Origin of the sequence: Sodalis sp. RH15, from assembly GCF_047324255.1 — a bacterium.
In the GTDB taxonomy this organism is placed as follows: domain Bacteria; phylum Pseudomonadota; class Gammaproteobacteria; order Enterobacterales; family Enterobacteriaceae; genus Acerihabitans; species Acerihabitans ligni.
Genome location: NZ_CP178738.1, coordinates 1,783,675 through 1,839,982 on the forward strand (window position 1 = coordinate 1,783,675; position 56,308 = coordinate 1,839,982).

General features: G+C 56.3%; 57 protein-coding genes, 1 tRNA gene, 1 pseudogene and 1 riboswitch (2 of these 60 running past the window's edge). Of the genes and pseudogenes, 31 read left to right on the forward strand and 28 right to left on the reverse strand.

Going from position 1 to position 56,308, the window contains the following annotated elements; translation table 11 throughout:
* Both ybbP and ACL2XO_RS08330 read left to right on the forward strand, forming a co-directional pair.
* Window positions 1-195, forward strand: partial view of a putative ABC transporter permease subunit YbbP gene (gene ybbP / locus ACL2XO_RS08325; RefSeq protein ID WP_413742534.1) — the final stretch only. It extends 2,238 nt beyond the left edge of the window; the window shows 195 of its 2,433 coding nt (coding positions 2,239-2,433); the start codon falls outside the window, past its left edge; it ends in the stop codon at window positions 193-195.
* Window positions 196-329: 134 nt separating this feature from the next.
* Window positions 330-2,561, forward strand: coding sequence for an NADP-dependent isocitrate dehydrogenase (locus ACL2XO_RS08330; protein WP_413742535.1), 2,232 nt, complete (start codon window positions 330-332; stop codon window positions 2,559-2,561).
* Window positions 2,562-2,641: 80 nt separating this feature from the next.
* Here the strand turns inward: ACL2XO_RS08330 and purK are convergent, their stop codons facing one another.
* The 4 genes from purK to ppiB all read right to left on the reverse strand — a co-directional run bounded on the left by purK (window position 2,642) and on the right by ppiB (window position 5,698).
* Window positions 2,642-3,718 (reverse strand): 5-(carboxyamino)imidazole ribonucleotide synthase, encoded by a 1,077-nt coding sequence (gene purK / locus ACL2XO_RS08335; RefSeq protein ID WP_413742536.1) that lies wholly within the window; start codon window positions 3,716-3,718, stop codon window positions 2,642-2,644.
* Entirely contained in the window at window positions 3,715-4,224 is a 510-nt protein-coding gene (gene purE, locus ACL2XO_RS08340) for a 5-(carboxyamino)imidazole ribonucleotide mutase (RefSeq protein WP_413742537.1), read from the reverse strand. Before purE ends, purK begins: the two co-directional genes overlap by 4 nt.
* A gap of 239 nt (window positions 4,225-4,463) precedes the next feature.
* Entirely contained in the window at window positions 4,464-5,192 is a 729-nt protein-coding gene (locus tag ACL2XO_RS08345) for a UDP-2,3-diacylglucosamine diphosphatase (protein ID WP_132922887.1), read from the reverse strand.
* A gap of 11 nt (window positions 5,193-5,203) precedes the next feature.
* Entirely contained in the window at window positions 5,204-5,698 is a 495-nt protein-coding gene (gene ppiB, locus ACL2XO_RS08350) for a peptidylprolyl isomerase B (RefSeq protein WP_132922886.1), read from the reverse strand.
* Between the two features lie 368 nt (window positions 5,699-6,066).
* Here ppiB and cysS point away from each other — a divergent pair, with 368 nt between their 5' ends.
* On the forward strand, window positions 6,067-7,452 hold the full coding sequence (gene cysS, locus ACL2XO_RS08355) for a cysteine--tRNA ligase (RefSeq protein WP_413723662.1): 1,386 nt from the start codon (window positions 6,067-6,069) through the stop codon (window positions 7,450-7,452).
* A gap of 255 nt (window positions 7,453-7,707) precedes the next feature.
* Here the strand turns inward: cysS and ybcJ are convergent, their stop codons facing one another.
* Window positions 7,708-7,920: a ribosome-associated protein YbcJ gene (ybcJ, locus tag ACL2XO_RS08360; RefSeq protein WP_203522366.1), complete on the reverse strand. Its 213-nt coding sequence runs from the start codon at window positions 7,918-7,920 to the stop codon at window positions 7,708-7,710.
* A 12-nt stretch (window positions 7,921-7,932) separates the two neighbouring features.
* Window positions 7,933-8,796, reverse strand: coding sequence for a bifunctional methylenetetrahydrofolate dehydrogenase/methenyltetrahydrofolate cyclohydrolase FolD (gene folD / locus ACL2XO_RS08365; protein WP_413723663.1), 864 nt, complete (start codon window positions 8,794-8,796; stop codon window positions 7,933-7,935).
* A gap of 183 nt (window positions 8,797-8,979) precedes the next feature.
* Here folD and ACL2XO_RS08370 point away from each other — a divergent pair.
* Window positions 8,980-9,056, forward strand: a tRNA-Arg gene (locus ACL2XO_RS08370).
* Between the two features lie 376 nt (window positions 9,057-9,432).
* Here the strand turns inward: ACL2XO_RS08370 and ACL2XO_RS08375 are convergent.
* Window positions 9,433-9,951 carry a GNAT family N-acetyltransferase gene (locus ACL2XO_RS08375; protein ID WP_413742538.1) on the reverse strand — a complete coding sequence of 173 codons (519 nt, stop codon included), beginning with the start codon at window positions 9,949-9,951 and terminating at the stop codon, window positions 9,433-9,435.
* An 891-nt stretch (window positions 9,952-10,842) separates the two neighbouring features.
* Between ACL2XO_RS08375 and ACL2XO_RS08380 the strand changes: the two genes are divergently transcribed.
* The 17 genes from ACL2XO_RS08380 (at window position 10,843) to ACL2XO_RS08460 (ending at window position 25,305) form a co-directional block, all read left to right on the forward strand.
* Window positions 10,843-11,229: a hypothetical protein gene (locus tag ACL2XO_RS08380; protein WP_413742539.1), complete on the forward strand. Its 387-nt coding sequence runs from the start codon at window positions 10,843-10,845 to the stop codon at window positions 11,227-11,229.
* Between the two features lie 521 nt (window positions 11,230-11,750).
* Window positions 11,751-12,479: a beta-ketoacyl synthase chain length factor gene (locus ACL2XO_RS08385; RefSeq protein ID WP_413742540.1), complete on the forward strand. Its 729-nt coding sequence runs from the start codon at window positions 11,751-11,753 to the stop codon at window positions 12,477-12,479.
* Complete coding sequence (locus ACL2XO_RS08390) at window positions 12,469-13,269, forward strand: lysophospholipid acyltransferase family protein (protein ID WP_413742541.1); 801 nt, start codon at window positions 12,469-12,471, stop codon at window positions 13,267-13,269. The genes ACL2XO_RS08385 and ACL2XO_RS08390 overlap by 11 nt, the downstream gene beginning before the upstream one ends.
* Before the next feature lie 19 nt (window positions 13,270-13,288).
* On the forward strand, window positions 13,289-13,555 hold the full coding sequence (locus ACL2XO_RS08395; RefSeq protein ID WP_132922875.1) for a phosphopantetheine-binding protein: 267 nt from the start codon (window positions 13,289-13,291) through the stop codon (window positions 13,553-13,555).
* A 20-nt stretch (window positions 13,556-13,575) separates the two neighbouring features.
* Window positions 13,576-13,824: an acyl carrier protein gene (locus ACL2XO_RS08400; protein ID WP_413723666.1), complete on the forward strand. Its 249-nt coding sequence runs from the start codon at window positions 13,576-13,578 to the stop codon at window positions 13,822-13,824.
* Window positions 13,825-14,418, forward strand: a complete 594-nt coding sequence (locus tag ACL2XO_RS08405) for a hypothetical protein (RefSeq protein ID WP_413723667.1) — start codon at window positions 13,825-13,827, stop codon at window positions 14,416-14,418.
* Entirely contained in the window at window positions 14,415-15,800 is a 1,386-nt protein-coding gene (locus ACL2XO_RS08410) for an AMP-binding protein (protein WP_413742542.1), read from the forward strand. The genes ACL2XO_RS08405 and ACL2XO_RS08410 overlap by 4 nt, the downstream gene beginning before the upstream one ends.
* Window positions 15,787-16,137, forward strand: a complete 351-nt coding sequence (locus tag ACL2XO_RS08415) for a 3-hydroxyacyl-ACP dehydratase FabZ family protein (RefSeq protein ID WP_413742543.1) — start codon at window positions 15,787-15,789, stop codon at window positions 16,135-16,137. The genes ACL2XO_RS08410 and ACL2XO_RS08415 overlap by 14 nt, the downstream gene beginning before the upstream one ends.
* Window positions 16,128-17,831: a glycosyltransferase family 2 protein gene (locus tag ACL2XO_RS08420; RefSeq protein ID WP_413742544.1), complete on the forward strand. Its 1,704-nt coding sequence runs from the start codon at window positions 16,128-16,130 to the stop codon at window positions 17,829-17,831. The genes ACL2XO_RS08415 and ACL2XO_RS08420 overlap by 10 nt, the downstream gene beginning before the upstream one ends.
* Before the next feature lie 2 nt (window positions 17,832-17,833).
* Complete coding sequence (locus tag ACL2XO_RS08425) at window positions 17,834-18,259, forward strand: acyl-CoA thioesterase (RefSeq protein WP_132922869.1); 426 nt, start codon at window positions 17,834-17,836, stop codon at window positions 18,257-18,259.
* 2 nt (window positions 18,260-18,261) lie between these two features.
* Entirely contained in the window at window positions 18,262-18,858 is a 597-nt protein-coding gene (locus ACL2XO_RS08430) for a LolA family protein (RefSeq protein ID WP_413726897.1), read from the forward strand.
* Window positions 18,830-21,151 (forward strand): MMPL family transporter, encoded by a 2,322-nt coding sequence (locus ACL2XO_RS08435; RefSeq protein ID WP_413742545.1) that lies wholly within the window; start codon window positions 18,830-18,832, stop codon window positions 21,149-21,151. Before ACL2XO_RS08430 ends, ACL2XO_RS08435 begins: the two co-directional genes overlap by 29 nt.
* Complete coding sequence (locus ACL2XO_RS08440) at window positions 21,148-21,720, forward strand: DUF3261 domain-containing protein (RefSeq protein ID WP_132922866.1); 573 nt, start codon at window positions 21,148-21,150, stop codon at window positions 21,718-21,720. Before ACL2XO_RS08435 ends, ACL2XO_RS08440 begins: the two co-directional genes overlap by 4 nt.
* Before the next feature lies 1 nt (window position 21,721).
* A complete protein-coding gene (locus ACL2XO_RS08445; RefSeq protein ID WP_132922865.1) occupies window positions 21,722-22,879 on the forward strand; it encodes a beta-ketoacyl-[acyl-carrier-protein] synthase family protein in 1,158 nt (385 codons plus the stop codon).
* The gene (locus ACL2XO_RS08450) at window positions 22,872-23,345 is read left to right on the forward strand and encodes a 3-hydroxy-fatty acyl-ACP dehydratase (RefSeq protein WP_413723671.1); all 474 of its coding nucleotides are present in this window, start codon (window positions 22,872-22,874) and stop codon (window positions 23,343-23,345) included. Before ACL2XO_RS08445 ends, ACL2XO_RS08450 begins: the two co-directional genes overlap by 8 nt.
* A complete protein-coding gene (locus tag ACL2XO_RS08455) occupies window positions 23,345-24,076 on the forward strand; it encodes a 3-ketoacyl-ACP reductase FabG2 (RefSeq protein ID WP_413723672.1) in 732 nt (243 codons plus the stop codon). The genes ACL2XO_RS08450 and ACL2XO_RS08455 overlap by 1 nt, the downstream gene beginning before the upstream one ends.
* Window positions 24,073-25,305 (forward strand): beta-ketoacyl-ACP synthase, encoded by a 1,233-nt coding sequence (locus ACL2XO_RS08460; protein WP_413723673.1) that lies wholly within the window; start codon window positions 24,073-24,075, stop codon window positions 25,303-25,305. The genes ACL2XO_RS08455 and ACL2XO_RS08460 overlap by 4 nt, the downstream gene beginning before the upstream one ends.
* A gap of 126 nt (window positions 25,306-25,431) precedes the next feature.
* Here ACL2XO_RS08460 and ACL2XO_RS08465 read toward each other — a convergent pair whose 3' ends face one another.
* The 5 genes from ACL2XO_RS08465 to ACL2XO_RS08485 all read right to left on the reverse strand — a co-directional run bounded on the left by ACL2XO_RS08465 (window position 25,432) and on the right by ACL2XO_RS08485 (window position 32,284).
* Entirely contained in the window at window positions 25,432-25,623 is a 192-nt protein-coding gene (locus ACL2XO_RS08465) for a GhoT/OrtT family toxin (protein ID WP_243701448.1), read from the reverse strand.
* A gap of 457 nt (window positions 25,624-26,080) precedes the next feature.
* A complete protein-coding gene (locus ACL2XO_RS08470) occupies window positions 26,081-29,173 on the reverse strand; it encodes an efflux RND transporter permease subunit (RefSeq protein WP_413723674.1) in 3,093 nt (1,030 codons plus the stop codon).
* Between the two features lie 11 nt (window positions 29,174-29,184).
* Window positions 29,185-30,339: an efflux RND transporter periplasmic adaptor subunit gene (locus ACL2XO_RS08475; RefSeq protein WP_413723675.1), complete on the reverse strand. Its 1,155-nt coding sequence runs from the start codon at window positions 30,337-30,339 to the stop codon at window positions 29,185-29,187.
* Between the two features lie 8 nt (window positions 30,340-30,347).
* The gene (locus ACL2XO_RS08480) at window positions 30,348-31,802 is read right to left on the reverse strand and encodes an alpha/beta hydrolase (RefSeq protein WP_413723676.1); all 1,455 of its coding nucleotides are present in this window, start codon (window positions 31,800-31,802) and stop codon (window positions 30,348-30,350) included.
* A 14-nt stretch (window positions 31,803-31,816) separates the two neighbouring features.
* The gene (locus ACL2XO_RS08485; protein WP_132922859.1) at window positions 31,817-32,284 is read right to left on the reverse strand and encodes a glycine zipper 2TM domain-containing protein; all 468 of its coding nucleotides are present in this window, start codon (window positions 32,282-32,284) and stop codon (window positions 31,817-31,819) included.
* 457 nt (window positions 32,285-32,741) lie between these two features.
* Here ACL2XO_RS08485 and ACL2XO_RS08490 point away from each other — a divergent pair, with 457 nt between their 5' ends.
* Window positions 32,742-33,359 carry a TetR/AcrR family transcriptional regulator gene (locus tag ACL2XO_RS08490; protein WP_413723677.1) on the forward strand — a complete coding sequence of 206 codons (618 nt, stop codon included), beginning with the start codon at window positions 32,742-32,744 and terminating at the stop codon, window positions 33,357-33,359.
* A 15-nt stretch (window positions 33,360-33,374) separates the two neighbouring features.
* On the opposite strand, the gene ACL2XO_RS08495 is transcribed toward ACL2XO_RS08490, so the two are convergent.
* Together ACL2XO_RS08495 and ACL2XO_RS08500 are read right to left on the reverse strand one after the other, a co-directional pair.
* Window positions 33,375-34,124 (reverse strand): SDR family oxidoreductase, encoded by a 750-nt coding sequence (locus ACL2XO_RS08495; RefSeq protein ID WP_132922857.1) that lies wholly within the window; start codon window positions 34,122-34,124, stop codon window positions 33,375-33,377.
* 243 nt (window positions 34,125-34,367) lie between these two features.
* The gene (locus ACL2XO_RS08500) at window positions 34,368-34,952 is read right to left on the reverse strand and encodes a trypsin-like peptidase domain-containing protein (RefSeq protein ID WP_413723679.1); all 585 of its coding nucleotides are present in this window, start codon (window positions 34,950-34,952) and stop codon (window positions 34,368-34,370) included.
* 582 nt (window positions 34,953-35,534) lie between these two features.
* Here ACL2XO_RS08500 and ACL2XO_RS08505 point away from each other — a divergent pair.
* From ACL2XO_RS08505 to cspE, 8 genes and pseudogenes are all read left to right on the forward strand, one after another.
* Window positions 35,535-36,362 (forward strand): N-acetylmuramoyl-L-alanine amidase, encoded by an 828-nt coding sequence (locus tag ACL2XO_RS08505; RefSeq protein WP_413742546.1) that lies wholly within the window; start codon window positions 35,535-35,537, stop codon window positions 36,360-36,362.
* A 263-nt stretch (window positions 36,363-36,625) separates the two neighbouring features.
* Window positions 36,626-36,925 (forward strand): hypothetical protein, encoded by a 300-nt coding sequence (locus ACL2XO_RS08510; RefSeq protein ID WP_132922853.1) that lies wholly within the window; start codon window positions 36,626-36,628, stop codon window positions 36,923-36,925.
* 483 nt (window positions 36,926-37,408) lie between these two features.
* A complete protein-coding gene (locus ACL2XO_RS08515; RefSeq protein WP_132922852.1) occupies window positions 37,409-37,621 on the forward strand; it encodes a cold shock domain-containing protein in 213 nt (70 codons plus the stop codon).
* Window positions 37,622-37,892: 271 nt separating this feature from the next.
* Window positions 37,893-38,276: pseudogene (gene yedD / locus ACL2XO_RS08520) on the forward strand (lipoprotein YedD); the annotation flags it as partial.
* 321 nt (window positions 38,277-38,597) lie between these two features.
* Window positions 38,598-39,752 (forward strand): FAD-dependent urate hydroxylase HpxO, encoded by a 1,155-nt coding sequence (gene hpxO, locus ACL2XO_RS08525; protein ID WP_413723681.1) that lies wholly within the window; start codon window positions 38,598-38,600, stop codon window positions 39,750-39,752.
* 272 nt (window positions 39,753-40,024) lie between these two features.
* A complete protein-coding gene (gene lpxP / locus ACL2XO_RS08530; protein ID WP_413742547.1) occupies window positions 40,025-40,948 on the forward strand; it encodes a kdo(2)-lipid IV(A) palmitoleoyltransferase in 924 nt (307 codons plus the stop codon).
* A 799-nt stretch (window positions 40,949-41,747) separates the two neighbouring features.
* On the forward strand, window positions 41,748-42,512 hold the full coding sequence (locus tag ACL2XO_RS08535; RefSeq protein ID WP_132922848.1) for a YdiY family protein: 765 nt from the start codon (window positions 41,748-41,750) through the stop codon (window positions 42,510-42,512).
* A 207-nt stretch (window positions 42,513-42,719) separates the two neighbouring features.
* Window positions 42,720-42,929, forward strand: coding sequence for a transcription antiterminator/RNA stability regulator CspE (cspE, locus tag ACL2XO_RS08540; protein WP_025244663.1), 210 nt, complete (start codon window positions 42,720-42,722; stop codon window positions 42,927-42,929).
* Window positions 42,930-42,995: 66 nt separating this feature from the next.
* On the opposite strand, the gene crcB is transcribed toward cspE, so the two are convergent.
* The gene (crcB, locus tag ACL2XO_RS08545) at window positions 42,996-43,391 is read right to left on the reverse strand and encodes a fluoride efflux transporter CrcB (RefSeq protein WP_413723682.1); all 396 of its coding nucleotides are present in this window, start codon (window positions 43,389-43,391) and stop codon (window positions 42,996-42,998) included.
* 73 nt (window positions 43,392-43,464) lie between these two features.
* A riboswitch (Fluoride riboswitch) is annotated at window positions 43,465-43,527 on the reverse strand.
* A gap of 289 nt (window positions 43,528-43,816) precedes the next feature.
* Between crcB and tatE the strand changes: the two genes are divergently transcribed.
* Window positions 43,817-44,026, forward strand: coding sequence for a twin-arginine translocase subunit TatE (gene tatE, locus ACL2XO_RS08550; protein WP_132922846.1), 210 nt, complete (start codon window positions 43,817-43,819; stop codon window positions 44,024-44,026).
* Between the two features lie 111 nt (window positions 44,027-44,137).
* Here the strand turns inward: tatE and lipA are convergent, their stop codons facing one another.
* The 13 genes from lipA to leuS all read right to left on the reverse strand — a co-directional run.
* Window positions 44,138-45,103 (reverse strand): lipoyl synthase, encoded by a 966-nt coding sequence (gene lipA, locus ACL2XO_RS08555; protein ID WP_413742548.1) that lies wholly within the window; start codon window positions 45,101-45,103, stop codon window positions 44,138-44,140.
* Between the two features lie 94 nt (window positions 45,104-45,197).
* Window positions 45,198-45,899, reverse strand: coding sequence for a lipoyl(octanoyl) transferase LipB (gene lipB / locus ACL2XO_RS08560; RefSeq protein WP_413723684.1), 702 nt, complete (start codon window positions 45,897-45,899; stop codon window positions 45,198-45,200).
* Between the two features lie 14 nt (window positions 45,900-45,913).
* The gene (ybeD, locus tag ACL2XO_RS08565) at window positions 45,914-46,177 is read right to left on the reverse strand and encodes a DUF493 family protein YbeD (protein ID WP_132922843.1); all 264 of its coding nucleotides are present in this window, start codon (window positions 46,175-46,177) and stop codon (window positions 45,914-45,916) included.
* Between the two features lie 145 nt (window positions 46,178-46,322).
* Window positions 46,323-47,534, reverse strand: coding sequence for a D-alanyl-D-alanine carboxypeptidase DacA (gene dacA / locus ACL2XO_RS08570; RefSeq protein WP_413742549.1), 1,212 nt, complete (start codon window positions 47,532-47,534; stop codon window positions 46,323-46,325).
* A 205-nt stretch (window positions 47,535-47,739) separates the two neighbouring features.
* Entirely contained in the window at window positions 47,740-48,966 is a 1,227-nt protein-coding gene (rlpA, locus tag ACL2XO_RS08575; RefSeq protein ID WP_413723686.1) for an endolytic peptidoglycan transglycosylase RlpA, read from the reverse strand.
* Between the two features lie 9 nt (window positions 48,967-48,975).
* A complete protein-coding gene (gene mrdB, locus ACL2XO_RS08580; protein ID WP_132922840.1) occupies window positions 48,976-50,088 on the reverse strand; it encodes a peptidoglycan glycosyltransferase MrdB in 1,113 nt (370 codons plus the stop codon).
* A 5-nt stretch (window positions 50,089-50,093) separates the two neighbouring features.
* The gene (gene mrdA / locus ACL2XO_RS08585) at window positions 50,094-51,998 is read right to left on the reverse strand and encodes a peptidoglycan DD-transpeptidase MrdA (RefSeq protein ID WP_132922839.1); all 1,905 of its coding nucleotides are present in this window, start codon (window positions 51,996-51,998) and stop codon (window positions 50,094-50,096) included.
* A gap of 46 nt (window positions 51,999-52,044) precedes the next feature.
* A complete protein-coding gene (gene rlmH / locus ACL2XO_RS08590; protein WP_132922838.1) occupies window positions 52,045-52,515 on the reverse strand; it encodes a 23S rRNA (pseudouridine(1915)-N(3))-methyltransferase RlmH in 471 nt (156 codons plus the stop codon).
* A gap of 3 nt (window positions 52,516-52,518) precedes the next feature.
* A complete protein-coding gene (rsfS, locus tag ACL2XO_RS08595) occupies window positions 52,519-52,836 on the reverse strand; it encodes a ribosome silencing factor (protein ID WP_132922837.1) in 318 nt (105 codons plus the stop codon).
* A 152-nt stretch (window positions 52,837-52,988) separates the two neighbouring features.
* Complete coding sequence (gene nadD, locus ACL2XO_RS08600) at window positions 52,989-53,666, reverse strand: nicotinate-nucleotide adenylyltransferase (RefSeq protein WP_243701447.1); 678 nt, start codon at window positions 53,664-53,666, stop codon at window positions 52,989-52,991.
* On the reverse strand, window positions 53,659-54,690 hold the full coding sequence (holA, locus tag ACL2XO_RS08605; protein WP_413742550.1) for a DNA polymerase III subunit delta: 1,032 nt from the start codon (window positions 54,688-54,690) through the stop codon (window positions 53,659-53,661). Before holA ends, nadD begins: the two co-directional genes overlap by 8 nt.
* On the reverse strand, window positions 54,687-55,277 hold the full coding sequence (gene lptE, locus ACL2XO_RS08610) for an LPS assembly lipoprotein LptE (protein WP_132922835.1): 591 nt from the start codon (window positions 55,275-55,277) through the stop codon (window positions 54,687-54,689). Before lptE ends, holA begins: the two co-directional genes overlap by 4 nt.
* A gap of 14 nt (window positions 55,278-55,291) precedes the next feature.
* On the reverse strand, window positions 55,292-56,308 hold the final stretch of the coding sequence (gene leuS, locus ACL2XO_RS08615; RefSeq protein WP_203522331.1) for a leucine--tRNA ligase. The gene runs 1,566 nt beyond the window's last position; the window shows 1,017 of its 2,583 coding nt (coding positions 1,567-2,583); its start codon lies beyond the right edge, outside the window — the gene reads right to left on this strand; the stop codon is at window positions 55,292-55,294.

Below are 56,308 nucleotides of genomic sequence, written 5' to 3' on the forward strand. Positions count from 1 at the left end.
GTGGCGGCGGCCATCGGCGCCGAAGTGGCGCTGGCGCTATTGCAGCAGAAAGTGTTTGATTTTCCCTGGCAACCGGATTATGTGCTGTGGTGGGCGCTGCCGCTGGGGGGGATGATATTATTGTCGCTGTTGGGCACCGTGTTGGGTATCCGGCTGGTCAAGGGCAACGGCGGCTTTCGACAGTATCTGGGGTGAGTTTTAACGCGTAACATTAATGCAACAAAAAATCCCCAGGCAAGTGACAACCAGGTTGACAGCCACCGCACGCCTACTGCACAGTAACGGCCAGGCGTCATACTAAAATACGGTTTGAGGAGTTAACATAATAAATGTCCACAACGTCTAAAATAATCTATACGCTCACTGACGAGGCGCCGGCGCTGGCGACCTATTCCCTGCTGCCAATCGTTCAGGCGTTCACCCAATCATTGGGCATCGCCGTGGAAACGCGCGATATCTCGCTGGCCGGCCGCATAATTGCCAACTTCCCCGAAAATCTGCAGGTCCATCAACGCATCTCCGATCATTTGGCGGAGCTGGGCCAATTGGCCGTCACGCCGCAGGCCAATATTATCAAGCTGCCCAATATCAGCGCTTCGCTGCCGCAGCTGAAGGCCGCCATTAAAGAGTTGCAGGAGCAGGGTTTCGCGGTTCCGGACTATGTGGATGAGCCGAAGACCGATGCGGAAAAAGATGCCAAAACACGTTATGACAAAATCAAGGGCAGCGCGGTGAATCCGGTTCTGCGCGAAGGCAACTCCGATCGGCGCGCGCCGCTGTCGGTGAAAAGTTACGCCCGCAAACATCCGCATCGCATGGGCCCTTGGTCCGCCGATTCCCAAACCCATGTGGCGCATATGACCGCCGGTGATTTTTACGGCAGCGAAAAAACGGCGCTTATCGACCATGACGGCAGCGTTAAAATCGAGCTGGTGGGCAAAGACGGCGCCGTCAAGGTCCTGAAAGCGAAGACGGCGGTAAAAGCCGCTGAGCTTATCGATGCATCGGTGATGAGCAAAAAGGCCCTGAGCAGCTTTATCGATGAGCAGATTCAGGACGCCAAGCGCCGGGGAGTGCTGCTGTCGCTGCATTTGAAAGCCACCATGATGAAAGTCTCCGATCCCATCATGTTCGGCATCGCGGTGAGCGAATTCTTTAAAGATGTGCTGGACCGCTACGCTGACGACCTGAAATCCCTGGGCTTTTCCGCCAATAACGGTATCGGCGATTTGTATGCCAAAATCAACGCCCTGCCGGCGGAAAAACAGCAAGCCATCAAGCAGGATATCGACGCCCTCTATGCCCGACGCCCTCAGTTGGCGATGGTGAATTCCGATAAGGGCATTACCAATCTGCATGTGCCCAGCGATGTGATAGTGGATGCCTCCATGCCGGCGATGATCCGCGATTCCGGCAAAATGTGGGGACCCGACGGTCAATTGCACGACACCAAGGCAGTGATTCCCGATCGCTGCTATGCCGACATCTATCAGGTGGTCATCGACGATTGCAAACAGCACGGCGCCTTCGATCCCACTACCCTGGGCACGGTGCCCAACGTCGGCCTGATGGCCCAGCAGGCCGAAGAGTACGGCTCCCATGACAAGACCTTCCAGATTCCGACGGACGGCGTGGTGCGGGTGACCGACGAATCCGGCCGGGTCTTGCTTGAACACAATGTTGAAGCCGGTGATATCTGGCGTATGTGCCAGGCCAAAGACGCGCCGATCCGCGATTGGGTGAAGCTGGCGGTGACGCGGGCCCGCGAATCAAATACCCCGGCGGTGTTCTGGCTGGATCCGGCCCGCGCTCATGACGCCCGAATGATTGAAAAAGCGCAGCGCTATCTGAAGGATCACGACACCTCCGGCCTGGACATCCGCATCATGTCGCCGGTGGAAGCCACCCGCTTCTCTCTCGATCGCATCCGGGCCGGTAAAGACACCATCTCCGTCACCGGCAATGTGCTGCGGGATTATCTCACTGACCTGTTCCCCATCATGGAGCTGGGCACCAGCGCCAAGATGCTGTCCATCGTGCCGCTGATGGCCGGCGGCGGGTTGTTCGAGACCGGCGCGGGCGGCTCGGCGCCGAAGCATGTCCAGCAATTCCTGCAGGAAAATCACCTGCGGTGGGACTCGCTGGGGGAATTCCTGGCGTTGGCGGCATCACTGGAGCACGTCGGCATCGCCGGCAATAACCCCAAGGCGAAAATCCTGGCGAAAACCCTGGATCAGGCCAACGGTAAATTCCTGGATACCAATAAATCGCCGTCGCGCAAGACCGGCGAACTGGATAACCGGGGCAGCCACTTCTACCTGGCGCTGTACTGGGCGCAGGCGCTGGCGGAGCAAAACGAAGACCCGGCGCTGAAACAGCAATTCGCCGCCTTCGCCGCTGCTCTTGCCGACAACGAACAGCAGATTGTCGCGGAACTGAACCAGGTGCAGGGCAAACCGGTTGATATCGGCGGTTATTATCACCCGGATCCGGCGCTGGCCAGCCAGGCTATGCGCCCGAGCGCCACCTTGAACAACGCGATAAAGGCGGTAATGGCCTGAATATAGCGGGCTGGCTTCAGTAGGACGGTAATAGGGAAGGCCCGCTGTATTGGGGCCTTTTTTTGACCGACGGTCAGGATTCAGGGCAGCTCGGCCAGCCGAAGCTGTGCCCAATGCAGCCCGCGCTGATACTCCTCTGGCAACTGTGGCGCCAGCCGCGTCAGGCTGCGATGCAAAACGCTCCGATCGGGATGGTTGAAGTTAAGATGGCCCACCTTGCGTCCGGGCCTGACCTCTTTTTCATACCAATGTAAATGCACCAGAGGATCGTTAAGCCAGCCCTCGTTGACGCCGGTGCCAATCAAATTCACCATCACCGACGGCGCGGTGATCACGGGTTTAGGCAACGGCAAATTCAATATAGCCCGCAAATGCAGCTCGAACTGGCTGATTGAAGCGCCGTTTTGCGTCCAGTGGCCGCTATTATGCACCCGCGGCGCCAGCTCGTTAATCAACAAGTCATCGCCGAGAATAAAACACTCCATCGCCATCACGCCGACGTAATCCAGTTCATGCATGATGGCCGACAGCATCAGCTCAGCCCGGTGCTGCGATGCGGCGTCCGGCTGCGGCAGCGCGACGCTGGCGCGCAAGATGCCGTCCTGGTGCAGATTATGGGTCAACGGATAAAAAACGCTGCTGCCGTCAAACCCGCGGGCGCCGATTAACGACACCTCGCCGGAGAAGGGGATGCCCTGTTCCACAATACAGCTGCCATAGCAATCCTGGGGCAGGCCGGCTTCTTCGCCGGGAGTGAGCCGCCACTGGCCGCGTCCGTCATAACCGCCCACGCGGCGTTTGACGATAGCCAAATCACCAAAGGAATTGAACACCTGCGGCCACTGCGCCGCCCCGCTGAGCTCTTCCCATGGCGCGGTGGACAGCCCGAGCTGGTCCAGCAATTGTTTTTGCGTCAGGCGATCCGCCAGCCGCGGGAATATATCCCGGTTAACGAATGCCTTATGGCGCGCCAGCTCCAGGGTCAGGGGTGTTTCGGGCCAGCGTTCGATTTCAGCGGTAATCACGCTTTGCTGGAACGGCACCGATTCAGGCTCCGCGTCCAGGCCCACCGGGAATACCTGTATGCCCAGGGGCTCGCCCGCCTGACGCAGCATGCGCCCCAGTTGGCCGTTGCCTAAAACACAAACCGGTTTCATGCGTCCTCCCGCGGATCGGGATGGGCCAGAACCTCGTCGGTTTGCGCCTGCCGCCAAGCCGCCAAACGGTCCGACAACGCCTGGTCATGCAAAGCAAGTATCTGTGCCGCCAGCAATGCGGCATTGGCGGCGCCGGCCTTGCCGATGGCCAGGGTGCCCACCGGTATGCCGCGAGGCATCTGCACAATGGAATAGAGGCTGTCCACGCCGCTCAGCGCCGCGCTCTGTACCGGCACCCCCAGCACCGGCAGTAGGGTTTTGGCCGCCAGCATGCCCGGCAGGTGGGCCGCGCCCCCCGCCCCGGCGATGATCACCTGAAAACCCGCCGCCGCCGCTCCCTGGGCAAATTCAAACAGCTTATCCGGTGTACGGTGCGCAGAGACGATTTCCGCCTGAAAGGAGACCTGCAGGGAAGTGAGAATGTCCGCGGCGAACTGCATGGTTCCCCAGTCACTTTTGGATCCCATCACGATGGCGATTTTTGCCGGGGCAGGATTGGCTTGCATGGACGGAATGCTCCTGTGGTTGCGCTAAAACGACCCCCGTCACGCCGGGATGCCGGTAAAAGAGGGCGTAGAGCATATCATGTGTCACGGGCGAGGAAAACGGTTGCGTATCCTGTTAAAGCAGAATTATAGATCACATATATCACCTAACGCGGACCAATGGAAAAGAGGCGCCGATAACATTCCCAGCACCTGTTTCAGACATAGCTGACGTATGGGAGGAAAGAATTTTGCGCCGGCTAGCCCTCGAAGGGGAATTCAATCAGTTCGATACTTTCCCGGCTGACCTTGATCATGGAGCCCTGATGGTGCCAGGCGCCGAGCACCGCCCGATGGAGCTGGCCCGAGGACAGTGGCTGGATGTGGATGGCCGGGCGGTGGGTATGGCCGTGAATCAGCCAGTCCACTCCATGGCGCTCGGCGACGGCGGCCACCGCCTGCGGGTTGACATCCATGATCTCCGGGGATTTTGCCTGGTTGGCCTGTCGGCTCCCGGCGCGCATCCGATCGGCGATACGCAGGCGCCAGCGCAGCGGCAATGCCAGGAATAATCGCTGCAGCCAACGCCGGTTGACCCGCCGCCGGTAACGCTGATAGCGGACATCATCGGTACACAGGGTATCCCCGTGCAAAACAAGGATTCGGCGATCGTATAAATCCAGTCGTTGCTCTTCGGGCAGTATGATCATGCCGCAGGCATCGGCGAAACGCCGGCCCAGCAGGAAATCACGGTTGCCGTGGATAAAAAAGCACGGGATGCCCTTTTTATGCAGCGCGCGCAGCGCCGCGGCGACTTCGCGATGCAGCGGCGCGGGATCGTCATCCCCTATCCAGGCCTCGAACAGGTCGCCCAGGATATAGAGCGCGTCGGCGTGGATCGCTTGCCGCTGTAAAAAATGCAGAAAACCGGCGGTGATCGCCGGTTCTTTATGACTTAGATGAAGATCCGCAATAAATAAAGTCGCCATTGCAGCAGTGTTTATTCTTCCACCGTCACGCTGGTGATAATGACATCTTCTTTAGGCACATCCTGATGCATGCCGCTGCGGCCGGTGGGGACATTTTTGATTTTATCCACCACGTCCAGGCCGTCGGAGACTTCGGCGAAAACGCAATAGCCCCAGCCGTCGGCATTTTCAGAGCGGAAATTCAAAAAGTCATTATCCACCAGATTAATGAAAAACTGCGCGGTGGCGGAATGGGGATCGTTGGTCCGCGCCATTGCAAGCGTGCCGCGGTTGTTTTTCAAACCGTTGTTGGCCTCGTTTTTGATGGTCGCCTTGGTGGCTTTTTGCGCCATGCCTGGCTCAAAACCGCCGCCTTGAATCATAAAACCGTTAATGACACGATGGAAAATGGTATTATCATAAAAGCCGCTACGGCAGTAATTCAGGAAATTCTCGACGGTTAACGGTGCCTTGTCGGCGAAAGTGTTAATGACGATATCGCCGTGATTAGTGTGGAAAGTGACCATAAATAGTTGTCCTACGAGTCAGAAAAGGAGTTATACCCTATTGATTTCATGTTGCAGCAAGGCGGCAACGTGAAAGATGACGGGTATATTCACTGCCAGGGAAACAGACCGAATTTATAACATAAGTCCGGCGTGGAGTCAGCATACACAGCAGATAACACCGGTTTCTGTTAATATGTCCGGCCAAATCCCCCGCAAAACGGTTGCTTTTCGATCATGGCATAGTCCGTGGCATAGTCCTCCGTGCTCGCTTGGCGCCTGGTCTTGCATTCCCAACGTCTTCAGGGTTCAATACCCCGTTGCATGAACAATCTGTCTAAACCTGTCGGTATGCACACGTACCTGTTACTACCATGGAATGAATGTAGATGCTGAAGATTTTTAATACCCTGACCAGACAAAAAGAGGAATTCAAACCTATCCATGCCGGAAAAGTCGGTATGTACGTGTGCGGTATCACTGTTTATGACCTTTGTCATATCGGCCACGGCCGGACCTTCGTGGCTTTCGACGTCGTCACCCGCTACCTGCGCTTCAAAGGGTATGAAGTGGATTATGTGCGAAATATCACTGATATCGACGACAAGATTATTCACCGCGCGGCGCAAAATAAAGAAACCATAGAACAGCTCACCTCCAGAATGATCGGCGAGATGTATCGGGATTTCGATAAGCTGAATATCGCGCGCCCCAACAGCGAACCCCGCGCCACGTTCCACATGGCGGATATTATCGAAATGGTGGAAACGCTCATCGGCAAGGAACACGCCTATATCGCCGCCAACGGCGACGTGATGTTTGCCGTGGATACCGACCCGTCCTATGGCGAGCTGTCGCGCCAGGACCTGGAACAGCTTCAGGCCGGCGCGCGGGTGGAAGTGGCCGACGTCAAACGCAACCCCATGGACTTCGTGCTGTGGAAGATGTCCAAGGCCGGCGAACCCAGTTGGCCTTCACCCTGGGGGCAAGGCCGCCCGGGCTGGCATATCGAATGTTCGGCCATGAACTGCAAACAGCTCGGTAACCACTTTGATATTCACGGCGGCGGATCGGATTTGATGTTCCCCCACCATGAAAATGAAATCGCCCAGTCCACCTGTGCCCATGAGGGGCCCTATGTGAACTACTGGATGCATTCCGGCATGGTGATGGTGGACAGGGAAAAGATGTCCAAATCCCTGAATAATTTTTTCACCGTGCGCGATGTGCTGAAATATTATGACGCCGAAACGGTGCGTTATTTCCTGATGTCGGGACATTACCGCAGCCAATTGAACTACAGCGAGGAAAACCTCAAGCAGGCGCGATCCTCCCTCGAACGTCTTTATATCGCCCTGCGCGGCGCCGATCCCCAAACCCCCCCGGCGGGCGGCGAAGCTTTCCTGGCGCAGTTCGTTGCCGCCATGGACGATGATTTCAATACGCCGGAAGCCTACTCGGTACTGTTCGAAATGGCGCGGGAAGTCAACCGCCTCAAGGCGGAGAATCCCCAGGAAGCCGCGGGGCTGGCCGCCGCGTTGCGCCAGTTGGGCCATGTTCTCGGCCTGCTGTCCCAGGACCCGGAACAGTTTCTGCAGCACGGCGCCCAAACCGACGATGACGAAACCGCACAGATTGAAGCCCTGATTAAACAGCGTAATGATGCCCGCAAAGAGAAAAACTGGGCCCTGGCGGACCAGGCGCGAAAACAGCTCACCGACATGGGTATCGTACTGGAAGACAGTGCTCAGGGCACTATCTGGCGCCGCGGCTAGAAAGGCGAACGAAAACGCGCCAGAAGGCCCAAGCCGGCCGCTATCGCGCAACGGCCTTCTAAGGCGTTGGTCAATGGTATGGACCCGTTGGGAGGTATTATTTCACTATTGCAGGAGGGGTAGGGGAATATGCCGGCGGCTATGGGGTCCGGGGGGATCAAGTGACCGGTCCCCGGATTGCCGCCCCTGGCGTTGATCTAAGCACGTTGCATGAAAGAGCGCCGTCCTGCCGGTCCATCTCATGAATAGACCGGTTTACTCAACGATCTTCACCACCTGGCCGAGAAATTCCACCTGCTGATTGATCACAACCTTACACCGCTTGCGGGTCTCCATTACCCCGTCTACTTTCACCTGCTGGCCGTTGATGGCGGTTTTCGCCGCCGCGCCGCTATGGCACCATCCCTGGAATTTTAATAAATCGCACAAAGCAATGTGCGGGTGGCCTGCTAGAGAAAAGGTTTCCATCGTATTCCGCCGTTATGATGCTGTATCGTGAAATTCTTCACATGCCTGCAAGGTATTTTGAATCAAGGTGGCCACCGTCATCGGGCCGACGCCGCCGGGTACCGGCGTAATATAGGATGCCCGCTGCGCGGCGACGGCAAAATCCACATCCCCGACCAGCTTGCCGTTATCCAGCCGGTTAACGCCCACGTCCAGCACCACCGCCCCCGGTTTTATCCATTCTCCGGCAATCAGGCCGGGTTTACCCACCGCCACCACCAGGATATCGGCATACTCGATATGCCGCTGCAAATCCTTGGTGAAACGATGGGTCACCGTTACCGTACAGCCGGCCAGCAGCAGCTCCATGCTCATGGGACGGCCGACGATATTGGACGCGCCCACCACCACGGCGTTGACGCCGAAGGTTTCAATGTCGTAACGCTCCAGCAGGGTAATGATGCCCCTTGGCGTGCAGGGACGCAGCAGCGGCGCGCGCTGGCACAGACGTCCGACGTTATAGGGATGGAAACCGTCCACATCCTTATCCGGCCGGATGCGTTCCAGTACATTGATATTATCCATGCCCGCCGGCAGCGGCAACTGCACCAGAATACCGTCGATCTGCCCGTCATCGTTCAGCCGGTCGATAAGCGACAGCAGTTCAGCTTCGCTGACGGTGGAAGGTAAATTGTAGGAGCGCGAGACAAAACCGACATCCTCACAGGCTTTGCGTTTATTGGCGACATAAATCTGAGATGCGGGGTTTTCCCCCACCAGCACCACCGCCAACCCTGGCGCGCGTTTACCCGCGACCAGCCGCTGCTTTACCCGTGCGGCAACGTCATTCCTGACCTGTTGAGCAATCGATTTGCCATCAATGAGTTTTGCTACCATCAGAATCGCTAGTCCATCTGTTTAACGTGCCGAGATGGGCTATTTTGGCAGAAGCGCGGCCCGCTGTCAGGCACTGAATGCGATCAGGCTGTTTATCATGCGAGCAGTCGGCAGAAAAGCCATTGACTCGACCTGCCCGCTACGTATAATCCAAACCGCATTATCCCGCATCTTCGCAGTCGGGCGCCCTTAGCTCAGTTGGATAGAGCAACGGCCTTCTAAGCCGTAGGTCACTGGTTCGAATCCAGTAGGGCGTACCATTTCCAATCAACGGACTATGCTGACTTTAGTCTCGCTTCTTTATCGCCTTGCGCCGTTGGCGCGTTGTTACCGCCTTATATTGCATCCGGTTTATAGGATATATATGTTGAATGGTTAAGTGCCAAGCTGGCATATGCGTTTTAACTCATCGCTGTAATGAAATAATTATCTCAACTGAGAAATCGAAAATCTTCGACCGGTTGTCAGTCTTTAAAAGAATGATGTGAGTAATTTTATTTCGTTTTCAAACCAGAAAAGTTGTTTATATACAGGTTTCAGAGGTAAGGCTATTAAGGAATATAGTTGTTTTAGGGTTCTACGCATACGATGTACTGCTGAATAAAAGAGAGTATCAAGGGGTTAGAAAGCGGAATGTCATTTTTCGATGCTGTAGATGATACTTGCAGGTACGTGAGGATTTTCTTTTACCAATGCTAACGGCCGCATGCCGACTTTTTCAAGCACACGGCGTGATGCGGCGTGATTTTCTCGCACGATGGCCGACACTTCTTTGAGTTTAAGCGTATCGAAGCCAAAATCTATCGCCAAATGGCAAAATTCCGTTGCCAGCCCCTTTCCCCAGCTGTCATAGGCAAAGCGATAACCCAGGTTAATATGGCGATTTTCACCCAAATCGCGAAGGCTCAGGCCGCCAAAACCGATAATACGGTCAGGATTATCTTTTAAAGCAATCGCCCATGTACCGAATAAATGCTGTTGCCAGTGGCTAAGCCAGTTTTCGAGGCGCAGCCTGGCCGCTCGTTCATCGGGTAGGGGACCGGCGGGATTAAAACGGTGGGTTCTCGCATCGCCAAAGATGGAAAAAAGTGCTGATAAATCGTCTTGGTCTGGAGCGCGGGCAATCAGTCGTTCCGATTTAACGGTGGAGTTCATTTAAGGTTGTCACTCAAAAACGATCCGATGTCCCAGAATAGCAAATAAAAAAAATGCCCGCTACGTTTTAAGCGGGCAAAAAGGCTGTCTTAAACAATGAAATTGGCTTCATGGGTGAAGCCAATGGCACGATACCAAAATAAAGATCAGGTTTTTGTAGTGAAATCGTTCGGAGTTGCAACAAATAGCGGCGTGGAGGTCATTAAAAATAGGCACGCCAAAAAAAAAGCCCGCATACGCGGGCAACAAGTATACACACAACAAAAGGCAAGGAGATGAGGGTTGTTGATGTAATAAGTATGTCTGTTCTAATGTATGGTTATGTCATGGCTGAGTAAGTCTTTCTGAGAAGATGTAAGATGCGATGAGAGAGAAAAGCCCGCTTGTTAACGGGCGAAAGACTCAAGTAATCAATGGGAATTCCGTAGGAGGTGACTATATAATATTAGAATACTTAAGTAAATCTTATGTTTAGTTTCTGAAGCGATTCTATTTTTTTACGCACTGATTCCCATTGTACTGAAATATTCGTCTGCATTGGCCCTAAGAAAAATGTGGTTAATGCTGCGCTGTAAAACACCGCTGTTACCCATGGGATTGAATAAACGGCACCCCGTCTCTCAGCGTTGGGCGGATGGGAAATCGAGATGTGGGAAGCGAAAACGTCTTGAAAGCGGGAGGCCCCATCATTGAGCCAAACCGTGATAGGCCCTACGGGATAGGAGGCCGGACCAGGGCATGGACTCGCCATTTGAGCCTGGGTTTGATCCCACAGAGTGGACGATGCACCATCGTGTTACACTACGTTGTAATATAAAAAGATTATTGACCCGCCCGGCGGACATAACATATTATCCAGCTCTCAGGGATTGAAAAGTGTAAGTAAATATTATGGAAAAAAGTTCGCTGTATGCTGTTGTTTGTGTTTTTGCGTTAACCGGCTGTGCGCGTACCGTGCCGGTATTGAATGTTTCCGAGTCCATCACCGCCCATCTCAGTGCTGATGAGATAAAAAACGCTATCCTGCGGGCCGGCACCGAACGTAAATGGGCGATGACCCCCATTGCCCCCGGCGTGATTAACGGGCATCGCAGCCAGCGTGAACATACGGCGGATGTTCGTATCACCTATTCCCTTACCGATTATGCCATCACTTATGTCAACAGCCAGAATCTGAAGGCGGGTAATGGGCAAATCCATCGCAACTACAATCGCTGGATCCAAAACCTTGACCACGATATCCAGTTAAAGCTCTCTTCCCAGCAGGTCAATAAATAGGACAGCGGGCCGGATGCCGCCCATTCGGCCCATCGCGGCGTGCCGGGGGCGTCTATCGCCGGACAGCCGGGTGGTTATGGCGGCGCTGACCGTTCCGCCAATGAATTGTTACTAATGGTAATCAGTATCTTGCCCATTACCCTTTCTGTCCTGTATCAATTATTCCAGCGGGTGGGGACAAGTATTCCAAACCCTTACAACGTTGGCGATACGACCGGTAAATAGGCCAGGCGCTGCTATGATTACGATCGGGATGTCGGGGAATCTTTTTCCTCCCGTGATAAAGCGCTTGCCCGGCCTTACATGAATAGCACCGATGCAGACGAATCCGATCGTAAGCAAGGGTGCGCTGTGGCTATGCTGCCTGAAAGCGCCGGAGCGGGAGAAGTCAAAGGTGCCGAACGCATCTGACTGATAAGATGCTTGCCCCTCATAAAACGAAGGGTCCGCCGCGGGCAAGGCAATAAAACGCAATTATTGCTCTGATAGCCGTTAATTGTCGTTTGAAGAAGAACAATCCTATGAAATTAACCTTTTCACTTCTTGACTGGCAAGCCAGTGCGCCCGGGCTTGGCGAGGCTGATGAATGGCTGCGCTGGGCCGGCCTTCCGGCGTTTATCGACCCGAAAAGGCCTCTGGCTAAATGCAATCAGCTGCCGATGATGACGGCGCGACGCCTGAACAGCGGCAGCAGGGCGGCGGTGGATTGCGGGCTGACGTTGCTGCGTCGGCAGAAGGTTGATGCCATAGTATTTACCAGCAGGCACGGCGAACTGGAGCGAAACCTGAGAATTCTGCGAGCTTTGGCGCAAGAAGAAGAAACCTCTCCAACGGATTTCGCCATGTCGGTGCATAATGCTGCTGCGGGCAGCCTGACTATCGCGGCCGCCATGCCGCTGGTTACCACCTCTCTGGCTGCGGGCATGGATACTTTTCAGCAAGGTCTGGTGGAGGCGGCTGCCTTGCAGTCTGCCGGTTACGAACGGATTTTGCTGGTGGATTTTGATGGTGTAATACCGGAATTTTACCAAGATGCGATCCCGGTCCAGATGCCCCGTTATCCCTATGCGGTCGCTTTATTATTAACTAAGGGAAAGACGATGAGTTGTGAGTCCGATATGGCAAGTGCGGGGGAAGAACCCTCTATGGCCCAGAGCCTGCAGTTTTTGCATGCCGCCCTGGCGGAACAGCCGCGATTTGTCATTTACGGCGAGCGTCTGGCTTGGCGCTGGACCCGGTATGGCGGCTAAGGTTCTGCGGCCGTGGGTCGCGACCACCATTTTCAGTCGCCTTTGGCGCCTGCTTATGGGCGGGTGCTGCATAGCGCTGTTTAGCCTGGGGGCATTGTTGATGTCCCTGGTGTGGTTCAATCTGTTGCTGATCATACAGCGGGATGCGTCGAAGCGCCGCAGGCTGGCGCGTCGGTGCATTTCCGCCAGTTTCAGGCTTTTTCTCGGGACTGCCCGTCTATTGGGCGTGCTGGATTACCGCATCGACGGCATAGCGGCATTGCAAAATGACCACAGTTGTCTGGTGGTGGCAAACCATCCTACCCTTATCGATTATGTGCTGCTGGCCTCCGTCATGCCGGATGTGGACTGCCTGGTTAAAGCCGATCTGCTCCACCACTTTTTCTTTCGCGGCGTGATTCGCGCGGCGGACTATTTGGTTAACAGCCAGGGAAAAACGCTGGTGGCGACCTGCCGGCAGCGGCTGCTTAACGGGGATACCATCATGATTTTTCCCGAGGGCACCCGAACCCGCCATGGTTCGGCGCCGGTGTTAAAGCGCGGCGCGGCCAATATCGCCGTGCGATGCGGCTGCGATCTGCGGGTTGTGCATATCCATTGCAGCGAGCAGGTCCTCAACAAAGAGAGCCGGTGGTACCAAACCACCCCGACTAAACCGTTTTTTACCGTCAGCGTTCGTGAGCGCATCAGTATCAGTTCATTCATGACAAAGGAAGAAGATACGCAACCCATAGCGGTACGGCATCTGAATCGTTTTTTACAGCAGGCGTTAACGCCGGAGCTTTTATAATTTTTATGTGGAAACAGGTATGGAAGAATTATCCCTTGAGATAAAACAAATGATTATCGACACGCTTAATTTAGAAGAGATGAGTGTGGATGAAATTGAAACCGATGCGCCATTATTTGGGGATGGTCTCGGGTTAGACTCCATCGATGCCCTGGAACTGGGACTTGCGGTCAAAAACCGTTACGGCGTGATGCTGTCGGCGGAAAGCGAAGAGATGCGCCAGCACTTTTTCTCCGTAGCGACACTGGCCGTTTTCATCAATGCTCAGCGCCTCAAGAGTGCCTGATAATACATAACGAGTCGATTATGGACAAAAAACAAGTTTATCAGGAAATAACCGGACTGCTGGTCACGCTATTTGAGCTTGATGCAGCGCAAATCAAGCCGGAATCGCGTCTCTATGAAGATCTCGAACTGGACAGTATTGATGCCGTGGATATGGTGGTCCACCTGCAAAAGCGAATCGGCCATAAAATTGCGCCGGAAACCTTCAAATCCGTGCGCACCGTGCAGGATGTGGTTGATGCGGTAGAACGGTTGGTGAGCGCTGACTGAATGGCGCAGGCCACTGCTTCTGCCGGCAAAACGGTACAAACAATACTGCGCGGCCTGGGCTGGTTAATGTTGCCGGCATGGCCTCTGCTGGTATGGGTCAGCTTTACCCATCCGCATATCCGCTGGCTGCTGCCGCTTTTGGCGCTGATTTTTGTGCTGCGGATGCTGACGCTGTGGGGTCAAAAAGGCGTTATGGGACAAACGGCGATGGTTTTGGCCCTGGCCGGAGTGATGCTTTGCTCCGCCAGCCTGGCGTTGCGCGACCTGCATCTGCTGCTGTGGTATCCGGTGGCGGTCAATGCCGTTATGCTGGTATTGTTCGGCGGCTCGCTGTTAACGGCCATGCCCCTGGTGGAGCGCCTGGCGCGTTTACGGGAGCCGGATCTTCCCCAAAGGGCCGTAGTCTATGTGCGCCGCGTTACGCAAATCTGGTGTCTGTTTTTCATTATCAACGGCGGCATTGCGCTGGCGACCTGCCTGGCTGGGAGTTTGTATTGGTGGACGGTATGGAACGGTATGTTGAGCTACCTGTTGATGGGGTCGCTGATGGCCGGCGAGTGGTGGGTACGCAGGCGTTTGCGGGCTGCTTTATGAATACGCAGCGACCTCTGGCCTTGGCTGAGTGGCTCGCCGGTGAAAATGACCGGCGTATCGTGGCGGATAACGGCAAGGAGCAGTTCACCCTGGCCCGGATGCGCGGGCAGGTGCAGGCTCTCTGCCGGCGGCTTCTGGCGCTGTCCCAGCGGCGCTGGGCGCTGTGTTTCGAAGACAGCTATCTGTTTACCGTTGCTTTGCTGGCGTCGCTGCATGCCGGCAAAATTCCCGTTATCCCGGGTCACATTCGTCAATCCCTGCTCCAGGAGCAATCGGACGATTTTGATGGTGTCATCACCGATGCCGATTTGACTCTGTCATGTCCGGTGCTGGGGGTGGAAAGATACGGCGTCGATACCGGGTTACGCTATGACGGCCCTTGCGACGCCGGTTTAACCAACGGACTGCCCGGCATCGATCCGACGGCTTATCTCGTGCTGTTCACCTCAGGTTCCACCGGCAAGCCCCGCCAGGTGAATAAACCGGTGCAATGCCTCGATGAGGAGTCGCGCTGGCTGGCGCAGCTCTGGGGGACGCGTCTGTCGGGTTGCCACTTCGTTGCCTCGGTCAGCCATCAGCATTTATACGGGCTCACCTTCCGCGTCTGTCTGCCTATGGCCCTGGCGCTGAGTTTCGACAGCCGCCAGGTGCTTTATAGCGAACAGCTGGCCTGCCATACTCCCGACCGGCGATATGCCTTTATCAGCAGCCCGGCGTTTCTGCGTCGCCTGGATATGTCCCTGCAGTCGCCGGGATGCCGGCTGATCGTTTCCGCCGGCGGGCCTTTACCTTGGGTGAATGCCGATGCGGCGCGGCGGTGGTTCAGTCAGACAGTGGATGAAATTTACGGCAGTACTGAAACCGGCGTGCTGGCGTGGCGCAGCCGTCAGGAAGAGCATACGCCGTGGCGGCCTTTCCCCGGCGTCAGCCTGACCTGCGAGGATGGGGAGTGCTGGCGGGCGCGCTCGCCATTAATCCCAACGGAGCAAGGACTTAAGCTGGATGACAAGCTGTCTTTTGATCCCGCCGGCGGTTTTCAGCTGTGCGGCCGTCATGACCGCATCGTCAAAATCGAGGATAAACGCATCTCCCTCAGTGAAGTTGAGCGGCGCTTGTTGGCGCTGCCGGAAGTCGCGGACGCGGTTGCCTTGCAGGTTGTCCGTCCGGGGCGCAGCGGTGTCGGCGTGGTGTTGGTGTTGCGCCCCCCGGCCCAGGCCGCCGATTTGCCGCAGCTAAAGCGGCGGTGGCGCCATGAGCTGCATCAGTGGCTGGAGCCGGTAGCCATGCCGCGTTTCTGGCGCATCATCGATGTCATTCCCCACAACAGTCAAAGCAAACGCGCCTGGGCGCAAATACAGGAGCTGTTTCATGCGGCCCGTTGAACTTTCCAGGCATATCGATGGCCGGCAGGCTGAACTTTGCCTGCGGGTGGACGGGGACCTGTTCTGGTTTCAGGGGCATTTTCCCGACTATCCTCTGCTGCCCGGTATGGCGCAGCTGGACTGGGTCTTGCTGTACGGCGATGAGCTATTGGCGCCGGGCTGGCTATTTTCCGCCGTCGAAAGCATCAAATTCCAGCGCCCGATCCTGCCCGGCAGCATTCTGCGGCTCAAGATGGCCTGGCAGGAGGAAAAACATCTGCTCGCCTTCAGCTATGCGATTGTGCTGGAGGAAACGGAACAGATGGCCAGCAGCGGGAAAATCAGTTTATGTCGGTAAACAGCGGCTTTTCCTTCTGCGTGATAATCCCCTGCTACAATCATGGCGCCACCATGCCGGATGTGCTGGCGCGTCTGGCGCCGTTCAACCTGCAGGTTATCATTGTGGATGACGGCAGCAGTGAGCCGACCCGGCAGATCCTCGGGCAACTGGCCCAGGGGAGCCGGGAAATCACTTTGGTGCGCCTGGACCATAACAGCGGAAAAGGCGCTGCGGTGGTCCGCGGATTAAAAACGGCGGCCGAGGCCGGTTACAGCCATGCCTTGCAGATAGATGCCGACGGACAGCACCGTATCGAAGACATCCCGCGCCTGCTGGCCCAAGCGCGCCTTCACCCCGAATGCCTGATCTCCGGACGTCCGCTTTACGATGCCTCGGTGCCGAAATCGCGCCTTTACGGCAGATATGTCACCCATGTCTGGGTGTGGATAGAAACCCTGTCGCTCTCCATCAAGGACAGCATGTGCGGCTTCAGGGTATATCCCATCGTGCCGACGCTGGCGCTTAGCGCAAAACACGCCGTCGGGCAGCATATGGATTTCGATACGGAGATCATGGTACGGCTGTATTGGCAGGGTACGCCAAGCCGTTTTATCACTACCCGGGTCAGCTATCCGGCCAATGGGGTATCCCATTTCGACGCCTTGTGGGACAACCTGCGGATTTCCTGGATGCATACCCGGCTGTTTTTCGGCATGCTGCCCCGCATTCCCTCTCTGCTGCGGCGGAGGCGTCACTGGTCGGGCATGCATGAGCGCAAAGGATTGCTGGGCATGCGGTTTATGCTCGGGGTTTACCGGCTGCTGGGACGGGGCGTATTTAACGCAGCGCTCAGGCCGGTAATCGCTTTTTATTGGCTGACCGGCGGCGTACAGCGCCGCGCATCACGGGAATGGCTGCGGCAGGTCGGCCGCTATGCGCGTTCGCAGGGAACGGTATTGCCGTCGCCGTTAAGCAGCTATCGGCATTTTTTGCGTTTTGGCGATGCCATGCTGGATAAAATCGCCAGCTGGCGCGGGGACCTGCGGTGGGGACGGGATATTGATTTTGCTCCCGGCGCCCGCGATGCCATCGAGGCCTCGATGCAGCGGGGGCAGCTTATCCTGGCCTCGCATCTGGGGGATCTCGAGGTGTGTCGGGCCATGGCCCAGCAGGTGAGCGGGGTGGTGATCAATGCGCTGGTGTTTACCGACCATGCCCGGCGTTTTAAACAGCTGCTGGAGGAAATTGCACCCCAGGCCGGGGTGAATCTGCTGCCGGTGAACAATATCGGTCCGGAAACAGCCATGCTGTTGAAACAAAAACTGGACGCCGGCGAATGGGTGGCGATCGTTGGGGATCGCACCGCGGTAAATCCGCAGCGGGGCGGGGGACGCCGGGTTATCTGGAGCAGTTTTCTGGGCCGGATGGCGCCGTTTCCCCAGGGTCCCTTTGTGCTGGCGGCGGCGTTGCGCTGCCCGGTGCTGCTGATGTTCGCCATTCGTGAACAGGGCAAACTGCGGGTCTATTGCGAGCGTTTCGCCGACCCCATTGCGCTGCCCCGCGCCGGCCGGCAGGCGGCGCTGCAGGAAGCGGCGGATCGTTATGCCCTTCGCCTGGGGCATTTTGCCCTGAAAGCGCCGCTGGACTGGTTTAACTTTTTCGATTTCTGGCATCTGCCGGATGAGCAACGCACAACGGAACAAAAGGAGTGACGGTGGTAAGCGATCCTCGTTTAAGTCATGAAGTGGAGCTGGTTGTCTCCTTCCACGATTGCGATCCGATGGGCGTGGTCTGGCACGGCAACTATATGCGTTTTTTTGAAGTGGCCCGTGAAGCGCTGCTGGAAAAATTCAACTACGGCTACCGCGAGATGCAGGCGTCCGGCTACTGCTGGCCGGTGGTGGACCTGAGAGTCAAATATCGCGCCGCCATTACCTATGAGCAGCATATCCGGGTGCGCGCCGCCATTGAAGAGTATGAGAACCGGCTGCGTATCGCCTACCAGATTTTTGACGCCCGCAGCGGGCAGCGGACCACCACCGGCTACACCATCCAGGTGGCGGTGGCCGAAGGCAGCCGGGAGCTGAGCTTTGTCTCGCCGCGGATCCTGTTCGATCGGCTGGGGGTCGCGCCGTGCTGAAGATGATTATCACCATCCTGGCGCTGTTCAGCTGCGCCGTGCAGGGCGTGACTCTGGACCAGTTGCAGCAGCGATTCAGTCTTCAACCGGTGGTGCGCGCCGATTTCACCCAATCCCGAGCTATAGCGGGCATGGCAAAACCACTGGTATCCAGCGGTCAATTGCTGATCGCCCGGGATAAAGGGCTGTGGTGGCACCAGGCGCGCCCCTTTGCCCTGACCCTGCTGCTGGATGATAAGCGTATGGTGCAGGTGATGAACAATCAGCCGCCCCAGATTGTCACCGCCGAAAGCAATCCGCAGATGTTTCAGTTCAATCATCTGCTGCGCGCCCTGTTCCAGGCGGACCGCCAGGTGCTGGAGCAGAATTTCACCACCGATTTCACCGATTTGGGCAAACAGGGGTGGCGTCTGGTGCTGACGCCGAAAACCTCACCGCTGGATAAGCTTTTCCATACCATCACCCTTAGCGGACGCGACTACCTGGAAGGTATCGAGCTCAACGATCGTCAGGGAGACCTGACCACTATTACCCTGAGCAATCAGCGCTTAACACCACGGACGTTAACCGATGACGAACAGCAGCGCTTCGTATTCTGACTGGCACCGCCGTGGGGCCGTCGCCTGGGGAGTCATCTGTATCGCCCTGCTGATCGCCGCCGCACTGCTGCTACCGCGGGCGCAGATCAACAGCAGCGTGCTGGCCCTGTTGCCCAAGCAGTCCATGGGGGATATTCCGCCGGCTTTGCAGCAAGGTTTCATGCGGCGGCTGGACCGGCAAATGGTCTGGCTGGTCAGCCCGGGGGCCAGTGACGATTCCGCCGTCGCCGCCTGGTGGCTGCACCGGCTGCGGGCTTTGCCGCTGCTGCAAAACCTGGAGGGTCCCGTCGACGAGGCGCAGCAGCAGTCATGGGGAAAATTCGCCTTTGAACACCGCAACGGCCTGGTGGACGGCGCCACGCGCGCGCGCCTGGCGCAGGGCGGCCCGGCCCAGGCTGATTGGGTTCTGGCGCAGCTTTATTCCGCTTTTGCCGGCGTCAGCGGCCGGGAACTGCACGGCGATCCCCTGCTGCTGGTGCGCGGGGCGCAGCTGGCGATGCAGGGTAATGCCGGCGGATTGGGTTTGTCCCAAGGCTGGCTGACGGTCAGGGACGCCCAGGGCCGGGTATGGTATTTCCTCCATGGCGAACTTGGCGGCGATTCGTTTGATATGGCCCAGGGCAGGCAACTGGTGGCCGATCTGGACCAATTAAAAACCGAGCTCAAAACGCGGTTCCCCGGGGCGCAGGTATTAACGCGCGGCACCGTGCTGTTTAGCGATTATGCCAGCCAGCAGGCGCGGCATGACGTGTCCAGGCTCGGTCCGGCCACCCTCGGCGGCGTATTGTTGCTGGTGTTCGCCCTGTTCCGATCCCCCCGGCCGCTGTGGCTTTGCGGGCTGTCGATCGGCATCGGCGCCCTCGCCGGCACGGTGGTGACGCTGTGGCTGTTCGGCGAATTGCATCTGATGACGCTGGTCATGAGCCTGAGCATCGTCGGGATCTCAGCGGACTACACCTTGTATTATCTGACCGAACGCATGGTGCACGGCGGTTCGGCGCCGCCGCTGGAAAGCCTGAGAAAAGTCCTGCCGGCCCTATTGCCGGCACTGGCCACCGCGGCGGCCGCTTACCTGATCATGGCGCTGGCGCCTTTTCCGGGCCTGCAGCAGCTGGCGGTATTCGCGGCGGCGGGGTTGACCGCCTCGTGCCTGACCGTGGTGTGCTGGTATCCCTATCTGGTGCGGGGATTGCCGGTTCGGCCTTTGCCTGCAATGGTATTGATGGCACGCTGGCTGGCGGCCTGGCGCCGCAATCCCTGGGTGCGTTTCGGCCTGCCGCTGGCGGTTGCCGTCTTCTCGCTGGCGGGGGGGGCGCGCCTTAAGATTAACGACGATATTTCCCAGTTGCAGACCATGCCCGCCGGACTGTTGCAGCAGGAGCGCCAGATTACCGCGCTGACCGGACAAAGCGCCGAACAAACCTGGTTTGTGGTGTATGGCGACAGCCCTGAACAAACCTTGCAACGGCTGGAGGGCCTTGTTCCCCGCTTGGCGCAGGCCCGGCGGGAAGGCTGGCTGAAAAGCTGGCATTCGCTGCCGTTGTCATCCCTGGCGCAGCAGCAGCGCGATGCCCAGCTGATCGCCGCCGCGGCCCCTGCGGTTATCCAAGGATTGCGGCAGGCCGGGGCGGATGTCGCCGACGCGGATGTCCGGCCGATGCCGGTGACGCCGGCGGTTTGGCTCGGCAGCCCCCTGAGCGAAGGCTGGCGCCTGTTATGGCTGTCGCTGCCCTCCGGTGAAAGCGGCGTGCTGGTGCCGGTGAGCGGCGCCGTTCAGGGCAAAGCGCTGTCCAGCCTGGCGGAGAGCCTGCCGGGAGTCGCCTGGATCGATCGTAAAAGCGCGTTTGATGAGCTGTTCGGCTTTTACCGGGTGATGCTTGGCTGGCTGCTGGCGGCAGCCGTGGCGGTGATTGCCCTGAGTTATATCGCGCGCCTCGGCCCGCGCCGGGGGTTAATCAGCATCGTGCCCTCCCTGCTGTCCCTGGGGAGCGGATTGGCGGCGCTGGCATTGAGCGGGCACCCGCTGAATCTGTTTTCCCTGCTGGCGCTGCTGCTGGTGCTGGGTATCGGCATCAACTATACCCTGTTTTTCAGCAATCCCCGCGGCACGGCGATGACCTCTTTGCTGGCGGTGACCATGGCAATGTGTACTACGCTGTTAACGTTGGGCATGTTGGTTTTCAGCAGCACCCAGGCGATAAGCAGCTTCGGCATTGTGCTGTGCAGCGGTATTTTTACCGCATTTCTATTGGCGCCGCTGGTTGTGCCCGATTCAAAAGGAAAAAGGAAATGACATCGTTCAGACGCCGGATAGTTCTGCTGTGCGCGCTGGTGCTGGCCGGCTGTGCAAGCCATCCCGATCAGGGCCGGCCGCAGGCGTGGCTTAAACCCGGCGTGCGCGTCACCCTGCCGGCGCCGGGCATCAGCCCCGCCGTCAGCGAGCAACAGCTGCTGACCGGCACCTTCAAAGGCAAACAGCAATCGCTGCTGGTGCTGCTGAACGCCGATGAGCGGCAACTGTCCCTGGCGGGGCTCTCTTCCCTCGGGATCCGCCTGTTCCTGGTGACCTATGACGGGCAGGGCATACATACCCAGCAGTCTATCGTGCTGCCGGAGATGCCCCCCGCCAGCCAGGTGCTGCTGGATATCATGCTCAGCCATTGGCCGGTGGAGACGTGGCGGCGGCAATTGCCGGCCGGCTGGACGCTGCGGGATAGCGGCGACACGCGCCAGCTCCGCGACGACGGCGGCAGGCTGGTCACTGAAATTCGTTATATGACCCGTCATAATCAGCGCGAGCCCATCAGCGTGCAGCAGTTCGCTTTTGGTTACCATATCGTCATCCAACACCTGGATAGTTAGTATGATCACTATATCCGCTGTGGGCATGCTGAACGCCCTGGGTAACAATCTGGACGACATCGCCGCCAATCTGGCCGCTGGGATTGCCCCAGGCATGAGGCCGGACCGTGGCTGGCTATTGCATGATAAACCCTGCTGGACCGGCAGGGTGGCGGGGGACCTCCCGGACATTCCTCCGGCTTTCGCCGAACACCGCAGCCGCAACAATCAGCTGCTGCTGGCCGCCCTGGCCCAGATCCGGCCGGAGGTGGATGAGGCTATCGCCCGCTTCGGCGCCCATCGCGTGGCGGTCATCCTGGGAAGCAGTACCTCCGGTCTGGATGAGGCGGATAAGTATGTCGCCAATCATTTGTCCAGCTACCGTTATGCCCAGCAAGAGCTGGGAGATCCCTCCCGCTTCCTGTCCGGTTTTTTGCAGTTGAGCGGGCCGGCCTATACCATTTCCACCGCCTGCACCTCCAGCGCGCGCGCGCTGATAAGCGGGCAGCGCGTGATTGAGTGCGGGCTGGCGGATGCGGCCATCGTCGGCGGCGCCGATACCTTGAGCCGCATGCCGCTGAACGGTTTTGACAGCCTGGAGTCCCTTTCCGCCGGGCGCTGCAGCCCGTTCAGCCGCCAGCGCGACGGCATCACCATTGGCGAGGGCGCCGCGTTGATGCTCATTGGCCGCCATTCCGGCTGCGTCGCGCTGCTGGGGGTCGGCGAATCATCCGATGCCTATCATATGTCTGCTCCCCATCCGGAAGGCGTCGGGGCGTCTCAAGCGATCGCCATGGCGCTGAAGCAGGCGCGGCTGCGGCCCGGCGATGTGGGCTACATCAACCTGCACGGTACGGCGACGCGAATGAACGATCGGATAGAGGCCGGGGTCATCCATAACATTTTCGGCGACGCGGTGCCCGGCAGTTCCACCAAACATCTCACCGGCCATACCCTGGGCGCGGCGGGAATCAGCGAGGCGGCAATCTGCTGCCTGCTGCTGACGCGGGAATCAGCCCTGCCGCCGCAGGATTTTTCACAAAGCGACATCGATGATACCCTGCCGCCGTTCGGCTTGCTTACCGCGCCGGCGCGGCCCGCGCATCCCGTGATGTTGTCCAATTCATTTGCCTTTGGCGGCAATAATGCCTGCCTGATTCTGGGAAGGACCGATGGCTGAGTATTTATCCGTCGAGCATTATCTACCGCACCGTGCGCCCATGGTGCTGCTGGACGAAGTGCTGTTGATTGACGAGGATCGCGCCCATTGCCGCGTACGCGTCGGCCGCGATACGGTGCTGGGACCGTTCCTGAACGCCGGTGGGCAACTGCCCGCCTGGTTCGGCATAGAGATCCTTGCCCAGACCATCGGCGTCTGGTCCGGCTGGCATGGCCGCCGTCTGTTTAACGCCGCGCCACGGCCGGGCATGCTGCTGGGCGGGCGGGGATATCAGTGCAAAACCGCTGGTTTTCCCGCCGGCGCCATGCTGGACGTACAGGTTCAATTATTGATGCGCGATGAAAAAATCGGCAGCTTCGAGGGAGCCATATCCGTTGACGGCGAACGGTATGCCGGCGGCAGGCTGAATATTTATCAGCCCGACGACCATGAATTACAACAACTTCTACAACAGGGCAAAAGCTGATGTCATGTTCAGTGTTAGTGACCGGGGCCAGTAAGGGCATTGGGCAGGCGATTGCGCTGCGTCTCGCGGCCGACGGATTTCTGGTGGTGGCGCACTACCACCGCGACCGGCCGGGGGCCGAGGATACGCTGGCCCGTATAGAAGCGGCCGGCGGCGCGGGGCGCATTCTGGGTTTTGATGTGGCCGACCGCCTGGCGTGCCGGGCGGCTATCGAGGCGGACATTGAACGCCACGGCGCTTATTACGGCGTTGTCAGCAATGCCGGCATCACCCGCGACGGCGCTTTCCCGGCCCTGGGCGACGAAGACTGGGACCAGGTCATCCATACCAATCTCGACAGTTTCTATAATGTGATCCAGCCTTGCGTCATGCCGATGATTGGTTTACGCAGCGGCGGGCGCATCATCACCTTGTCATCGGTATCCGGACTGATGGGCAATCGCGGCCAGGTGAACTACAGCGCGGCCAAGGCAGGCATCATCGGCGCCACCAGGGCGTTGGCGGTGGAGCTGGCCAAGCGTAAAATCACCGTCAATTGCATTGCTCCGGGCCTAATAGATACCGGTATGATCCAGATGGAGGCAGCGGCCCTTGAGGAAGCGATGCACATGATTCCGATGAAGCGGATGGGGCATCCGGATGAAGTCGCGGGATTGGCGAGCTATTTAATGTCCGATATAGCCGGCTATGTTACCCGGCAGGTGATATCCATCAACGGAGGTATGCTGTGATTCGGCGCGTCGTGGTAACGGGAATGGGCGGAGTGACCGCCTTCGGCGAGTCCTGGCAGAGCGTGTCCGAGGGTCTGCGCTCAGGTCTGAATGCTGTGCGCAAGATGCCGGAATGGGAAATTTACGACGGGCTGCATACCCTGCTTGGCGCGCCAATCGACAATTTTCGCCTGCCGGAGCACTACACCCGCAAGCGTATCCGCTCCATGGGCCGTGTTTCGCTGCTGGCCACCCGGGCCACCGAATTGGCCCTGGCGCAGGCGGGCCTGCTGGACTCACCGGTGCTTACCAATGGCGAAACCGGCATCGCCTATGGTTCGTCAACGGGCAGCACCGGGCCGGTTAGCGAGTTCGCCACCATGCTGACGGAGAAACACACCAATAATATTACCGGCACTACCTATGTGCAGATGATGTCCCATACCGCCGCGGTAAATACCAGCCTGTTCTTCGGCCTGCGCGGCCGCTTGATTCCCACCTCCAGCGCGTGTACTTCCGGCAGCCAGGCCATCGGCTACGCATGGGAAGCCATCCGGCACGGCTATCAAACCGTGATGGTGGCGGGCGGGGCGGAGGAGCTTTGCCCGTCTGAAGCGGCGGTATTCGACACGCTGTTTGCCACCAGCCAGCGTAACGACATGCCTAAAAGCACCCCTGCGCCTTTCGATGCCCGCCGGGACGGCCTGGTGATAGGAGAAGGAGCGGGCACGCTGATTCTGGAGGAGCTGGAACACGCACGGGCGCGCGGCGCCACCATATATGCCGAGCTGGTGGGGTTTTACACCAACTGCGATGCGGCGCATATTACCCAGCCGCAGCATGAAACGATGCAGGTCTGTATCGAAGGGGCGCTGCGTATCGCGGGTCTGCGGGCGGCGGATATCGGTTATATCAGCGCCCACGGCACCGCCACCGATCGCGGCGATGTGGCGGAAAGCACGGCTACGGCGGCGGTATTCGGCAATCACGCCCCCATCTCTTCCCTGAAAAGTTTTTTCGGCCATACGCTGGGCGCCTGCGGCGCGCTGGAAGCCTGGATGAGCATAGAGATGATGCGTGAAGGATGGTTTGCGCCGACGCTGAATCTGACCTGTCCGGCGAAAGACTGCGGCGATTTGGATTACATCATGGGGGAGCCGCGCCTGCTTGAGACGCCTTTTATCCAGTCTAATAATTTTGCGTTCGGCGGCATTAACACTTCATTGATTTTCCGACGCTGGCTGGAATAAAGGAATAAAAAAGACCCACGCATTTTCCGGCAAAAAACCCGCCGTCCAAGACGGGTAAGCAGAGTAGATCTACGCTGGATTTATATCCAGCTCTATTTATTGTAGGCTATAGGTAAAAAAGGAGCGTTAAAACAGCAGGAGCGCCAGGACAATGGGGAAACTCAGCGGCCAGGTGAGGGCTATCAATACCGAGCAGAGTAGACGAATTTTTATCGAAGGGTCGCAACTGACCCTGAATGTTAAAAAACCAGCGGCGGCAGCCCCGAGGGAATAGATCAATTTGATATATTCCCACCCCGTGACCATTTCAATATCCATTTTAATAGGCCCTACAATCCCGCTATTTTATATGTCCGGTATCTTCCGAACTATGGGCTTGGCCTTATCATCAATCTATCAAGATACAAAATATGCCGATAATGCCAAGGGCGATTGCCAAAGCGGATATGACATTGAAATCCTGATTATCCAGATACATAGTCACCTCCTACCGTTCTCAACTGCGATGAGCATGGGCCATTTCACGTGTGCTTGTTGTGACTGACTGTTCATATTTGTAAGCTCGCGTAAAGAATAGCGGTTTTTTTGATCGCATCACTCTCTTTGAGGACCGGATCTCATCTGCCTTTTATACCGCTCTTGCTCTACCCTAGAACGTCTGTAGGTTGTGCTGGGGAGTAGCTGACAATAGGGTGTTGTTGGGGGTATTTGTCATACAAAATAGCTTATCACTTGTTAACGCCGCGCCTTTGCATTACCGCCAAAGGCGCGGGCGCTATTTTTTTACCCATTCCCTGAGCCGCTGGATGTGCAGATAAAGCGCGGGGATGACTAATATTCCCACGACGGTGGCCATCAACATGCCGCCGAACACCGTTATGCCGATAATTCTGCGGCTCATGGCGCCGGCGCCGCTGGCGAATACCAGCGGCATAACGCCGAATATAAAAGAGATAGCGGTCATCATAACGGCGCGAAAACGCTGAAAAGCGCCGTCCCGGGCCGCTTGCGCAATGGTTTCCCCCTCTTCGCGCCGGGCTTTCGAAAACTCGACAATCAATATGGCGTTTTTGGCCGCCAACCCTATCAGCAGCACCAGCCCTATCTGCGCATAAACGTCATTGGCGAAACCCATGGCCTTAAGACCGGCCACGGCGCCGGCTACGGCAAAGATGACCGACAGCATCACCACCAGCGGGATACTCCAGCTCTCATATTGCGCCACCAAAAACAGATAGGCGAAAACCAGCGCCGCTGCATAAATCACTACAGCTTGGCCGCCGGCTTGCTGCTCCTGCCATGACATACCGCTCCAGGCATAACCGTAACCCGACGGGAGCTGATGCCGCATCAGCTCCTCCATGGCGCCCATAGCCTGACCGGAAGTAACGCCTTCGGCAGCGGAACCGCTCACCGACACCGAAGGAAACTGATTAAAATTGCTGATAAAGGGCGCTCCAAGGGTGGGGGTAAGGTGCACCAGATTAGCCAGCCGGACCAGGACGCCGCTGTCGCTGCGCACGTTGATTTGTCCGATCTGCTCCTGCCGCTGCCGGTCATTCATATCATTTTGCAGCTGCACGTTAAATAAGCGGTTATTGCGGGTAAAGTCCCCGGCGTTCACCCCGCCCATGGAAGCTTGCAGCGTAGCGAAAATGCGGCTGACGGGCACTTGCATCAGAGCGGCTCGATCGCGATCAATGCTCAGGCCGATTTCCGGCACCGCGGCGCTGAAGGTGGTAAAGACCCGGTTTAGCAATGGATTGCTATTGGCCGCCAGGATGACTCCGCCGGCCGTCTGTGCCAAGGCCTGGGGAGACTGTCCTTCCAGCGCCTGTATCCGCAGATCAAAACCGGAAGCGCTGCCCAGGCCGCTGATGGCCGGCGGATTAAAGGCCATGATCATTGCCGCCGGAATGGCGGCCAGGCGCGGCTGGATATCCGCCAGTACCTTATCGACATGCTGACGCTGTCCCCAGGGTTTAAGCAGCACGAACATTAAGCCGGTATTAGTGGCATCCCCGCCGCTGAGCAGGCTGAAGCCGGTAATTCTGATGACATTCGCCACCGCCGGGTTCCCCGTCACCTGCCGGTAAACCCGATCCATAACCCGCTGTGTGCGATCCAGCGACGCCCCGTCCGGTAATTGTACATTAACAAAAAAATAACCCTGATCTTCTTCAGGCAGAAAGGAGGCGGGCAGCCGGCTGTAAACCCACACGGTGGCGAAACCCGCCAGCAGCAAAATAACCACGGAAGTGGCCGCCCGTTTACTGATAGAGAGGGTAATGCCGACATACTTGTCCCGTACCCGGTCCAGGCCGCGATTAAAGCCGCCGAAAAAACCCCTGGTGGGCAATTCACGCCGTTTTATCAGCGAGACGCACAGCGCGGGAGTCAGAGTCAGGGCGTTAATACTGGACAGAATAACCGCCGACGAGAGGGTAACGGCGAATTGCCGGTACAGGGAACCGGTAATTCCCGGCAGTATGGCTATGGGCACGAACACCGCCATCAGCACCAGCGTAGTAGCGATTATCGGGCCGGCTATCTGTACCAGCGCCTTGCCGGTGGCCTGTGCCGGCGTCAGGGTTTCATCCTGGGACAGCAGCCGCTCGACGTTTTCCACCACGACGATGGCATCGTCCACCACCACGGTCAGCGCCAGGATAATGGCGAACAGGCTGAGGGTATTGGCGGAATAGCCGAATGCGAATAATACGGCGAAGGTGCCCAGCAGGGAAACCGGGATGGTCAGGGCCACAATAAAGGTGGCCCGCAGGCTTTGTAAAAACAGGTAGACCACGACCAAGACCACCACCAGGGTCAGTATCAGCGAGATGACAATCTCGTCAAGGGTGGCGGTAACCGCGGCAGTGGAGTCGTAATTAATGGAATAGGCCATGTCGTCCGGGAAGTCGCGGGCCAGACGGGCCATTTCCGTTCTTACCGCGCCGGCCACCGCCAGAGCGTTGGAACCCGGCGTAGGGTACACGCCTAAAAAGGTAGAATCAGTATCATTCAACGTTGAATTCACCTGGTAATTCTGCGCCCCGAGATCCACTCGGGCCACGTCTCCCAGGCGTACGGTCCCCCCCTCGGCATTGGTACGGATAATCACCTGGCTGAATTGCCGGACATCCTGCAAACGGCCCTGTCCGCTGATGGTCAAGGTCTGCTGCTGGGCGGAAGGATTGGGGGGAGAGCCGATTTGGCCGGCCGCGGCCTGGATATTCTGCTGCTGCAAGGACTGGATAATATCCTGTACGCTGACGTTCAGGGATTCCATCCGGCGTGGGTCCAGCCAGACCCGCATGCTGTAATCCCGCGCGCCGAAAATTTGCACGTCGCCCACGCCGTCGATACGGGCCAGGGCATCCCGTAAACGCAGGCTGGAATAGTTGCTGAGAAACAGGGTGTCCAGCGTCTGTTTAGGGGAAAAGATGTTGACCCCCAGCAGGATATTGGAAGAACGTTTGCGTACCGAGACGCCGCTGTTATTCACCTCCGCCGGCAGCTGCGAGCTGATTTGGGAAATCCGGTTTTGCACTTCCACCGCCGCCATATCCGGATCGGTGCCGCTGGCGAACGTCACGTTCAGTTGGTACCCGCCGCTGCTGGCGCTGTTGGATTCCATATACAGCATGTGACTGACGCCGTTGACCTGGGCTTCGATGGGGGAAGCCACCGCCTCGGCGACGTCCCGGGCGCTGGCGCCGGGATACAGGGCGGAGACGGAAACCACCGGCGGCGCGATATCCGGAAACTGTTCCACCGGAATGGCCTTCAGGGCCGTCACGCCAATCAGCGTGATGACCACCGCGATGACCATGGCGAATTTGGGACGCGTAATAAAAAAAAGCAGCATCGGTACGTCTCCTAGTCACCATCCGCCGGATCAACCGGCGCCAGGCTTGCCGTCGCCGCCGTCGTCGCATCCACCACCATGCCGGGCCGGACCCGCTGCAGGCCTTCGACAATCACCCTATCGCCGGCCGCAAGTCCCTGTTTGATTTGGTACTCCTGTTCGAACTGATCGCCGATGACCACCGGCCGGACTTCCACCCGGTTTTCCTTGTCCACCAACAGGACAAAAAAGCCCTCGCGGTTTTGCTGTAATGCGGCGATGGGCGCCATCACCACCGGATCGGCGCGGCCGGCGGTGAGCGTCACGTTCACTACCCCGCCGGGCAGCAGCAGATGGCGTGGATTAGCGAAGCGCGCCCGCACGGTAACCGTGCCGGTCTGACTGTCGATGCGGTTATCCACCGATTCGAAGACCCCCGGTTCAGGATAATCCATGCCGTTAGCCAGCTGCAGATGAGGGGTGTAGCCGCTGTGGGAGAAATCATCGGCATCGGCGTCTTTCCGGTTTGCCGCGGCGATGTAATCCCGTTCATTGATGGCGATGGCGACCCGGATCGGATCGAGCTGGACCAAATGCGCCAGCGAACCGCTCGCCGGATTGATCAGGCTGCCGACGCTGAAATTACTGTGGCCTATGCGTCCGGCGATCGGCGCGGCTATCAGCGTAAAGCCCAGCTGGAGCCGCTGTATGCGCAGATTGGCCTCTGCCTGGGCCACCGCCGCGCCGGAAGTATCCCGCTGCGCCTGGGATGCGTCTACGTCCGCGCGACTGACGGATCGCTGTTCCCCAAGGCGCTGCTGGCGGCTCAGGTTGAGCTGGGCAAGGCGGGCGGTGGCCTTGGCGCTGTCGAGCTGCGCCTGCGCCTGAGCCACGGCGGCCTGGTGCAACGCCGAATCGATTTCAAACAGCGGGTCGCCGGCTTTCACCATCTGTCCTTCGCTAAAATCACGCCTGGCGATAAAGCCTTCCGTACGTGTGGTGATATCCACCGCCTGGATGGCCTCTATCCGCCCGAGATAATAAAGCGAGCGCAGCGGCGTCCGCTGCTCGATCACCGCAACGGTCACCGCCGGCAAAGGCGCGGCCCACAACGGGGAGGAGACATTTGCCAATGTCGCTAAGAGTAAGGAACAGAGCAACAGGCCGGTACGGTTCTTGAATGTCATGATCCTGCCTATTCCTCAATCTTGTTATCGATGCGTTTGAGCATATAGGGAAAAAAAGGATTGGACGCAAGGCGCATCAGCGAATCCAGCCCCACCACCAATACCGAACGTTCGCCGCGGGCAGCGAAAGCCCCCAGGCTGATACCATACTGATTGCGCGGGTCCGGATAGCGGCCGTACAGGGAATCGGACAGGGGGAAAGGCAAGGCGACATGGGATAGTGAAAAGATATCCGCCGGATACTCTATGCCCAGGAGCTCCACGGTTTCATTCGTCTGTCCGGCAAGCGTGGTTCGCGCCAGGGTGGAGAGGCTGTTGCGGGAAATATTGGTGACCACCGTTGTGGTATAGCGGCGCGGCGCCGGCGGCAATAAACGGCCTAGGGCGGTGTAGGACGAAGTTCTGAGCAAAGGACCGAAGTTTTCCGTCTGATTCAGGTCAAACAATACCAGTTCGCTGCCGTTGGCGGGTAATTGTTCATATAAGGCCGTGATAACCGCGCGGGTGCTGACGGTAGAGTCCATTACCGATTGGAAAGTCAATACCGGCGGCAATGCCGCCAGCTTATTGTCACGGGCGTCGCGGGCGATTTGCCGTTGCAGGACCTGGGTCAGCTCAAATGATTGCCGGCCGGCGTTCACCGGAAATGAATTGTACTTGAAAGGATTGAATTCCGGCACGATCCCCAGCCAGGCGGCTTTGGCAAATGCCGGGAAAAAAGCCGGCCAGCCGGCTATGCCGGCAAAGCGGGCAAAGCGTGTCACGCCGATCATAGGCGAAATCAGAACGACCCTGGAGGGTTTTGCCAAAGCCGGGTCATCCAAGGCATCCAAGGTGTATTTCATCGCCAGCGCGCCGCCGTTGGAAAAACCGACGATATGCAAAGGCAGATCCCTGCCGCTCAGCTTTTTTGCTTCACGTACCGCCAGCCGGGTCGCTGCCGTCCAATCCTGCCATTTTACCTTGGTCAGGGCGCCCGGTACCGTGCCATGGGCCGGCAGACGGATGCCGACGGCCACAAAGCCCCGCTGGCGGTAATTTTCGGCGATATGGCGCAGGCTGTAGGGGGTATCCGTCAAACCGTGCAGCAATACCACCGCGCCCTTGGGCGCGCCGTCGGGCTTCATAATATATGACCGGTTCCAGTTGGTAGCAAAACGATCGGGGTATATGGGACTGCCGGAATAATAGCGGTTAAGGGAAGTTTTGACATCCGGCGCCAGTTTATCGGTTACATTTTTGCGAACGCTCTGGAATAGTTCATCCTCCGCTTCGATATAGCTATTCCAGCTGGCTTTATCAATGGCTTCAGCCTGCATATCATCCGGCACAAAGGTATGCCAAAGCTGTAATTGCGGCCCGCTTTGCGTTTCATAAACGCGCAGACTAAACACCGCAACAGCAAAAATGACCAGTACCCAAAAAAAACGGATAGTCCATTTATAAATTACTCTGGCAACCATATATGTTCCCCTGATCAGCGCGGTGAAACTGTCGTCGTACTGCCGTTGGTAGCCACGGCGACGCGCTGGCCTACATGGAACTGACTGGTGCCCAGTGCCTGGACCACGATAATGGTGGATCCATCGTCCCGGCGGACTTCCAGTTCCACGCCGCTACTGCGATTGGCCGCGCTTTGCATGGCCGAGCCCGCCGCGACGCCGCCCACCGCGCCCGCGGCGGTTGCCAGCCTGCGTCCGCTACCTCCGCCGATCTGATTGCCGAGCATGCCGCCGATGACGCCGCCGCCCACGGTCCCCAGGACATTCTCGCCGCTTCCTCCCTGGATAGTGACGGGACGGACCGAGATCAATGTGCCATAGGTAACGATGTGAAGCTGCCTGGCCTGCGCCGCGGTAAAGGTATCGCCGGAAGAGGTACGGTTATTGGCGCAGCCGCTTAATAACGCCATGCTAATGGCAATGACAACAAATGTTCTGGACATAGTTTTACCTGTTATTTAACGTGCATGACATGGGGAGCACTATTAATGCCCTGGATGGATTCTTAATAAGCTACTATCGGCTTTGTATTGAATGTTTTGCTCTCTTAGCTAAGCATAAAGAGAAAATAAATTAAATATTGATTTCTGTGAAGCTAATAATCGGTAATTAATTTTCATCAATGGAGTAGATATTAATAATTCTTACGTAATGAATGAAGAACAATTGAATCCTGATTCTTATATTTTCAGATATATTAATGTATGGTTATTCAAATTTTATTATCCATCTCTTAAAAGAAGACGCCTTAAAACCAATATTAACTGCATTTATTTTGTCGATATGAGAGAGCGATCATAACCAGCGACTAAGTTATTCCAATCCGGACGGCGGCAGGACGGCTGCCGAGGCAAAAGGCCTGCTTGCCGCTGTGGGCCGGATAATTTACAATCGATCGTTATGAAAACAAGTAAAACCCCTCTCACCAGAGCCCGTGGCAGGCCGCGCTCGTTCGATCGCGATACCGTATTGGATCGCGCCATGCGGTTGTTCTGGCTGCGCGGTTATGAAACCACCTCCCTGGCGGAATTGCTCAAGGCTATGGACGTTACCACGCCGAGCATTTACAGCGCCTTTGGCGATAAGGAGCATTTGTTCCTGGAAGCCATCAAGCGCTATATCGACGGGCCGGGGCGCTACCAGGCAGATGCCCTGGAGGAAAAAACCGCCAAAGGGGCGGTGACGCGCATTCTCAGCCAGGCGGTTGAGAGCATGGTCGACCCCCTGACGCCCCCCGGTTGCATGCTGACGCTCTCCGCCATCAACTGTTCCGCGGCGTCGGCCTCTGTGCAGCAGGCGGTGACCGAGGCCCGTCGGCAAACGGAGCTGGCGTTATGGCGGCGTATCGAGCGGGGCATAGCGGAAGGCGATGTGCCGGCGGGCACCGATGCGGCGGCATTGGCCGGTTTTTACGCGACCTTTTTGTATGGGATGTCCATCAAGGCTTTGGAAGGCGTGACCCGGGCACAAGCCCGGGCTATGGCGGATGCGGCCCTTAGGGCATGGCCGACGGACTGAAACGGCGGGCCGGGTTCAGATCTGCGCCTGGCCGCCGTCGGCGAAAAGCTCCGCGCCGTTAATGAAACTTGCCGCGTCCGAGGCGAGGAATACCGCCGCTTTGCCGATTTCCGCCGGCTGTCCAACCCGTCCGAGGGGGACCAGGGAGGCCATGGTCTGCAGCAGGCCCTCCTCTTGATCCGGCTCCACCAGGCCCAGCAGGCCGGGGGTCTGGACGGGGCCGGGGCTCAGCACATTGATGCGGATATCCTGGCCGGCCAGATCCTGAATCCAGCTGCGGGCGAAATTGCGCACCGCGGCTTTGGTGGCGCTGTAAACGCTGAAATCCTTTCCGCCGATAGCAGAGGTGGTAGAGCCGGTCAAAATTACCGACGCGCCTTTTGCCAATAACGGCAGCGATTTTTGCACGGTAAACAACACGCCTTTGACATTGATGGCGAAGGTGCGATCAAAATGCTCCTCGGTGATAGCCCCCAGGGCAGCGAATTCACCGCCGCCGGCGTTGGCCACCACGATATCCAGATGTCCTTTTTGGGATTTGATATGTTCAAAAAGCCGGTCCAGCGAGGTCAAATCCGCTACATCGGCCCGGATGCCCACCGCCTGATCTCCGAGCTGCGCCAATGCTTCATCCAACTGCTGTTGCCTGCGGGCGGTGATAAAAACGAATGCGCCCTGATGAACGAATTCCTGTGCGATACCCAAGCCGATACCGGTACTGCCGCCGGTAATCAACGCTATTTTACCTTGAAGCGCCTGACTCATCCGATCCTCCTGGTCAATGATTGCTATTCGATAGCTTTTTCATACTAAACGCTACGAAAATAACCACGGGAGAAAGTAGCGTCAAGCTATTTCGTAGCGATTGATACGAAATAAAACCGGTTGATATCGGCTTAACCGCCCTGAGATGAAAGCATAGATCGCCAAAAAGAAATCAACACTTGTGACAAACGTACTCGGATTCGATAAGGCAGCCTGTCTCGGCCGGGCGCTTTGTCAACAAGCTCAACTCTTGATTTCTGTATCTACCCAGCCGGCGATTTCCTGATAGGGAACAAACATGGTTTGATTTCTTTTGGGATGGGTGGCGGTGAATACCCCCACTATGGCGCCATCCTGCGCGTAGACGGGACCGCCGCTCATGCCGGGCACGCCGCCGGCATCGCTCAGCCCGTAAAGACAGCTGGTGCCCGGCTTATCCCACCAGCCGAACTCCTTCAACACACCGGATGAGGAGGTGGGCATGGCCGTATAGGCGTTATAACCGTAAAGGCTGATCTTGTCTCCTTTATCCGCTTTTTCAAGCTTGGGTAATTTGCGGCCGGTATTGTCATGATAAATTATCGCCACGTCACACAGGGCATTATAGGCCTTTACCTTGACCATCATGACCTTAGCCACATGACCCGCGGTAAGACTGTATTTGGCGGTAAGTGGAAAACTGGAACCAATGGCGCCGGCCAGCACCGGGATCCCGACAAAATGAAAATCCGCTCTGCTTGCCGCCGTTTGATCAACTTTGTAGTGGCCTACCGCGGTACAGGCAGATAATAATAGAGGGAATAAAGTTACTAAAATATTAATTTTCATCTTTACTGTTTCGCTATTGCCGCTTTAATAAAATTGATCACCTGGTGATCAAGCCCGGCCAGTGCTGCGCGCCACTAGGGTTAACGGCCGGATTTGCATTTTCTTTAGCCAGGGGAAAGGGTATATACAGACGTATTGAAATAGCAGGAATGGAAAAATGGTCTACTTAACTCAAATTATTTTTCGGATGATCTTGATTCGTTGAAATATATTTAATTTGAATTCTTCATCCTTTTTCCATTGTACCGGCTAAAATATTTTTTTATCGGCCAATCCAGTCTCCATGCCCCTCGGGGGCCTCTCGTCGACCCATCAGGCCGGTCGTTGGCAATCATCGGGTGAGTTAAGTAAAATTTCGAGTTGAATAAGCGGCGGCAGGCAATAAAACACCCGATTTAATTTGTTCTCTCATTACTTATTAGGGATGTCATTTAATTGTTTCATTTGAAACAAAATATTAATAAATATACAACATATGGTTACCGTTAAAAACGAAATATTCCAATAGCCGTTTTTGCCTCTCCTCGTTTCCGGCCCGTTTAAGTTGAAAAATTTATCCTGTTTTTTTCATGAGGGGTGCGAATGCGCAGATTATTTGTTTATTTCTGGATAATAATTTTAGCAGGATGCTGTGGGAAACCAGGGCAGATTGACCGGGGCGCCTACCTGGCGGATAGCGCCGTTTCCTCCAACAGCCAGGACGAGAGGATCCGTTTTCTGGTCATGCATTACACTGCCGCGGACGACCAGGAATCGTTGCGTTTATTGACCCAGGGTCAGGTGAGCGCACATTATCTGGTGCACTCTTCGCCGGAAATCAACCGGGGCAAACCGGTGGCAAGGCAACTGGTCGCCGAAGAGAAACGCGCCTGGCATGCGGGGGAGAGCCATTGGCAAGGGCGCAACAATATTAACGACACCTCCGTCGGTATTGAAATTGTCAATCTGGGCTTTCGCGAGGAAGCGGGGGGGAAAACCTGGTATCCGTTCAATGAAGAGCAAATTGAGCTGGTGGCGCTTTTGGCGCGGGATATCATACACCGCTATGGAATAAGCCCGGCAAATGTGGTGGCCCATAGCGATATCGCTCCCCTGAGAAAAAACGATCCCGGTCCCTGCTTTCCCTGGCGACAACTGGCACTCCGGGGCATCGGCGCCTGGCCCGATCGCGAGAGCGTGGAGAGATATCTGGCGGGGAGGGCGCATGATGAGCCGGCCCCGGTGGCTAAAATCCAGCAAGCGCTGGCCCGCTATGGCTACTCTATCCCTGAGAACGGGCTGGCGGATGACAAGACCCGGCGCGCCATCAGTGCCTTCCAGATGCATTTCAGACCAGAGGATATTTCCGGTACGCCGGACGCGCAAACCGAAGCGATTGCCATGGCGCTGGTTGAAAAATACCGCAGCTGAGCGAGCCCTTTGGCTGGGGATGCGGGCAGGGTTTGTTTGCGCCGCCTACCGGAACCAGCGGACTTCTATCCCTTGCGGGGGTATAATAAGCAGGAGCGCTTGGCTATTATTCAAAGCGCCTATAACCGAGAATCTGCCGGGACGGGCATATTTTCGGTTAAATTTTGGGCATTACTTGCACAATTGCTCACACAAGCGGGATGCAATCAGGTAAAATACACAATCTTTCTGACAAATTTATGAAAATGCGGAGGTGTCCTGTCATGAATTCAAGTAATCAGCAACAAGCCGAAAATCACCATAGCCCCATAACCACCACTTTATCAGGCGTCATCACCAAATCTCCCAGCCGTATCAAAGGCAATACCGGGCGGCCCATGGTGAAAGCAACTATCCTGGCGGAAAGCGATAAGCGCAGCTCTTACCCGTTGACCGTGGTGGGCTTCGATATCATGGCGCTCGAATTGATGGCGCATCTTCGGGGCGAACGGCTGACCGTCACCGGGCGCATGGAGTGGAACGGAGGTTATTCCATTGTTGCCGACCAGATTGTCTCCGTTTAAGAATGTCACTTTTTCCATGACGGCTTGCGCATCCGGCATGACGTTTTGAAGGCCATCATACCTCCGGATACTCAATAGCCATTCTCGGCCCGTACCCCATAGACATGATGATTTGCAAATCGAAAGAGGTCGTCTTTCATCGTTAATCGGCTCTATTTATCAAGGAGTTGTGCGGCTTTGCTTCGATTTGCATAGTGCGGTATCCTGCTCAATGCATAGCCCAACGGAATTGTTTTGGAAAGTTAAAAGGATGAAAAATAAAAATGAAAAAAACTTGCTATCACGATCTCCCTATGTGTAAATAGCGTTATCGGTTTGTAGAGCAGACCTATTTATGAATGTCATTTTAGTAAAGTTGTTCCGATTTAAACGGTATTGCAAATTATCGCTTCTCCGAGGAATTTCCTTCTTTAGTGCTCCCATAAGTAAATCTCGATAAGCAGACCACAATCGCCTTATGGCGGCTCTAAAAAGGAAACAAAAATGGCTAACAAAATGACCGGTTCAGTAAAATGGTTTGACGCAGGCAAAGGTTTTGGCTTTATCACCCCTGCTGACGGCAGCAAAGATGTATTCGTACATTTCTCTGCAATCCAAAGCAATGATTTCAAAACCCTTGATGAAGGCCAACAGGTCGAATTCAATATCGAACAAGGCCAGAAAGGCCCGTCAGCAACTAACGTTGTTGCGCTGTAATATACAGCCCCGGTGACTTAGGCTACCTGCGATAGCGATGATGGCGCAAGCCGGAGCAGTCAGGTACCTTACTTAAGCCGAAACATTCTAAACCCTGGTAATTCCGGGGTTTTTTATTATCTTTTTTTATCGAAATCCCTCGCCGTATTGCTGACAAATCTTAAAGTCTACTGGGAGAAAACGCAAAATTGCGCCATAAGACCCTTGTCGTTTTTAACAAACCCCTTCATTTAATGCTAAAATCCCGCTTCGACTGAACAAGGACACTGGTATGAAGAAAATTTTTGTCACCGGTCTGCTGGCGGCTGCTTTGACCGGATGCGCGGGAACCGCCGATTATGCCGAGGTGATTAAAGCGCCCGCGCCCCAGGAGCTGGCCGGCGTATGGACCACTACCGGGCCGCAAAGCTGGCTAGTCAGTCCGGAGGCCGTAGCAAGTTTAATCATCACCCGATCCGGCGATACGCTGGATTGCCGTCACTGGCAACGCACCATTGCCAAAAGAGGCAAGCTGGACTGGACCGGTGAGCAGTATTACAACGTTACCTTCAAGAGCGAAAACTATAAGATTGTCCTGGAAAACGGTGAAATGAAATATGACCATATGACCCTGCGCCGGGTTAAGGCCCCTACCGCGGAATGCGCTGCCTTTCTCACCAGCGTCAATGGCGATTATCAGATAATCGCACCAACCGCCCCGGTGCGCCATGTCCAGACGTCACATAAGAAATCCGGCGGCGCTCAAATGAGAAATACCAAAGGCTGACATAGCGCGGGCATGATCTAACGATGGCGGGCTGCACCGTTTGCAATACGGTGCGAAACAAAGATTTCACTGCCCGTCTACGGTGCAACGTTATGTTCCGGGTACGGCATATTGAATTTATCATGTAATAAATTGATTATTTTCAATGTACTATGAACATGGCACCGTAATTGCTTCTTCCCGGTACAACGTCCCGTGGAGGTCTAAGCGATGAAAGCAATCATTATTGGTGCGGGAATGGGGGGCGCCACCGCCGGCATAGCGCTGCAAAATATGGGCTGCCGGGTGGAAATCTACGAGTCGGTGAGAGAAATAAAACCGGTGGGCGCCGCCATTTCCATCTGGCCTAATGGTGTTAAGTGCCTGAATTTCATTGGACTTCAGCAACAGATTAAGACGCTCGGCGGGAATATGGCCGCCATGGCCTACCGGGATTACCGCACCGGAGAGACTTTGACCCAATTCAGCTTGCGGCCTCTGGTGGAGCGGGTAGGGGAATATCCTTATCCGGTGGCCCGGGCGGAGCTCCAGTCACTGTTATTGGACGCCTTCGGCCGGGAGCGGATATACCTTGGCAAACGTTTGGTGGAGCTGGAAGATGACGGCCGGCAGGTTACCGCCTGGTTTGAGGACGGCAGCTCGGCCAGCGGCGATCTGCTGATTGGCGCCGACGGGGCGCACTCTGTCGTCAGGGGATATGTGCTCGGTCATACCGTTGAACGCCGTTTTGCCGGGTATGTTAATTGGAATGGCCTGATTGCCGCCGAGAACGGCCTCGCGCCGGCGGATCAATGGACCACTTTTGTAGGGCAGGGTAAACGGGTTTCGTTGATGCCGGTGGCAGGCGGGCGCTTTTACTTCTTCTTCGATGTTCCTCTTCCACAAGGGTTAAGACAGCGGTCCGATACCGCGAAAGAAGATTTGCGCGGTTATTTTGCCGGCTGGTGCGCTCCGGTGCAGCGGCTTATCGACAGGCTTGAACCCGCCGGCGTCAATCGGGTGGAAATACATGATATCGATCCCCTGGAGCAATTAGTGCGCGGACGCGTCGCCCTGCTGGGGGACGCCGGTCACAGCAGCACCCCGGATATCGGGCAGGGGGGCTGCGCCGCCATGGAGGATGCGATAGTACTGGCCAACCTTTTGCGTACCCATTCCCTGGGCATTGAGGATACGTTGTGTCGCTATCAGGAGAGCCGGCGGCAGCGCGTCGGGTCGCTGGTGCTTAAAGCGCGCAAACGCTGCGATGTGACGCACGGCAAGGATCCGGCGGCCACCGAAGACTGGTACCGCAGCCTGGCAAGGGAAACGGGAGAGCATATTATCGACGGCCTGGCCGATACCATCGAGGGCGGCCCGCTATAGCGGCAAACGCTGCTATACGCCGGTACGGACGGTTAGGCTGTGCGGCAATCCTGCGCCGGCGTATGTTTAATAAATATTTTTCAAGATAATCCCGAGGCGGATTATGGTAATCTAGCATCACTCCGAACAAATTTTTCTTCGTTAGAAAATGTCCTGCTCGCTTCTGTTATTGTCAGTTTTTATCTTCAAGGATAAAAAATGCCTTTTATGTAAGCAAATAATCCAGGGTGGTTTTTAAAAGGCACGCAATAAAATTATGAAGCTTAACTAAAATGATACACCCCCAGAAATTTACGTTTTCCTTACTGCATCCGCGCTATTGGCTTATATGGTTCGGTTTGGGCGTGCTTTTTTTATTAGTTCAGCTGCCTTACCCGACATTATATAAGTTGGGCGGCTGGCTGGGCCGGATGTCTATGCATTTTTTGAAACGCCGGGCGGCAATAACCCGCAGGAACCTTGAACTCTGCTTTCCCGTCATGGATCGGGCCAAACTGGAGCGGATGGTGATCAATAACTTCCGTTCGGCGGGCATGGGGCTGATTGAGACCGGAATGGCCTGGTTCTGGTCCGATGCCAGAGTGCGGCGCTGGTTTGATGTCTATGGGTTGCACAATCTGCAGCGGGCCAATGAACACAATCAGGGAGTGATGGTGATTGGCTTTCATTTCATGTCGCTGGAGCTTGGCGGGCGGGCGATGGGATTGTGTCAGCCGATGATGGCTATGTACCGGCCCCACAATAATAAGGTGATGGAGCTGGTGCAAACCTGGGGCCGGATGCGGTCCAACAAGGCAATGCTGGATCGCAAGGACCTGCGCGGCATGGTACAGGCAATGAAACAGGGCGAGACCGTGTGGTTCGCTCCCGATCAGGATTACGGCCCCCGCGGCAGTATTTTCGCCCCGTTTTTCGCCGTAAGCCACGCGGCCACTACCCGCGGCACCTTCACGTTGGCCCGGCTGGCTAAACCAAAGCTGGTGCCGGTGGTATTACTGCGCAAAAGGAATGGCAAAGGATACCGGCTATTGATTCAGCCTCAGCTGGACGATTATCCGCTGGATGACGAAATGGCCGCCACCTGCTACATGAATAAAATCGTCGAGCAGGAAATCATGCGGGCGCCGGATCAATATTTATGGATGCACCGGCGTTTTAAAACCCGCCCCACGGGTGAACTTTCTCTTTACCTGTGACCCTCTCTGACTGACTTGCGCATACCGCTCCCCTGAACCCAGGGGGACGGACGCTTGCTTTTTCTCAAGGGGAGCAAGTCGAATTTTTTGGTTTTAGCCATTTTTTGCCGCCGCCGCCCGGCTATTGACCCGTTATTGTCTCAATTCGCCGATATAGACCGTATTTTGGCGCTTTTTCCAACAATCACTTGTGGAGGGTAATTTCTATACTGGCAGCATGAATACAAAACCAATTGTCAGAGAATATCCCAAGATGGACATAACACATAACAAATCCTGGGTCATGGTGTTCCTCTTCAGCGCACTGTTCTGGGCGGTAGGCGGCGGCATTTTTTACTGGTTAATTTTTAGATAAACCTGGGGGGCTTGCCGTTATTCACATTTGAACTACTTCATTAACGTTCCTGAAACTTTAACCCGATGATAGGCTTAAATACGCGGTTAATTGATTTTTTGCGAGCGCTCGCGCAAATCTGGCGTATAGTAACCAGCAATTCTGAACACAAACTATATTTCAGATTAATCCGAAACTCTCAGGCCCGGCTAATGTAAACATAGTGCAAACGTAAGTAAAGGCCCGTGCTGGTTGTTTTATATAAAAAGCTGCTGAATAATAAGCTTTTTTTTTAATTTCCATGGGTGCTTTCATTATCAGGATTTAAACAAAAGCTGTAAAGTTTAAAATTTGTTACTAATATTACAAAAAATTACTGGTACACCTTTTGTTCTGATTCGCTACACTATCAACCTTTCTTTACATGTGCTGGTTTCATACCCCCCAATTATTAATAGGTAAATTATGTTACGCAATGGCCGCTCTCGGGCAGTATCGCTGTTAGCTATCCTGGGAATGTCCCTGGCTAGTTTTTCGACTTTTGCTGATACCGATATTTTCACCGCGCTGGATGATCCTTCAACCGCGAAAAAAAGTTTTGATGGTAATGTCCTGGGAAGCTACAACAAGCAATCCGGCAACACCACGAGCTCGAATCTGGCGGCCAGCAGCACCATGACGTGGTTTCAACCCACCAACGCCTATAGTATTTGGGGCGAAGCGGCTAACGACTCCTCCAATAATGTACGTTCGGATGAAAAATATCAGGCCGGTGCCCGTGCCCGCCATAATCTGGATACCGATAACTTCCTGTTCGGACAGGCTAACTGGCTAAGCGATCGTTATAACGGCTATCGCTCGCGCTCCACCGCTACCGCCGGCTATGGCCGTCAATTGCTCAACGGTCCTATCTCGCATTTGCGGGTGGAAGCCGGCCCGGGCGTACGGCACGACGAATTTGAAGGCGGCGGCAGACAAACCAAGGCGCTGGCCTATGGCGCAATGTCCTTTACCTATCAGTTAACCGATACCACCCAGTTTATCCAGGGCGTATCTCTTTTAGGTAACGCGGATCTTACCGCGAACTCCGAAACCGGTCTTAGCGTGGCCATCAATAAAAGCTTCTCGCTGAAAGTGACCTACGACGTGACCTATAACAGCGCTCCGCCTGATGGCGCACCAAAACATACCGATACCAAGACCGCCATTGCCTTGGTCTACGGGCTGTAATTTTCCCTTCGATTCAGTCGTGATGAACGGCTGAATCCACGGCTTGAAAGAATATAAAGTCAGCGGGGGGATGTCTTGCAGGTGAAAATCTTATTTTAAGTATTTTTATCACGTTTTGATGATCTTAAGCTGGACAAAGGACTTACCAATTGCTGTACTACACACGACACAGAGTTAGTGTCTATCATTTTATTAAAGGTAAGTTTGATGTCTAAGATTAAAGGTAACGTTAAGTGGTTCAACGAATCTAAAGGATTCGGTTTCATTACTCCTGAAGACGGCAGCAAAGATGTATTCGTGCATTTCTCCGCTATCCAGAGTAACGGTTTCAAAACGCTGGCAGAAGGCCAACGCGTTGAGTTTGAAATCACTAACGGCGCCAAAGGCCCTTCGGCCGCTGACGTAACAGCTATTTAAATATAGCCGGTTTCCTGAAAAACCCGCCTTGTGCGGGTTTTGTTGTTTCTAAGGAGGGAAAAGTTTTCACTCTAAGGGCACAGACGGCCCGAGGATATGCACCAATCCTATCGCCACGGAAGTCATGAGCAACGAGCCCGCCAGATTCAGCAGAATATTCAATCCCGCCCACATCAATTGCCCGTTAAGCATTAACGTCACCACTTCCGCCGAGAACGTGGAAAAGGTAGTTAAACCGCCGCACAGGCCGGTGGTGATAAAGAGCTTCCAGGCCGGCTCGATATGCGTCATGCGCACGAAGAGAGCCAGGCACAGGCCGATAACAAATGCACCTACCAGATTGACCGCCAGGGTACCGGCCGGGATATGAATCGACGAACCGCTTAATTTCAAACTCACATACCAGCGCAGTACGCTGCCGAGACCTCCGCCAATAAAGACGGCCGAAAGAAGGGTAAACATATAGACCTTTCATGATTGGGGGAATGAAAGCTCACAAAGGCGAACATGATGCTACGTCCCCCCTTGCCAGCAGGTTAACGTAGACATCATCAGCCGAAACGGCGGTTAAAGGAGGAATGCCATCTCCTGCAATCATTATACATAAAAATTGTCTATAGCATAGGAGGGGGTGCTTACTGAGGGGCGCCCAAGGAGTTAGGCTGGCGAATGCCGCCGGTATTGGAAAATCGTTGTTTCGCCGCCCCGCAATTGCTGGTACGGTAGGTAACAGTGGTGGGTCGGTATCATACCGATCCGGGCGTATTTACCGTTACGTATGTAAATCTGTTACAGATATCTCTTGTAATAGGGCGATAATAACGGTAAAAAGCGTTAGACTGTAAGTTCGCTGGTTTTATGAGCAAGCGTTAATCAAGAAGGTGATTATGGAAGGTTTAAGCATTACCAAATTATTAGTTATCGGCGCCTTGATTGTGCTGCTGTTCGGTACCAATAAATTGCGCAGCCTCGGCGGCGATCTGGGGGCGGCTATCAAAGGGTTCAAAAAGGCCATGAACAGCGATGAGCCGACCGCGCAGAAAACGCAAACTGAAGAACCGGTGGCTCCTCAGGTAACAGAACACCATAAAGACTAAGGCGAGCTGGTAAAAAGGATGGTCGCTTCGCCCATCCTTTTCGGCGTGCCTGCTGTATGCTACACCGCCTAATGAAATAACCGCTGTTGTCCTTTATACACAGGACGACGGTTACTTCACCTCGATTCCCTTGGCCTGCAAATCCGCGTGATAAGACGAACGAACAAAAGGACCGCACGCCGCATGGGTAAAGCCCATCGCCAATGCTTCCCCCTTCATGTCGTCGAACTCCTGCGGGCTGACATAACGCTTCACCGCCAGGTGATGCCGGCTGGGTTGCAGATATTGGCCGAGCGTCAGCATGGTCACGCCATGACGGCGCAGGTCGCGCATGACTTCAATGATTTCTTCGTTGGTTTCGCCGAGTCCTACCATTAGTCCGGATTTGGTCGGCAGTTCCGGATTCGCTTCTTTAAAGCGCTCCAGCAGCTTCAGGGACCAGGAGTAGTCGGCGCCGGGGCGCACCTGGCGATAAAGCCGCGGCACGTTTTCCAGATTATGGTTGAAGACGTCCGGCGGCGAGGAGTTGATAATTTCCAACGCGCGATCCATGCGGCCGCGAAAATCCGGCACCAGCGTTTCGATTTTGATGGTGGGGTTTTTGGCCCGGATGGCGCTGATGCAATCGGCAAAATGCCTGGCGCCGCCATCGCGTAAATCGTCGCGATCCACCGAGGTCACCACCACGTAACGCAGACCCATCTCCGCGATGGTTTGGGCCAGTTTTTCCGGCTCGCCGGCGTCCGGCGCCGTGGGCCGGCCATGGGCCACATCGCAGAAGGGGCACCGGCGGGTGCAGATGGCGCCGAGGATCATAAAGGTGGCGGTGCCGTGATTAAAACACTCCGCCAGGTTAGGACAGGAAGCTTCTTCGCAGACTGAGTGAAGACCGTTTTTGCGCATCGCGGCCTTTATTCCCTGGATACGCGTGGAATCCGACGGCAGTTTGATCTTCATCCATTCCGGTTTGCGCAATAGTTCTTGCCGCTCAACCGCCACGGTTTTAACCGGAATCAAGGCCATTTTGTCGGCGTCACGGTATTTAACGCCGCGTTCCATCTGTATCGGTTTAGTCATAATGTAGCGGATCCCGTCCCCAAAGTACCGAAATGAACCTTTTCATCCGGACTGTTACGTGGTTGTTCAACTTTATTTGATAAAACGTCAAAAATTATAACATGTTTGACGCCGGCGGTGCATGCACTTCAGGCTCTGTTGGGTAATCTTCCCTACGCCATGGCAGGATCTCGGCGGCGGGATCCTTTAACAAGGCGAGAAAAGATTCAATCAGCACCGGCGCGACGTCGGCCGTTTGCACTCCGGGGACATAGTCGCTTACCTGGGTCATGCGCAATCCGGCATAGCCGCAGGGGTTGATGCGCAGGAACGGCGAGAGATCCATGGCGATATTCAACGCCAGGCCGTGGAAAGAGCAGCCTTTGCGGATGCGCAGCCCCAGGGAACAGATTTTGGCATCCCCCACGTAGACCCCCGGCGCATCAGCACGGGCGCGGGCGCTGATATCAAAGCGGGCCAGCGTCGCCACTACCGTGTCTTCCAGTAGAGTGACCAGTTGCCTGACCCCGAGTTTACGGCGTTTCAGATCGAGCAATACGTACATAACCTGCTGTCCGGGGCCGTGAAAGGTGACCTGGCCGCCGCGATCGCTTTGTATGACAGGAATGGCTCCCGGCTGCAGAATATGTTCGGCCTTGCCGGCCTGTCCCTGGGTGAAGACCTGGGGATGCTGCACCAGCCAGATTTCATCCGGCGTGTCAGAGCCGCGGCGATTGGTGAAGCCATGCATCGCCTGCGACACCACGTCATAGGGCTGCAGATCCAACTGGCGAATAATGATGTTATCCGATGACACAGGCAGCTCCCCGTTTACAAAACCATGCGGACCATCTCGATCTTGCCCAATTCCTCATACAACGCCTCCACCTGCTCGATATGCGTAGCGGTGATAGTAATGGAAACCGCGTGATAATTGCCCTTGCTGCTCGGTTTGACCTCAGGGATATAATCGCCGGGCGCATGGCGCTGCACCACTTCCACCACATCGTCAACCAGCTCGGGACGCGCGACGCCCATGACTTTATAGGTGAACGGGCAGGGGAATTCGAGCAGTTCATTCAGTTTGGTTTTCATTAGCGCTCCGGATAGCGTATATATCCCGGCAAAACCCAGAGGCGGTATGCAGGAATACAAAAATGACACACCCGCGATAGCGGGTGTGTTAACAATTGGATCTATTATACGGCGGAGGCTTTAAGCCTGACAAGGAATGCTTCCGTTACGCGAACCAGTGATGGAACATCAGTTTGATATAATCCACCATCCGGCTGAAGATATTGCCTTCTTTCACTTCATTCAGCACCACCAGGGGATGCTGATCGATAGTCTTCCCGTCGAGCTGGAAATTGATGGTGCCCACCAGCTGATTCAGGGCCAGCGGCGCGTGCAGCTCGGTCTTGTCCAGGGTATAGCTGGCTTTAAGATCTTTCATGCGGCCGCGGGGAATGGTGAGATAGGCATCTTTATCCACGCCCAGCTTGACCATATCGGTATCGCCGAACCAGACCGGCTCGGAGGCAAATTCTTTACCGGCTTTCAACGGCGCCACGGTTTCGAAGAAACGGAACCCCCAGGTCAGCAATTTGCGGGTTTCGTTTTCGCGTCCCTTCGGGGAATGGCCGCCCATCACCGCGGAAATCAGCCGCGTCGGGCCGTCGGTGGCTGAAGCCACCAGGTTAAAACCGGCGGAATCCGTATGGCCGGTTTTGATACCGTCCACGTTCAAATTGGTATCCCACAATAAACCGTTACGGTTCAATTGACGGATATTGTTGAAGGTAAATTCCCGTTCTTTATAGGTGGCATACTCATCCGGCACGTCGCGGATAAGCGCTTTGCCGATCATCGCCATATCCCGGGCGGAGCTGAACTGGCCCGGCGCGTCGAGGCCGTGCACCGTCTCAAAATGCGTATTGGGCAGGCCCAGGGCGGTGACGTAATTATTCATCAGGCTGACAAAGGCATCCTGGCTGCCGGCGACAAAATCCGCCATGGCAACGCAGGCGTCATTGCCCGACTGAAGGATGATCCCCCGGTTTAACAGAGCCACGGGGACGCGATCCCCCGGTTTGAGGAACATCAATGACGAACCTTTAAATACCGGGTTACCGGTCGCCCAAGCATCCTTATTCACGGTGACGACGTCGTTGGGGGAGATTTTGCCCGCCTTGATCGCCTGGCCGATGACATAACTGGTCATCATTTTGGTCAGACTGGCCGGATCGCGTCGGCTGTCGGCATTCTGCTCAGCCAATACCTTGCCGGAGTTGTAGTCAATCAGGATATAGGATTCAGCATCAATTTGCGGTACGCCGGGAATCATGGTTTTGAGATTCACATCATCCGCCTGGCCGTGGGCCAGGGGGATCAACGCAATGACGGTACTTAACGCTAAGCGCTTGAATAAAAGGTGGGTCATTTCTTTATTCATGTCAGGACAACAGCATCCATGGGAGTAAGTTAAAATCGTGCCACACTATAGCAGATGTATAAAAGAGCGGCACCAGACAATCGATTCTCTGGTAAAGGAGAACCTTTTAAGAATGTTTCAGGGTTCCGGGCATTAAAACCCCCGCCGCCGCGGCCCGGCCGGATCCAGCGCCGGGTTGGGCTCCGGCCGGGAAACGGCGCCGCATTTATTCCGGCGCGGCGGTTATAAACGACTGCTGCTGCGCTTCGCTGGTTAACCGCTGCTGCAGCGCGGCGGCCTGCTGGCGGCTGCTGAACGGGCCGAGCTGGACCCGATACAGGTTGCCGTTGGCGGTCACTTTGCCCGGAACGCCAAAACGCTCGCCGAGGGTCTTTTGCCAGGCCAGCGCGCGCTGTTTATCCCCCAGCGCGCCCACCTGTACCACGTAGCGGCCGGATGCCGGGGCAGTCGCCGCGGCGGAGACATGGGTCTTCGTATAGGTCGCGGCCGGGGCGGCGGAAGCATGGGACGGCGTATAGGTCGCGGCCGGGGCGGCGGGAGCATGGGACGGCGTATAGGTTGCGGCCGGCGCGGCGGACGTATGGGACGGCTGGTAAGTCGCGGCCGGCTGCGGTGCGGCGGGGGCTGGTTCATCAGACTCCACTACGCCGGCCGGCAGCGGGGTGGGCCTGCCCAGAAAACCGCTGCCGGAGCCGGAAGCGGACGGCGCGGGGGCCATATCGGGCTCGGCAGGCACCGGATCCGCCACCGGGCGGATAGCCGGCGCAGGCGCCGTTCCCGAGGCGACGCGCGTATCATCCACGGGGGCGGACGACTGCATCGCGCCCGGCGACGGGGCATCCAGGTTCGGGCGGGGCGGCAGCGCATAGTTCTGTTTGGCCACCACGGTGCCGATGGTGCCCGGCCCGGACAACGTGCCGTCCGGGGCGACCTGGATGAAATCCACCTTGACCGTGGTTTGATTGGAGATATTGAGCCGTTCGGCGGCGGCCTCCGTCAGGTCGATAATTCGTCCGGGCGTATAGGGCCCGCGATCGTTGACCCGCACCACCAGCTGGCGGCCGTTGCTCAGATTGGTCACCCTCACATAGCTTGGCAGGGGCAGGGTCGGGTGCGCGGCGGCCAGGGCCTGCGCATCGAAGGGTTCGCCGGTGGCGGTGGTGGTGCCGTTGTGCTCGGCGCCATAAGAGGAGGCCAGCCCGGTTTCACTGAAATTCTGCGGATTTTTGACGATACGGTAGGTCTTGCCGCCCATCTCGTAGTCTTGGCCGGTATTGGGGTTATAGGGTTCATAGCGCGGCTCCACGCCGCTGATTTCCACTACCGGGCCGTTATAGGCCGGTGCGGAGGATTGCTGCGGTGTTTCAGTGGTCGTGGTACATGCCGTGAGCAATAGCCCAATCACGCCGATCCAGTGCCATTCCTTCCGCATTGCTCACCTCTATAAATTTTTAGACAGCATCTTCCGATGAGTATGTATCGACATGACGATACCAAACCCCGCCATAAGCACAATCAGGGCCGAGCCGCCGTAGCTTACCAGGGGCAGCGGCACGCCGACCACCGGTAAGATACCACTTACCATGCCGATATTCACGAAGACATAAACGAACAGAATCAGCATCAGCCCCCCCGCCATTACGCGGCCAAAGGTGGTTTGCGCTTTGGCGGCAATCACCAGTCCGCGCATGATTACGCATAGATATAGACCTAATAACACCAGAGCGCCAATCAGTCCGAGTTCTTCTCCCAGTACCGCGAAAATGAAATCGGTATGGCGTTCCGGCAGAAACTCCAATTGGGATTGGGTGCCCTGCAGCCAGCCTTTGCCGCTTAAGCCGCCTGAACCGATGGCGATTTTGGATTGGATGATATGGTAGCCCGCCCCTAGTGGATCGGTTTCCGGATCCAACAGCATCATTACCCGCTCCCGCTGGTAATCATGCATCAAAAAGAACCACAGTATGGGAATAAAGGCCGCCACCAGTAGCGCCGCCAGGATAATAAGCTTCCAGCTCATCCCGGACAGGAACAGGACAAACAGCCCCGAGGCGGCAATCAATATGGCGGTGCCCAGATCGGGCTGTGCCGCCACCAGCAGGGTCGGTACAAAAATCAGTACCAGGGCGATGGCGGTATTTTTCAGCGAGGGAGGGCAGCTGTCGCGATTGATAAAACGCGCCACCATCAGCGGCACGGCGATTTTAGCGATTTCCGAAGGCTGAAACCGCACGAAGCCTAAATCCAGCCAGCGCTGGGCCCCTTTACTGACCTGGCCGAAAGCGTCCACCAGCATCAGCAGCACCAGGCTGATAACATATAAATAGGGGGCCCATGCCTCATAAACACGGGGCGGCACCTGCGCCAGCCCCAGCATGATCAGCAGGCCCATCACGATCTGGCCGATCTTGCGTTCCATCATGCCCACATCCTGGCCGCTGGCGCTCCATATAACGATGGCGCTGTAGCCCAGCAGCAGCATGATAAGGAGAAGAAACGGCAAATCGATATGGAGCTTGGCCCAGAACGTCCCGTTTTGCTGATTATCCGTCATGTCGTTCAATCACCTTCGGTACCGGGCGGAGCGGGCTGCTCGGCCGGTAAGTTAATCGTGTTGTCGCCCAACATGATATGATCAAGGATCTGGCGGGTGATAGTCCCCACCGCCGGACCGACCCCGCCGTTTTCCAGCACCACCACCACCGCCACCTCGGGCTTGTCATAAGGCGCGAATGCCGTCATCAATTTATGGTCGCGCAGGCGCTCGGCAATTTTATGCGCATTATAGACCTCATTGGCCTTCAGGCCGTAAACCTGGGCGGTGCCTGATTTGGCCGCCACCTTATAAGGCGCATCGGAAAAATTCTTGCGGGCGGTGCCGTTCGGCCGGTTGGCCACCCCGAACATACCGTCTTTGGCAATTTCCCAATAACCGGAATGAGGATCGCCGATTTGGACATGTTCCTGCTGCTGGTAAGGAACCAGCTTACCGTTCTCTCGGGTACTGTACAGCAGATGGGGGACCCGCACCGCGCCATCATTGATAAGGGACATCAGCGCCTTGGACATCTGAATCGGCGTTGCGGTCCAATAACCCTGCCCGATGCCCACCGGGATGGTATCGCCAAGATACCAGGGTTTTTTAAAGCGCTGCAGTTTCCATTCACGGGTCGGCATGACCCCGGCGCGCTCTTCCGAAAGATCGATGCCGGTTAACGAGCCGTAGCCGAATTTCGACATCCATTCCGAAAGCCGGTCGATACCCAAATCATAAGCCACCTGATAGAAAAAGGTATCCGCCGATTCCTCCAGGGCTTTAGTGACGTTAAGCTTGCCGTGTCCCCATTTTTTCCAGTCGCGATAGCGCTTATCCGATCCGGGCAACTGCCACCAGCCGGGATCGAACAGCGTAAAGTTTTTGTTGATGACGCCCAGGGTCATGGCAGACACCGATATATAGGGCTTCACCGTCGAGGCGGGAGGATAGACCCCCTGAGTGGCGCGATTGATTAACGGCCGGTTTTCATCCTCCAGCAAACTCCGGTACTCTTTGCCGGAGATGCCGTCCACGAACAGGTTGGGATCGTAACTGGGATTGGACACCAGCGCGCGGATGCCGCCGTCGCGGGGATCCGCCACCACCACCGCCGACCGGCTGCCCGCCAGCAGTTGCTCGATATAGATTTGCAGGTGCAAATCCAGCGTCAGGTAAATGTCCTTGCCAGCTTGCGGCGGCTGTTCATGCAGTTGGCGAATAACCCGGCCGCGATTATTGACTTCCACCTCTTCGTAACCGGTTTTGCCGTGCAGGACGCTTTCATAATACCGTTCGATACCCAGTTTACCGATGTCGTTGGTGGCGGCATAGTTCGCCAGGATGCCTTCTTTGTCCAGTCGCTCCACGTCCTTGTCATTGATTTTGGAAACGTAACCGATGACGTGGGTCAGGGCGGATCCATAAGGATAATAGCGGCGCTGGTAGCCTTTGACTTCCACCCCTGGGAAATTGAACTGATTCACGGCGAAACGGGCCTGCTCCACGTCGGTCAGTCCAACCTTAAGCGGTATCGAGGTAAAACGATGGGATCGTTTACGTTCTTTTTGAAAATTGGCGATGTCGTCGTCGGTGAGATCGACAATGGGCCTGAGGGCCTTGATGGTGCCCTGCAGATCGTCGACTTTTTCAGGCATCAGCTCGAGCTGGTAAATGGTGCGGTTCAGCGCCAGCGGAATGCCGTTGCGATCGTAAATGATACCGCGGCTGGGGGCGATGGGCACCAGTTTGATCCGGTTCTCGTTGGACCGGGTGCGGTAATCCTCAAAACGGGTAATCTGCAGATGGTAAAGATTGACCACCAGAATCCCGCTTAATAGCAGGATACCTAAAAATGCCACCAGCGCGCGGCGAATGAACAGTGCCGACTCAGCCGAATAGTCGCGAAAGGGGTTATGATCTATTTTCATTCCGCGAGATTATACTCAATAGCTTTCAAGTTGCATCTTCACCGGATCATTCCCGATGATAAGGATGGTTGGTGGTAATGCTCCAGGCACGATACAGGCTCTCCGCGACTAACACCCGGACTAAGGGGTGAGGCAAGGTTAACGGCGATAACGACCAGCTCTGTTCCGCCGCCGCTTTGCAGGCCGGGGCCAGCCCTTCGGGACCGCCAATCAACAGGCTGACATCCCGGCCGTCCTGCTTCCAGCGTTCCAGTTGAAGCGCCAGGAATGGCGTCTCCCACGGGGTGCCGGGGATATCCAGCGTCACGATGCGATTGCCTTTACCTACCGCGGCCAACATCAATTCGCCTTCTTTTTCCAAAATCCGGCCGATATCGGCGTTCTTACCCCGTTTGCCGGCCGGGATTTCCGTCAGTTCGAACGGCATGTCTTTTGGAAAGCGGCGCAAATAATCCATAAACCCGGTTTGTACCCAATCCGGCATCCTGTTGCCCACCGCGATCAGCTGAAGTCTCACCGATCAGCTCCAGAGTTTTTCCAATTCATAAAGCTGACGACTTTCCGCCTGCATCACATGCACGATGACATCCCCCAGATCCACCACGATCCAGTCGGCGATTTTTTCGCCCTCTACCCCTAACGGCATCAGGCCCGCGGTGCGGGACTCCTGTACTACGTGATCGGCGATGGACATCACATGGCGGCTTGAGGTGCCGGTACAGATCACCATGCAGTCCGTGATGCTGGATTTACCCCGTACGTCCAGGGAAATAATATCCTGGCCTTTCAAATCATCAATTTTATCAATGACGAAATCTTTGAGCGTGTTACCTTGCAAAGGTTCCCCCTTCGGTGTGCTTCGCATCCGCTGCCCTGTGGAACACATGTAGGACATCGCAATTCAATGGGTTGATTCCTGCCCGATTACTGACTGGGATCGGCTGGTGCTTAACCGCGAAATAAGCCGCGCAGTATAACACGGGCGGCACACTAGAGATATAAGCCCTGTTCGTCAATATATCGCTGAACCGACGGCGTCAGCATATCATCGCAACGCAGGCCCTCGTGGCGCCGTTCCCGGATTAACGAGGCTGAAATTGACAATTGCGGGGTGGGCGCCAAATAGATAAGCCCGGCGGGTTTCGTTTGCAATTGACCGACATCGGTGGTCAGGCGCGCCTCAAGCCAGGACTGCAATGCCGGTGTGGACATTTTAGCCCCATAACCCGGGCGGGCGCAAACCAACAGGTGACACTTATCCAATAATTCAAGTCCCCGGTGCCATTGAGGCAGGGTCAGCAGGGAATCCTGCCCGATGATAAACCCCAGCGGCGCGGTGCGGCCTCGCTCCCGGCGCAATGTTTCGAAGGTGTCCACGGTCCAGGAGGGGTTATCGCGCCGCAGTTCACGGTCGTCGATATCGAACAATGAGCCGCCGATATCCGCCAGTGCCATTTGCACCATGGCCAGCCGCTGCTGGGCGCTGGCCTCCGGCTGCGGACGGTGGGGCGGGACATTGTTCGGCAATAGGGTAACGCGTTTAAGCCCCACCAGTTTCGCCAGGGCGATAACCGGTTTGATATGGCCGTAATGTATCGGGTCGAACGTGCCGCCGAACATTGCCGTCAAGGGCGGGGCGGTCAAGGGCTGGGTGACGGTTTCAGACATTGATCGGCGTTCCGGCGGTGATTTTACCGCATAGCAGCAGCGAGAGGGTTTCCAGATCGGACCAGACCGGATAGCCATAATCCTGCTTGAGTGTTATCTCAATGGCGGTCATAAGCGACACCGCCTGATGCAGCCGGCGTGGCGACAGCCGCTGCAAAGCCGCCGTCAGCAGCGGCCGCCGGGTCTGCCAGACCTTGTGCTGATCAAGCAAGGAGCGCAATGGCGACTGGTGCATTTGCCGTTGAATTGTCAGTAACAACATCACCTCTCGCTGCAGGCTGCGTAATAAAATCACCGGTTCACAGGCTTCCTGCCGCAGCTGCCTGAGTATATGCCCGGCCCGTTTGCTTTTCGCCGCCAGCATGGCGTCCACCCAGTGGAACGGCGTGAAGTGCGCCGCGTCGTTAACCGCGGTTTCCACCCGCGGCAACGTCAGGCTGCCGTCGGGATAAATCAGCGAAAGGCGTTCCAGGGCCTGGGACAATGCCATCAGGTTGCCTTCATAGCAGTAACAGAGCAATTGATTCGCGGCGTCGTCCAGGTTGAGCTGCATCGCCTTGGCCCGCAAGGCAGTCCAGCGGGGCAGCTGGCCCTGCTCAGGCGTCATGCAGGCCACATAGACCCCATCCCGGGCGAGCGCCTTGTACCAGCCGCTGTTTTCCTGGGCGCGGGTTAATTTGGTCCCCCGCAGCATCAATAACAGATCCGGATGGAGCAGCGTGGACAATTGCGCCAGTTTTTCGCCCAAGGCTGCGTTGGCCCCGTTGTCCGGCAGTATCAGCAATAAGGTCTGCCGGCTGGCGAACAGGCTCATTGCCTGGCAAAGGCTGAAAATCTCGTCCCAGTCCACGGACGCATCCAGGGTAAAGCTAAGATGTTCGCAAAAGCCTTGGGATTCCGCCTGGCGGCGTATCGCATCGTGGCTTTCCTGCAGCAGCAGCGGATCGTTCCCGAACAGCAAATAACAGGCGCGCAGCGATTCCTGCAACTGCGCGCCGAGCTGCTCGGGGTAAAGCTTGATCATTGCGCTTCCTGCGCCGCCAAGGCTTTTTGCAGGGTGATGCTCGCCTGTTTATCGGCCTGCTCCTTGCTGGCCTCCTCGGCGGCATGAACCGCCAAAAGCCTGCGCACCAGCTGCTGTGCCGCCTGTTCACGCATCTCCTGCCGGATAATATCGCTTTCATTATCCTTAGCCAGGGCGGTCAGGGGGTTGTCGAAGAACGAGCGGAACACCCTGATACTGATGGGGAAGAGATCTTTGCCCGGCGTCAGCACCGTTGCCTGCACATCCAGCACCAATTGGTATTCGGCGGTTTTACCGTCCTGGAATACCGACACCGTCTCCTGGCTTTCGCTGGCGCCGGTTATGCGTAATGAAGGCAACAGCCGGCTTTTGGCCACGGAGTCGTTGACTATCTTCATGTCATTAAGCCGTAGTTCCGATCGCACCGCCCGCGTCAGCGGACCATAGGGATCGTAACTGTTCAGGGTTAATGTCTTCAAATCATTGGGGACCATGGTATGAGCCCCCGTCCCGCGCAAATGATAACCGCAGCCCGCGGTGACCAGCACCGCAAACCCCAGCAATAATGCCTTCATCCGATGTCGCACAAAGCCTCCTTGTCTTAACCTACAACCAGGTTAAGCAATTTGCCCGGTACATAAATGACTTTACGTACCTGGACCCCTTCAAGATATTTTGCCACCAGATGTTCCTGGGCGGCGCGTTCACGTACCAATGCCTCGTCGGCATCGGCGGGCACGGTAATTCTGCCGCGCAGTTTACCATTGACCTGAATCACCACCAGTTTGGCATCTTCCACCATGGCGCTGTCATCGGCAACCGGCCAGGGCGCGTTGTCGATATCCCCTTCGCCCCCCAGTTCCCGCCACAGGACGAAACTGGTGTGGGGGGTAAAGGGATAAAGCATGCGCACCACCGTCAGCAGCGCTTCCCGCAGCAGCGCGCGATCCTGTCCGCTGTCCTGCGGTAACCGCGCCAGCTTGTTCATCAGTTCCATAATGGCGGCGATGGCGGTGTTGAAGGTTTGACGCCGGCCGATATCATCGGTCACCTTGGCAATGGTCTTATGCAGATCGCGGCGCAGCTCTTTTTGCAGGTCGGTAAGGGCGCTCACGTCCAACGGCTCCGCGGGCCCCGCCGCCGCATGATCATAAACCAGTTTCCATACGCGTTTGAGAAAACGGTTGGCGCCTTCAACGCCGGACTCCTGCCACTCCAGCGTCATTTCCGCCGGCGAGGCGAACATCATGAACAGGCGAACGGTATCGGCGCCGTATTTTTCCACCATGACCTGCGGATCGATGCCGTTGTTTTTCGATTTGGACATCTTGCTCATGCCGGCATAAACCAGCTCGCGGCCCTCAGGGTCGACGGCTTTGACGATACGGCCTTTTTCATCCCGATCCACCGTCACATCCACCGGCGAGACCCAGACGCGTTCGCCGCCGGCGCCGGTATAATAAAACGCATCCGCCAGCACCATGCCCTGGCACAACAGGCGCTTGGCGGGTTCATCGGAATTCACCAGCCCGGCGTCGCGCAGCAATTTATGGTAGAAGCGGAAGTACATCAAATGCATGATGGCATGTTCGATGCCTCCTATATACTGATCCACCGG

Bases quoted from the DNA above. Each gene is read 5' to 3' on its own strand.
- ACL2XO_RS08330 (WP_413742535.1), top strand. From the start codon at position 330: ATGTCCACAACGTCTAAAATAATCTATACGCTCACTGACGAGGCGCCG.
- purK (WP_413742536.1), bottom strand. From the start codon at position 3,718: ATGAAACCGGTTTGTGTTTTAGGCAACGGCCAACTGGGGCGCATGCTG.
- purE (WP_413742537.1), bottom strand. From the start codon at position 4,224: ATGCAAGCCAATCCTGCCCCGGCAAAAATCGCCATCGTGATGGGATCC.
- ACL2XO_RS08345 (WP_132922887.1), bottom strand. From the start codon at position 5,192: ATGGCGACTTTATTTATTGCGGATCTTCATCTAAGTCATAAAGAACCG.
- ppiB (WP_132922886.1), bottom strand. From the start codon at position 5,698: ATGGTCACTTTCCACACTAATCACGGCGATATCGTCATTAACACTTTC.
- cysS (WP_413723662.1), top strand. From the start codon at position 6,067: ATGCTGAAGATTTTTAATACCCTGACCAGACAAAAAGAGGAATTCAAA.
- ybcJ (WP_203522366.1), bottom strand. From the start codon at position 7,920: ATGGAAACCTTTTCTCTAGCAGGCCACCCGCACATTGCTTTGTGCGAT.
- folD (WP_413723663.1), bottom strand. From the start codon at position 8,796: ATGGTAGCAAAACTCATTGATGGCAAATCGATTGCTCAACAGGTCAGG.
- ACL2XO_RS08375 (WP_413742538.1), bottom strand. From the start codon at position 9,951: ATGAACTCCACCGTTAAATCGGAACGACTGATTGCCCGCGCTCCAGAC.
- ACL2XO_RS08380 (WP_413742539.1), top strand. From the start codon at position 10,843: ATGGAAAAAAGTTCGCTGTATGCTGTTGTTTGTGTTTTTGCGTTAACC.
- ACL2XO_RS08385 (WP_413742540.1), top strand. From the start codon at position 11,751: ATGAAATTAACCTTTTCACTTCTTGACTGGCAAGCCAGTGCGCCCGGG.
- ACL2XO_RS08390 (WP_413742541.1), top strand. From the start codon at position 12,469: ATGGCGGCTAAGGTTCTGCGGCCGTGGGTCGCGACCACCATTTTCAGT.
- ACL2XO_RS08395 (WP_132922875.1), top strand. From the start codon at position 13,289: ATGGAAGAATTATCCCTTGAGATAAAACAAATGATTATCGACACGCTT.
- ACL2XO_RS08400 (WP_413723666.1), top strand. From the start codon at position 13,576: ATGGACAAAAAACAAGTTTATCAGGAAATAACCGGACTGCTGGTCACG.
- ACL2XO_RS08405 (WP_413723667.1), top strand. From the start codon at position 13,825: ATGGCGCAGGCCACTGCTTCTGCCGGCAAAACGGTACAAACAATACTG.
- ACL2XO_RS08410 (WP_413742542.1), top strand. From the start codon at position 14,415: ATGAATACGCAGCGACCTCTGGCCTTGGCTGAGTGGCTCGCCGGTGAA.
- ACL2XO_RS08415 (WP_413742543.1), top strand. From the start codon at position 15,787: ATGCGGCCCGTTGAACTTTCCAGGCATATCGATGGCCGGCAGGCTGAA.
- ACL2XO_RS08420 (WP_413742544.1), top strand. From the start codon at position 16,128: ATGTCGGTAAACAGCGGCTTTTCCTTCTGCGTGATAATCCCCTGCTAC.
- ACL2XO_RS08430 (WP_413726897.1), top strand. From the start codon at position 18,262: ATGATTATCACCATCCTGGCGCTGTTCAGCTGCGCCGTGCAGGGCGTG.
- ACL2XO_RS08435 (WP_413742545.1), top strand. From the start codon at position 18,830: ATGACGAACAGCAGCGCTTCGTATTCTGACTGGCACCGCCGTGGGGCC.
- ACL2XO_RS08440 (WP_132922866.1), top strand. From the start codon at position 21,148: ATGACATCGTTCAGACGCCGGATAGTTCTGCTGTGCGCGCTGGTGCTG.
- ACL2XO_RS08445 (WP_132922865.1), top strand. From the start codon at position 21,722: ATGATCACTATATCCGCTGTGGGCATGCTGAACGCCCTGGGTAACAAT.
- ACL2XO_RS08450 (WP_413723671.1), top strand. From the start codon at position 22,872: ATGGCTGAGTATTTATCCGTCGAGCATTATCTACCGCACCGTGCGCCC.
- ACL2XO_RS08455 (WP_413723672.1), top strand. From the start codon at position 23,345: ATGTCATGTTCAGTGTTAGTGACCGGGGCCAGTAAGGGCATTGGGCAG.
- ACL2XO_RS08465 (WP_243701448.1), bottom strand. From the start codon at position 25,623: ATGGATATTGAAATGGTCACGGGGTGGGAATATATCAAATTGATCTAT.
- ACL2XO_RS08470 (WP_413723674.1), bottom strand. From the start codon at position 29,173: ATGCTGCTTTTTTTTATTACGCGTCCCAAATTCGCCATGGTCATCGCG.
- ACL2XO_RS08475 (WP_413723675.1), bottom strand. From the start codon at position 30,339: ATGACATTCAAGAACCGTACCGGCCTGTTGCTCTGTTCCTTACTCTTA.
- ACL2XO_RS08480 (WP_413723676.1), bottom strand. From the start codon at position 31,802: ATGGTTGCCAGAGTAATTTATAAATGGACTATCCGTTTTTTTTGGGTA.
- ACL2XO_RS08485 (WP_132922859.1), bottom strand. From the start codon at position 32,284: ATGTCCAGAACATTTGTTGTCATTGCCATTAGCATGGCGTTATTAAGC.
- ACL2XO_RS08490 (WP_413723677.1), top strand. From the start codon at position 32,742: ATGAAAACAAGTAAAACCCCTCTCACCAGAGCCCGTGGCAGGCCGCGC.
- ACL2XO_RS08495 (WP_132922857.1), bottom strand. From the start codon at position 34,124: ATGAGTCAGGCGCTTCAAGGTAAAATAGCGTTGATTACCGGCGGCAGT.
- ACL2XO_RS08500 (WP_413723679.1), bottom strand. From the start codon at position 34,952: ATGAAAATTAATATTTTAGTAACTTTATTCCCTCTATTATTATCTGCC.
- ACL2XO_RS08505 (WP_413742546.1), top strand. From the start codon at position 35,535: ATGCGCAGATTATTTGTTTATTTCTGGATAATAATTTTAGCAGGATGC.
- ACL2XO_RS08510 (WP_132922853.1), top strand. From the start codon at position 36,626: ATGAATTCAAGTAATCAGCAACAAGCCGAAAATCACCATAGCCCCATA.
- ACL2XO_RS08515 (WP_132922852.1), top strand. From the start codon at position 37,409: ATGGCTAACAAAATGACCGGTTCAGTAAAATGGTTTGACGCAGGCAAA.
- hpxO (WP_413723681.1), top strand. From the start codon at position 38,598: ATGAAAGCAATCATTATTGGTGCGGGAATGGGGGGCGCCACCGCCGGC.
- lpxP (WP_413742547.1), top strand. From the start codon at position 40,025: ATGATACACCCCCAGAAATTTACGTTTTCCTTACTGCATCCGCGCTAT.
- ACL2XO_RS08535 (WP_132922848.1), top strand. From the start codon at position 41,748: ATGTTACGCAATGGCCGCTCTCGGGCAGTATCGCTGTTAGCTATCCTG.
- cspE (WP_025244663.1), top strand. From the start codon at position 42,720: ATGTCTAAGATTAAAGGTAACGTTAAGTGGTTCAACGAATCTAAAGGA.
- crcB (WP_413723682.1), bottom strand. From the start codon at position 43,391: ATGTTTACCCTTCTTTCGGCCGTCTTTATTGGCGGAGGTCTCGGCAGC.
- tatE (WP_132922846.1), top strand. From the start codon at position 43,817: ATGGAAGGTTTAAGCATTACCAAATTATTAGTTATCGGCGCCTTGATT.
- lipA (WP_413742548.1), bottom strand. From the start codon at position 45,103: ATGACTAAACCGATACAGATGGAACGCGGCGTTAAATACCGTGACGCC.
- ybeD (WP_132922843.1), bottom strand. From the start codon at position 46,177: ATGAAAACCAAACTGAATGAACTGCTCGAATTCCCCTGCCCGTTCACC.
- dacA (WP_413742549.1), bottom strand. From the start codon at position 47,534: ATGAATAAAGAAATGACCCACCTTTTATTCAAGCGCTTAGCGTTAAGT.
- rlpA (WP_413723686.1), bottom strand. From the start codon at position 48,966: ATGCGGAAGGAATGGCACTGGATCGGCGTGATTGGGCTATTGCTCACG.
- mrdB (WP_132922840.1), bottom strand. From the start codon at position 50,088: ATGACGGATAATCAGCAAAACGGGACGTTCTGGGCCAAGCTCCATATC.
- mrdA (WP_132922839.1), bottom strand. From the start codon at position 51,998: ATGAAAATAGATCATAACCCCTTTCGCGACTATTCGGCTGAGTCGGCA.
- nadD (WP_243701447.1), bottom strand. From the start codon at position 53,666: ATGTCTGAAACCGTCACCCAGCCCTTGACCGCCCCGCCCTTGACGGCA.
- holA (WP_413742550.1), bottom strand. From the start codon at position 54,690: ATGATCAAGCTTTACCCCGAGCAGCTCGGCGCGCAGTTGCAGGAATCG.